The organism is Ruegeria sp. CDSA236 (genome assembly GCF_059611285.1).
The window spans coordinates 1-56276 of the sequence record NZ_JBXWPG010000013.1; the positions used below are offsets into that span (position 1 = coordinate 1).

Here is a 56276-nt window from a genome sequence, read left to right on the forward strand (position 1 = left end):
ACAATCGCATGCCTGCTGGCCAACACCCTGACCGCCGCATGCCGCGCAAACAAACTCCCCGAACCAGAAGGCCTGACTGTGTGACCCATAGCGGACAGTCGTGCATGTAGATTTTCAGGGCCGGGGTACTCCCCGGCCTAAAATTTGTTAATATGTAAACTAAGTGTGAGATTACGGGCATTGAATGTGCCTGTATTGGTGATAAACTTTCTATTCCAGCCGGTTACGTTGTAATATGGCAAGTCCCCGGTAGTATTGGCTGGACCCGGAGAGTTGTTGTCGAGTGTTTATGTTCACGAAACTGCGCCCAGTTTTCGCCGAAATAGTAGGGTACCGGTTGATTGCCGGACTGATTTTCCTTCTGCTATTGTCCTTCGTATTCCAACCATTTCATGCCATCGAAGTAACCTTTCCTTGGCGCTTGGCCTTCTGGATCGGGGTGATGGCGCTGGCGCTAGGAGTGACCTGCGTCGCAAGAAGATTGTTGCGTAGGTTGTTCGCTGAGACCGAGTTTTCTGGGCGCGACCTTGTGCTGATATCTTTGGTTTTCGTCCTTTTTGTTCCAAGCCTTTGGTTGATGGTCTGGTTGCTGTTTTCGGCCAACGGACTGCCGTGCCCGGATATGTTATCTGTAACATCTTATGGCGCCTTGCTGTCGGTGGGCTTGATCCTGGTGCGGCGTGAGGCATCGAAGCCTCAATCCGAAAATGCTGAAATTCCGCTGCCGCGCATGTACAAACGGTTGCCGGGATCCTTTCAGGGTCGGGTCTATCGCCTGACGGTCCAAGACCACTATGTGGATGTGGTGACTTCTGAGGGCACGTTTACGATCCGATCGCGTTTTACCGACGCCATAGAGGAAATGGAACCTATTCCGGGCCATTGCACGCACCGATCGCATTGGGTTGTCGATGACGCCATTGCTGGGGTCGAACGTAAGGGTGGCAAGACCATGTTGCGCCTGAAGAACGACGAGCTTGTTCCGGTCAGCAGGAAATACCGTCCGTTCCTAGAAGAAGATGGCCTGATCTGAGCCGCCCTATCTGGGCATTGGGATCATTTGCGGGATTTTCCCTGTCAGGATCGCCATTGCCTGATCGCTCATCAAGGCGTCCAGAACGTGATCCGAGCTAAAGAGTCCACCAGTATAAGTCCCATAGGCAGGCAGGATCAGACGCGCCTGATCCATCAGGAAGGCGGGGCGGGTGATGGAACGACCGCGAACCCGCACGCGCGCCTTGGGGTGGTAATGTCCTGAAACCTCAGCCTTGCCTTTGGGTTGCGCAATATGACGAAAGAACAGAGGGTCAACCGCATATTCGGCCAGATGGCTTCCGCCCAGATCTACCGGGCCGGGGTCATGGTTTCCTTCGATCCAGACCCAGCGGCGACCGGCCTGCATCGCCGTAATCTGCAGCCTGTCGGGCACACTCAAGGCGTTTAGGGCATCAAGATCATCAAAACTATCCCCAAGGCAAATAACGATGTCAGGCTGAGTGTGCTCGATATCTGCGGCCAATCGAGCTAGGGTGTCCTGGCTGTCATAGGGGGGTAATGTCGTGCCGCCCCGGCGCGCCAAACGCTCGGATTTACCCAGATGCAGATCGGACACGCAAAGCACGCTTTTGTCGGGCCACCAAAGGGCACCAGACCCAAGCGCCAGCAGATTTTGCCCGGCTAAACAGATCGAAACTTCGTTCATGTTACGTTCTTTGCGACGTTCCGCTACCTCGCGCAAGAGGTTTTAGCAGGATTTCAGCCCAGCCTCTTGCAATAGGCGCGCGCTTTCTTCCGCCAGCAGGCGTTCTTCAGCAGCACCTTTGACGGGTACCTTGCCAACCTCAAGAAACAGTGGTGCAGCCAGAGGTGAAACCCGATCCAATCGCATCAGGTCTATACGTCCCCCGATCCGCTCGATCAGTGCCTCGATCCGCCCGAAATCGACGAGGCCGCGCATGGCCTCTTCTCGGGTGATCTGCATTAACAGGTGATCGGGATCGTATTTCAGCAAAGTATCGTAGAGGATATCCGAGGAAAACGTGGCCTGCCGACCACTTTTGCGCTGACCGGCCATGTTCCGTTCGATCAGCCCTGCAATCGTGGCCGAGGCACGAAAGGTGCGCTTCATTACGGCATTGCCCGCCAGCCAGGTTTCCAAGCCGTTGCGCAGCTCGTCGGGCTGAAATAGCGGACGCGGGTCTATCACCGCGTCCAACCCCCAGATCAGGGTTGCATAGTCGGTGGCAACAAAGCCCAGCGGTGCAAGGTCCGTTTCTTCCATCCGTTTGGTCAGCAACAGCCCCAGCGTCTGCTGGGCGTTGCGACCCGCAAAACCATAGACACACAGGTTTTCGCGCCCATCGTTGGGGAAACTTTCGATCAGTAACCTGTCACGTTGAGGCAGGCGCGAGATATCGCGCTGCAACGCCAGCCAATCCGCGGTATGCGCGGGTAACTGGGGCCAATCGGGCTGTGCAAACAGCCGCAGGATACGGTCGCTCAGCTGCGTCGAGGTCGCAAATTTGGTGCCTGAAAACGTTGCGATCTTGGGCTTCTTATCCGCTCGGCGGCTGACTTCGACCGTCATCTCGCGCAATCCCTCATAGCGCACGATCTGGCCGCCGATCAGAAAGGTATCTCCGTGGGTCAGCGAGGCAGCAAAGGCTTCTTCGACCTCTCCCAGAGGTTTGCCCCCTCGATTGCGTTTCAGGCGGACTTTCAACGTATCGGTGTCCTGAATCGTGCCAAGGTTCATGCGGATACGCTGCGCAGCACGGGGGTCACGTAGCTGCCATTGACCATCTGGCCGTAGCTGCAGCCTTTGCCACCGATCATAGGCGCGCAGCGCATAGCCCCCGGTTGCACAAAAGTCCAAACAGGCGTCGAACTCTGCTCGGGTCAACCCGGCATAGGGGCCCGCTGCGGTCATTTGCCGGAACAGGTCATCGGCCAAGAATGGCCCGGATGCTGCGGCAATCAGGATATGTTGACACAACACATCGCGTGGACCTGCGCCGCGGGGATCACCGTCCAGATCATGAGCTTTCACAGCCTCAAGTGCCGCTATGCATTCCACAACTTCGAAGCGGTTTGCGGGCACTAACAATGCTTTGGAGGGGGCGTTGTATCTGTGATTTGCGCGCCCGATGCGCTGAACCAGCCTTTTGACGTTTTTGGGCGCCCCGATCTGAATGACCAGGTCGACATCGCCCCAATCAATACCAAGATCCAGACTGCCTGTGCAGACGATTGCGCGCAGCTCACCGCGAACCATTGCGGCCTCGACACGTTCGCGTTGCTGCCTGTCCAGACTGCCGTGATGAATGCCAATCGGCAGCCCGTCTTCGTTGGCAAGCCAGAGGTTGTGAAAGAAAATCTCGGCCTGTGCGCGGGTGTTGTGAAAGATAAGCGTCGTCTTATGCTTCCGGATCTGGTCTAGAACGGCAGGGATGGAATAGGCCGCGCCACCGCCCGACCACGGAGGCATTTCCGGCGTTTCCAACATTTGGATATCGGGGTCAGGCCCAGGATCGGCCTCAACGATCCGGCAGGGATCAGGGTGACGTGCCAGAAATCGGGCAATCGCATTGGGGTCTTCGACCGTTGCAGACAAGCCCACCCTGCGCAGGTCCGGGCAGAGCCCCTGCAGACGGGCCAGCGCCAGCATCAGCTGGTCGCCACGCTTGCTCTCGGCCAGGGCGTGGATTTCATCGACAACCACCCGTTGCACGCCCTGAAACATCCGCCCGGCGTCTTCATAAGAGGTCAGCAGGGCCAGGCTTTCAGGTGTGGTCAAAAGGATCTGCGGTGGGTCAACCCGCTGACGCTTTTTCTGTGTGGCTGAGGTATCTCCGGTGCGGTCCTCAATCCGGACGGCCAGGCCCATTTCCTCGGCTGGGCCACGCAGGTTTCGCCGGATATCTGCCGCCAGCGCCTTGAGAGGGGAGACGTAGATTGTATGCAGGCCATCATGGTCCCGCTCTGCCAGATCGGCCAGCGTGGGCAGAAATCCGGCCATTGTCTTGCCCCCGCCGGTGGGGGCTATCAGCAACGTCGCCGGTTCAAGGGCCCGGTCGTACATGTCCTGCTGATGCGGGTGGATGGACCAACCTTTGTCTTCAAACCAGTCAGTAATCCGGGCGGGAATCTGCGTCATAAAGGCAGATTACCCGGCCCGTCAGCGAAATGGCATTAGGTTATTTGACGATTTTCTCATCTTTGACGAACATGTTGGCCCAAGCGCGTTCAATCAGATCGGGGCTCATCTGATAGGGGATGCCCTCGAATTCGCAGATCGAGATCATCTGATCAATCAGGAATATCGGCTGATAGTTCGCATAGATGTTGTCGATGGTCGGGTATTTGACCTTTAGCAGATGGACCAATGCGGCCTCGTCCAGAGGCATCCCGCGTTTGCGGGCCACCATGGCGAAGATTTTCAGGAAGTTCTCTTGGTTCGGACCGTCAATCTTGATCTTGAAGAAGATCCGGCGCAAAGCGGCTTGGTCAAAGATCTCGTTGGGGTGAAAGTTGGTCGAAAAGATGACCAGCGTGTCAAAGGGCACTTCGAATTTTTCACCCGATTGCAGGCCAAGGATATCCTTGTTCTCTTCCAGTGGAACAATCCAGCGGTTGATCAGGGCCTGAGGTGGTTCCTGCTGACGGCCAAGGTCGTCAACGATAAAGATGCCGCCCGTCGATTTCAGCTGCAGCGGGGCCTGATAGGTCCGCGCCGTAGGGTTATAAACCAGATCGAGCATGCTGAGTGACAGTTCACCGCCAGTCACAACAGTTGGTCTTTCACATTGGACATAGCGCGAATCAAACCGCTTGCGGCGGCGCAAGCTATTGGGATCATCTGCTTCTTGTTCGATGGCTGTGTGTACAATCGGGTCATACACCGTGATCACCTGACCAGCGTATTCGATGGCATATGGGACATAGACATTATCGCCCAAAGCATCCCGAATACCGTTCGAGATAGAGGATTTACCATTACCCGGAGGTCCATACATCAGGATTGATCGGCCTGCACTGACCGCGGGTCCAAGGTGGTCCAGCAGGCTGTCAGGCAGAACCAGATGGCCCATTGCCCCGGTCAACTGGTCGCGGGAAACCTGGATATTCCGGATCGACTGGCGTTTTACCTGCTCGCGGTACACATCCAGCGGGACGGGCATGGCGCCGAAATATTCGGACTGGCTCAGCGCATCCAATGCACGCGCTTTGCCCGCATCGGTCAGTTGATACCCCATCTCATTGCCGCTGTTGGCGTTCAAAGTACCGGTTGCTTCCAGCAGCTTTTGTTCGCGGGCAAGGTCGATCAATTCCTGTGTGACAGAACCCGGCAAGCAGATCGCTTGGGCAACTTCGGAAACTGTATCTACGGTTTTACGAAAGATAGTTTTCAGCAGGATATCCCGCATCATAACAATAGGAAGCTGCATATCGCCCAACCCCTTTGGGGTAGGGGGGGCCATTACCGAGGTTGTCTGCATATTCATGAGCGTTGCCCGTCTAATTCAGTATTCACGCCAATAGCCCTGAAAAGGGCCCTTTGACGAAAATTTGGCCGGGCTTTGTGTCAGTTCCAAGGCGGGGACAAGGCGGACTGATGATAGTTTACGAGCCGTAAACAGTTCCAAGTATCAGGTAGATGGCCAGGGTTGCACCAAGCGCAAAACCCATTGGAAATTGTTTGTCCCGACGCCAGCTTTCCCAATCTGGGGCAATAGCTCTGAGAGCGGTATGTTTGGCCAATCGATGCGTGACAAAGGCCGCCAAGGTGGTCGACATCAGGATCAACAATACCAATGTGAAATCGCCCATCCAGACAAAGGCCGAGGCCGCGGCTATGAACTTTGCGTCTCCGGCTCCCATAATGCCGGCAGCGTTGAGCAGAATGCCGATGACCAGCATTACAACTATATGTAACAGCTGCCACAAATAGGGTGGGAGGGACACAGAAAACGGGCCGGTAATCCAACCCTCCGACCAGGGCGGCAGGACAAACAAGCCGATGACCGCAAATACCAGGGCCAGTGCAACTACGGCGTGATTCTTGATGAGCATGTCACGCAGGTCGGTGAAGGCCACGTAATAGCAGATCGGCAGTACGAACGGCAAAAACCAGGCCGCAGCACCGGCTGGAATATGCATGTATCAGGCTTCCTCAAGCGCGCGCAGGGATCGAACGGCTTCGTCATAATGTTGCGGATGGGTGGCGATCGCTTCGCGGAACAGGTTCTTGGCCGTCGCCACATCACCGCGTTTCACCGCCGAGATGGCCATTGTGTTCAACAACATCGCGCGTTCGACCTGAGACATGGGAACGACAGGCATGCTGTAATTGCCCTGTGCAGCCCGGGCGAGGACCAGATTGTTCTTTGCCGTGAATAGAGAGTTATCCTGTCGAATGGCCTCGGTGAATAACCGTTCGGCTTCGTCGTACTGGCCGCGCGTCAGTTTGGAATATCCCCAGTTGTTCATTACACCACCGGGGCGGGTCGTCAGACCCACGGCGGTTTCATAGAAATGATCCGCGCGTTTCCAGTCTTTTTGCGAATCCGCGACGACGGCTTCCAGGCGGTAGCGTTTGAAAGATTCAAAAGTCGGCGGGATCGAATCCAATGTCGATTTGGCCTGTGACCAGTTCCCGGAACGTACCAGAGAGTCTGCGTATTCGATCTTGTCTACATTGGTCGCACCGCTCATCGTAGTGACTTTTTTCCAGGCGGCGGTTGCCTCGGTCGTCCGTTTAGCGCGCGCCAGTGAAATCGCCAGTCCACGTTGCAGGTCTATACGACCCGGGTTCTTGGCGGCGGCACCCTGGAAATAGGTAACGGCTTCGTTTGGGTCGGCGGCCGACAGAAGAACGTCGTTCAGGTTGGTTTCATCAATGACGTTCACCTCCTGAAATGTACGCTCGACCTTTTCTTCTTCGGACTCTTTTTCACAGGCTGAGAGGATCAGCCCGCAGATTGCGATAGACGGAATCAAGAATTGTTGGCGCATTTTTGCGTCCCTTACTGCTCTTGCCTATGTTACGGGAGCTTGCGCAGCATGAATTGCCCGTCGCCTTGCTGCTCCAGTGTGTATTCTTGTTCTTGAGGGGTATTATTATCAGTATTTTCCATTTTTGCGAGAGCTAACCGCAGATTGTCCCGGATTGCGTCACTTTCGCCATTATCGAGAGCATAGGCCCGGCGAAAGACCTGAGCGGCCTCGGGATATTCTCCGATTTCCATCAGCAACACACCCAGATTGTTCCAGGCGACAGACCATTCGGGGTCATCTTCAACCGCACGGCGCAGCAGTGTTTCCGCCTGTCCAAGCCTCCGAAGGCCCAGATTTGCCGTCCCCATCGAGGTCAGGATCTGCGTTGTCATTCCCTGATTGAGCGCTGCGCGGATAAAGGCATCCAACGCAAGCTCGTATTCACCCGAAGCCATCAGCCGGTTACCAACTGCGATCTGATCCTCGGCCGGGGCTTTACGATCAATGCCAGGTGCATCCAGATCCCCAGAGGACCCCGTTTCCGTGCAAGAAGCCACCGTGGCAAGAACCACGGTGGCCTGTAACACGCGGCGTATCCCCGTTTGGATGCACCTGGGTTTCAATTTCATAGGCTATTAGCCTCCGCCGAATTCAGCGATGCCTTTGGCCGAGGGTCCAACCAGAATGACCAGCAACGGTGGCACCGTCAGCATCATAGTGGCGAGTGTCATTTTGGTTGGCAACTTGTTAGCGGCCTCTTCGGCGCGCATCACGCGCTTATCTCGCATCTCGCCGGCGTAAACCCGCAAGGCTTCGGCGATGGATGTACCGAATGTTGCCGATTGGATCATCACCGTCACAAATGAGTTAACATCCTGAACGCCACAGCGCGTACCAAAATCGCGAAGAACCGTATCCTTGTCCTTACCGGCCTTCAATTCGTGGGCGACGACTTCAAATTCAAGCGAAATCTCAGGGTAGGAGGCTTTCATTTCGCGTGCTACGCGAACGATGGCCTGGTCCAGCGACTGGCCAGCTTCGACACAGACCAGCATCAGGTCAAGAGTATCGGGAAAGCCTGCGGTGATCGCTTCTTGCCGTTCTGCGACCCTTCGGGTGATCCAATAGCGCGGCAGAAAATACCCGGCGGCCGAAGGGACAAGAACTCGTATTATCATCTGCTGCGCGGTAAATTCCTGACCGTCGGAAAGGACAGTGACTAGCAAAACACCAATCACAATTCCGATGATGCCCAAGGAAAATTGAGCGAAGTGGAAGAACCGAACTGCGTCCTTTGATTGGTACCCCGCCTGCCGCAGTTTCAGCTGCATGGCAGACAGTTCTTCCTTATTCTGTGGCTCAAGGAAGTTGGCAAATTTCTCAAGCTGCTCGTTTCGCCCGCTGGTTCTGAGCTTGTCCTTTTTGACCTTCTTATCCTGTCGAGGGGCTGCATTAGAACGCTGCAGTTTCTTCAGGGGATCTTCTGGCTGGCTCAGGATCAAGGGGACTGTGATCAAGATCATGAACAGTCCAAGTACACCAACCACGATCAGTGGACCGAAGGGGCCAAGGAGCTCGGTTAGAAAGTCGTTTATTCGGGTCAGGATTTCCATGGTGGTGTCCTCAGACCTTGATGTCGGTTAGAATGCGCATGACGATCAGGTTCAGTGTCAGCATGATGCCGACAAAGAAACAGGCAGGAATGAACCATGGGTGATCCATAACTTCGTCATAGTACCCGGGGTCGTTCACCAAAATGAATCCCAGGCAGAACAGTGGAAATCCAGATAGGAATTTTCCTGACCATTTTGCCTCGGCTGTGATGGCGTTGACGCGCCGGAAAAGTCGAAAACGGGCCCGGATCACCTTGGCCAGACCGGCCAAAATTTCGGCCAGGTTACCACCGGATTGCTGTTGGATGCCGACGGCCACTGCCAAAAACCGTAGATCCTGCATATCAAGTCGTTGTGCGAGATCTTTGAGAGATTCACCGACGTCACGGCCATAGGCACATTCATCAGCGATAACCCCGAATTCAGTGGCGAGTGGATCCTGGACTTCATTTGCGACGATTTGAATGGTGGACACAAAAGGGTTCCCGACGCGAAGCGACCGAACCATCAATTCCACAGCATCTGGCAACTGTTCTTCCAGCATTGCCATACGCTTTTTGGCCTTGTTGTTTACCCACGCATAGACACCGCCAACACCGATTGCGACCGAAATTGCGGCCCGCATTATGGTTTCCGTTCCCGTTGCAATGCTGAGCCCCATAAAAGCAAAGCCTGTCACCAACACCATAATCAGGATCAACTGACGGGGTGTGAAGGCGATGGCGGCCTTCTGAGCCTTGTCCGCCAACAGGGAATAGAGCGGAATGCTCTGGGACTTCATATGCTGCTGCATTTCCTTGCGCAGCTGTTCCAGAACTTGTTCGCGCCCGACGCCTTTATCCAGCATGTCCAGACGGCGGTTCACGCGGCTGTTCAGACTGATGGATTTTCCGAAGGCAACCAAATAGATTCCTTCCACCAACGCAAGTACGCCTACGAAGATCGCGACGTAGATCAGTGCCTCCATAGGCAGTTGCATTTCAAGATCTCCTACATAGTCGTTGGTTCGTAAATCGAAGGGGGCAGATCATAACCCCACAGACGGAAGCGTTCGGAGTAGTGGCTGCGAACGCCTGTCGCGGTAAAATGGCCAATGATCTTGTTGTCGGGTGTTAACCCAACGCGTTGAAAACGAAAGATTTCCTGCATGGAAATCACATCGCCTTCCATACCAGTGATTTCGGTGATCGAAGTCATGCGCCGCGAGCCGTCCTGCAGGCGGCTTGCCTGAACGATCAGGTTCACAGCACTGGAGATCTGGCTACGGACGGCCTTGATCGGCATTTCGATCCCGGCCATCGCGATCATGTTTTCAAGACGCGAAATCCCGTCTCGGGCCGAGTTCGCGTGGATCGTTGTCATCGAGCCATCATGGCCAGTGTTCATGGCCTGTAGCATGTCGATAACTTCCGAGCCCCGTGTCTCACCCACGATGATACGGTCGGGACGCATACGAAGGGCGTTTTTCAGACAGTCGCGGGGGCTGACTTCACCCTTACCTTCGACGTTGGGCGGGCGGCTTTCCATCCGGCCAACATGAGACTGTTGCAGCTGGAGTTCCGCTGTATCCTCGATGGTCAGAATACGCTCGGCGTCGTCGATAAAGCTGGACAAAGCGTTTAGCGTGGTTGTTTTACCGGAACCGGTACCGCCCGAAACGATCACATTCAGGCGTGTAGATACAGCAGCCTGCAGATAGGCGGCCATTTCTTCGGTGAAGGCACCAAAATTCACCAGGTCATCAATGGCCAGCTTATCTTTTTTGAACTTACGAATGGATACCAGCGAGCCGTCAACGGCAATCGGTGGCACCATGGCGTTGAAACGCGAGCCATCCGCCAGACGGGCGTCCACATAGGGGTTGGATTCGTCAACACGGCGGCCCACGGCGGATACGATCTTGTCGATGATCCGCATCAGGTGCTTTTCGTCTTTAAATGTAACGTCGCTAATTTCTAGCTTACCGAACCGTTCAACGAAAATTTGCTGCGGGCCGTTGACCAGAATATCGCTGACAGAGTCGTCCTGAAGCAAGGTCTCGAGAGGGCCAAGACCGGTTACTTCGTCATACAGTTCTTTGTTCAGCTGCTGCCGGTCGTCGCGGTTCAGAACGATGTTGCGGGATTCCAGAACCTCACTGGCAATCGCACTGATTTCCGAGCGCAGCTCGGATTCTCCAGCTTTCTCAAGGGCCGCTAGGTTCAGGTTTTCAAGAAGCTCGCGGTGGAGTTCGATCTTGATTTCGCCCAGACGCTCTTTGCGCTTGCGTTCCTTGTCCGCCCCTACAACCTCTACCGCCTTTTTGGGGGTGGGTCGCCGGGCAACTGCAGTAGCGGTTGATGCTTGCTCCGCTGCAGGTGCAGGTGTGGCCTCGGGCGATTTAGCCGGTGCCTGGACCGGTTGTGCTTCTGGTTTTTTATATCTTGAAAACACGGCGGCTCTCCCTGTGGGATTGTGTTATGCGGCTTCGGCACTACTGCTGCCCAGGCTGTGCAGCGACTTCGCAAGCTTTGCGATTTCCTTGCGCAGTGGGTTCTTGGCCGCAGCGTTGGCCAATGGCAGACCGTGATCACCGCTTTGCATCACCGGTTTGCCGCCATCCGGCAGTTGAAGATCAATAGAGATACCCAGGCTTTCACCCATGCGCTTGACCCGGCCCTTACCATTCAGATCGGTAAATTTCGGGGCGCGATTGAGAGCGAAACGCAACTTATTGAAGGGTAGTTCCTCGGCCTGTAAAGCGCGCTTGAGGCGCAATGCGTTCTGAGCCGATCGCATGTCCAGTTCTATCAGGGCAAAGTAAACATGGGCGGCCTGCAGTACAGTTTCCGACCAGTGAACCAATGTCGTTGGCATGTCGACGATCACATAATCGAAGTGTTTTCGCGCCTTTTCGATCACCCGTTCGATATCTTCTTGCGTAATCAGATCCAAAGGCACCATATCCGACGGCGCGGTTAGCACCTGCAGCTTGTCCTCATAGGACTGAAGCGCCTGGTTGAAGACGTCATCATCCATTGCCGCCGTATCAGACAGCATCTCGAATACAGTTTCTCGACGGGGAAGATCCAGATAGGTCGAAACCGTTCCGTATTGCAGGTCCAGGTCAATCAAACAAACCGAAGGGGCCTCTTTGTCAGAGACCGTTGCCAGTTCCCAAGCTAGGTTGACGGCCATAGTCGTCGACCCGACCCCACCGGCAAGTCCCTGAATCACAAACAAAGCACCCTCTTTAGAGTCGCCAGCTGCACGTGCGGCATCTGATCCGGGGGCAACGGCGACGGGTTCGGGTTTGTTCATCCGGTCGATTGCTTCTTGCAATTCACCTTCTGGAAGAGGGTAGGGGACGAATTCGTCCGCGCCCTTGCGCAACAACTGATGCAGCGAAGCCGGGGTCACGTCCTCGGCGATCAGAACTATTTTGATATTTTTGTCTTTTGCCTGTGTGATGATTTCACCCATCAGTGACAGGTTGTCTTCATCCTCGCCATCAATGGCCAACGCGACAAATTGCAGTGAATTCGCCTCGGGTTGGTTGAAAAATGTCAGGGCTTCGGCAAAGCCGAGATCGCCCCAACGCTCACCCAAAGCGCCTTCCATATCTTCTATAAGCAGATCGAAATTCTGGACATCACGACTGATCGTGCAGGCCAGAATTGCGGTCTCTTCGTTTTGCGGCGTGGCGCTTGTCATTAACACAATCCTCGTCGAAGGGTAGGCGAACCATCCTGGCCCAGAGGACAGGATTGGCTTGCTGTCACCCTATTGCGGCCATTTTCGGACGCAGGTCACCCAATTGTTGAAAATGTGGCTTGGAACTTAGGCAAGAATTAGGCGCAAAAGAACCAATTGTAGGGAATTGGGCGACGATGCCGCCCAATCACAGTTTATTGTTCGCTTGTATCGCCAATAGCGGTTTCGCGGCGCAGCTGGGATTCATAAACCGCGCTTTCCACGTACTCACGATTGACGATAGCGGCGTATTTGCCATCGAGTAGCTGGGGTGCACGATCAACGAAGCCTGATACTTCGGTCACGGTGCGCCTGTTGCGACGGTCTCGATCCGGCGTAGCCACGAGAGGTCGAGACTTACCGAATGAAACAACCGCCTCCAACCGCGAGCGAGAGATACCCTGCCGCGTAAGGAACGCAACAGCCGCATTCGCGCGCCGCTGGCCCAGGCTTTGGTTATATGCCGTTGATCCAACAGCATCCGTATGGCCATAGACCCGGAACCGTGCCTCGGGGAACTGTTTGATCCAGTTCGCCTGACGCAAGAGTACTCGCTGAGCTGTTTCGTCCAGTTGAGCGCTGTTGAAATCAAAGTTGATCTGGGTCGGCACTTCGGCTGCGAACCGTTGGCCCAGGATCTGGGCATATGTCAGTTCGCCATTCATTACTTGAATGTTGTTCAGTGTCGCATTCCCGAACGCGCCTTGATCGGCTTCGTATCCGGCCTCACGCGTACATGCGGCGACAGCGACCGAAAGACCCAGTGTGATGATCCACTTCTGCATTGGTCCTATCCTCCTAATCAATCCAGGACGTAGCCGTACGAGCTACCGAAGTCCTGATTCGCGACTTCCGAAGCTGCACCGGCACCCAGACGTTCAGTCCGACCGACTTTGCCATTGACGAACAGATCAAATTCGCTGGGCGGTTTGACCCGATCCGTAGGCAGAGCCAGTGCCTCGCCACGAGTCGGCGACACAAGGTGGGCTGTGATGATGATCACCAGTTCACTTTGCTGACGCTGATATTCCGCGCTGCGGAAGAGGGCGCCAAGAACCGGGACGTCACCCAACCAAGGAATCTGGCTGTTCAGGTCGGTGAAATCATCCTGGATCAAGCCAGCGATCGCAAAGCTTTCACCATCGCGCAGCTCAACCGTTGTGCTGGTCTGGCGTGTGATGAAAGATGGAACATTATCACCTTGAATGGTGAAGTTCGACGAACCATCGATAGCTGACACGGCAGCAGCCATTTCAAGGTTGATCAGATCACCATCCACAACGCGGGGGATAAAGTCGATTTCAACACCGAAGGCTTTGTATTCAATCGCAATTACGCCGTCGTCCTGCGGTACCGGAATAGGAACTTCACCACCTGCAAGGAACGTCGCTTCCTGACCCGAAAGTGCGGATAGGTTAGGCTCTGCTAGGCTGCGCGCCAGTCCTTTGGACTCGAGTGCCTCCAGCAGCAGACGAACCTGTGTGGAGCCTGCGCCAAAGCCGAACAGAATTGCGCCGGTATTCGTCTGTACCGCCGGAATGTTGTTGTTCAGGGCATTTGCCAAAGCACCAGCATTGTTCAGCGTGTTGATACCGCCAGTCACATCACTGCCGCCGAAACCAAGCGATGCAGTCAGGCTTTTAGCCACCGACCGATTCATCTCGGCAAAGCGCACTTTCAGCATGACCTGCTGAACGCCGCCAACCGACATGAGGTTCGATACGCGCTCCGGTGCATAGCGCTCTGCCAGCTCCAATGCCCGCGCCAACTTGGCAGCGCTAGAAATTGTGCCAGAAAGAACGATACCGTCATTGGCGGTGCGAACTTCGATAGGCTCGGTTGGCAAAATCTGGCGCAGACGTTCTTTAAACTCGGTAACATCCGGTGCCACACGGACCCGAACATTAGCAAGTAGATTACCTGCACCGTCGAACAATGTCAGGGTCGTCAGGCCAGGAGCCTTACCCAAAACATAGATAGTACGATCCGAAAGCGACGAAATATCAGCGATGCCTGCATTGGCGATGCTGAGTTCGGCAAACGGTTGCTCACTTTCTACAACTATTGCGCGGTTCATTGGCACATCAAGCGTTTCCGCTGTACCCTTCTTTACCACGCGAAGTGTTTCAGCCCAGGCAGCATTGCCGACTGGGCCAACTACGAGCGCCAAGCCCAATAGGGCTGCGCTTATCCAGGAACTTCTTTTCATGTGACCTGCCTCTCCGATCACGCCTCGTTTTTTGCGGCTACTGCCTTATGTCTGATAACACTGCGCGAATTGAGAATTTATTGCAATAATCAATGGTTTCTGGAATTTTCCTTATGTGGACAATGCGCAACATGCGAACAAATTAGGGCCGCGCAATTCGCGCGGCCCCGGTCATGTAACGCACTGATTTTCTGTTAATTTGTGCAGGGTGTTACTATTCCCGTGTCGACGATCTCGGCACCGCGGCGTGTCTTGACCGTACAGACCTCTTCCGCGATTTTGGGTGCCACGGGGACGACATCTTTAATGCCCAGAAGTTTTCTTTGGTCAACTTCGACCGCGCTTGCGATTGTGTCGTCTTGCACGCCAACCAGCGCCAAAGACAGGCGGCCGGTGTTCTGAGCCTGAGCCAGTGCCGCGATTTGTTCTGGAGTAGCAGCGACCGTAACGGTGCGCGCGATCGTGGCTCCGGTCAGATCGGACCCGGCGCTCTGGTCAACAGCGATCAACTCAATGCTGGTTTGAATCAGGCGGGTGATTTCACCGCGCGACCCATCGATTCCGCCACCATACGAACCGGTCCAATAAACATCGATACTGTCCCCAGGGCGAAGGAAGCCGGATACGCCCGAGGCAACGTCCACGCTGATTGCAAATGCGCGCTTACCTTTCGCGATTCGTGATGTCAGACCCGCTGCCTCGCCTGGTTTGGTTACTTTGACCTCCATCAGGGCTTCGTCTTTTTCCATGGTCCTCAGAACGAAGCGGTCGCCACTGGCGTCCTCTGGAAACAGGACGGCCATTTCAAGGAAGCTTCCTTCGGGAATTGCATCCTCAGGCCATTTCACGATCCGCACATCTTCAGCGGCCAGACGCTCACCATATTTAAGAGCACGGTTCGAAACCAGAACGTCCACCGTCGGGACGGACTTAACATTTGCCAATGCTTCCTGAGCCGCCAAACGTTCTCTGGCCAATTCCGCCTGATACTGAGAAATATAGTCCCGCGCCATATAAACAGCTCCTCCTGCCAGAGCCACCCCAACAATCAGGACAAGTCCAAATACTGCACGCATGCGCGTTCCCTCATTTATTTGTATGCGATGTCAGTCGTCATAGGGAATACGACTTCAACTGACTATTGGTTACAGGAGAATTGTGTCGAAAAGGGGGACAATGAAGTATTTTTTTGACGCCCGTGTCCTTAGTGCCAGATTGATCAATCTGATTCCGATGCCTGTTCCTGATTCGCAGAATAGACCTCTATACCGCGAAGTGCGTTACCCGTCTCGGTATCGACGTGTTGTACCCCGCCCGTCAAGTTGAATACGGTGACAAGTCCAAGGCCGACCAGCGCAGCAGTAAGCACCACCCAATCAACGGTGATTGCGCCATGTTCCCCGGATAAGAATTTTGAAATACCCTTCATCGCAGGACCTCGTCTTTTTTCTATAAAAAAGGGGGCCGCGATCTGACGAGCGCAGCCCCCTTCAAAATTCTATCTAAATAATTACGGGGTTGTTGGGCCCGCGTTAGGTGCAGTAACAACAACACCCGTCAGGGCGGTGTCAATGTCGCCCGCCAGATCGTCGACACCGTCGCTAACCTGTGTCCAAGCAACAGCGGCCAGGCCAACAACAGCTGCGGTCAGAACGACCCAGTCTACTGTTACGGCGCCGTCTTCGTCAGTGGTGAAGTTCTTGATGAACTTGATCATGTTACGTCCCTCCTAAAGGATCTAATAAGTCTAATGAACCTCGGCGTCTTCCAGAGCTTCGTCTCTCAGTCCGCTCCCGATCGTCTCGGTATGGCATTATGTTTGCCTGTTGGGCGTGGCAGGAATTGGGCCAAACCCCAAATTTTTGTGCCTCAGCTTAACTTTTTGGTAGCTTTCCGTTTAACTGATTGAAATTAAAGTAATAAAAATATTCCCTCCGTACGAGTACCGATAAAACCCGATGCAAAATGGCGCCAAATGAGGCGAAATTGCCCCAATTCACATTGTTTTTCTGGCCTTACAGACAGATTCGGGGTTCAAATTGACGCAAAAGAGAACGTGAGGCAGGCAAATGAATCTCCGGAACGCAATAACTTGCGCCGGCTTGGCGCTGGCAGTGGTGTCCGCACCTGTGTCTGTCCCCGCCAACGAAGTCGAACCGCGTGGCGTATATAAACGGATCAAAGCACCTAAACCCGGCCAACGTCCGCGCATTACCGTTCAGATATCGCCTACAGAACATGCCTCAGCACCTTCGGCGCCCAGCACAGGGGCTGAGATCGTAGTTCCTGAGATTATCGCGAGGACACGTGTTACGCCTCCGGGGCTTCCGGGAATTACGCCGCAAAACAAACCCGTCGGATCATATAAAGCGTTCTGGGACAGGATCTCACCCGGGATAGATGAGGCCAGTTCGGGTCGTTTGCAGGACTCGATAAATGCGCTTGCCGCCATAAACGTAGCCTCGCCCCGATTGCAGACGCTTCAGAATATTGCTCAACGGCAGGGGATCGACATTTTACGCTCGACCGTAGGGACAAATGTGTCGCCTGCGTTGGTGCTGGCCGTCATCTCGGTTGAATCGGCGGGCCGGGAGAAGGCGGAAAGTTCGGCCGGAGCGCAGGGGCTGATGCAGCTTATGCCCGCGACCGCGAAACGATTTGGGGTCGAGGACAGCCTTCACCCGGGGCAGAACATCTCGGGCGGAGTGAAATACCTGAACTGGCTGATGGAAGAGTTTGGAAACGACCCGATCCTGGTCCTGGCCGGATATAATGCGGGCGAGGGTGCGGTTCGCAAACATGGTGGTGTACCGCCTTATGCGGAAACACGGGATTATGTGCCCAAGGTTCTCGCGGCTTTTCAGGTGGCGCGAGCGCTGTGTTCGACACCGCCCGAGTTGATTTCTGACGGGTGCGTGTTTCAGGCTCTTAATTGACCAAGGCCCACACTGAAGTGGGCCTTGCCATTAGGTGAATTGATCAGTCGACAATCGTCGCCTGTGTCGCGGCGCGCATCTCATCTTCGCTGACACCATCTGCGAGCTCTACGATCTTCAGGCCGCCATCGACCACATCCAGAACTCCAAAATTGGTGATGATGCGATCCACAACACCCTTGCCGGTCAGCGGCAGGGTGCACTCTTTCAGCACTTTCGATTCACCGTGTTTGTTGGTGTGATCCATAACCACGATCACACGTCCGACGCCTGCAACCAAATCCATCGCGCCGCCCATGCCTTTGACCAGCTTGCCGGGAATCATCCAGTTGGCCAGATCGCCTTTTTCATCCACTTCCATGGCACCCAGGATTGCCGCGGCGATTTTGCCGCCCCGGATCATGGCGAAAGACGTAGCGCTGTCGAAATAAGCAGTCCGAGAAAGTTCGGTGATCGTCTGCTTGCCTGCGTTGATCAGGTCCGGGTCTTCGTCGCCCTCGAAAGGAAAGGGACCCATACCAAGCATTCCGTTTTCGGATTGCAGGGTGATATCCTTGTCGCCAACATAATTTGCCACCAGCGTCGGGATACCGATGCCGAGGTTTACATACATGCCGTCTTCGAGCTCTTGCGCTGCGCGGGCGGCCATCTGATTGCGGTCCCAGGGCATTATGCGTCCTCCTTCTTGCGGGTGGTGCGCTGTTCGATGCGCTTTTCGTGATTGCCCTGAATGATGCGATGCACGTAAATTCCAGGTAGGTGGATCATGTCAGGGTCCAGAGAGCCACGGGGCACGATCTCTTCAACTTCGACCACACAGATCTTGCCGCAAGTGGCGGCGGGCACGTTGAAGTTTCGGGCGGTCTTGCGGAACACCAGATTGCCGGTGTCGTCGGCTTTCCACGCCTTGATAATCGCCAGATCTGCAAAAATACCTTCTTCGAGAATATAGGTCTCGTCGTTGAAGTCTTTGTGTTCTTTCCCATCGGCAATAACAGTGCCTACGCCCGTTTTTGTGTAGAAACCCGGGATCCCGGCACCACCTGCGCGCATCCGTTCGGCCAGGGTGCCTTGAGGGTTGAATTCCAGTTCAAGCTCACCGCTGAGGTACTGACGCATGAATTCGGCGTTTTCGCCCACATATGAACTGATCATCTTTTTGACCTGCTTCGTTTGCAGCAGGATACCGATACCGAAATCGTCCACGCCCGCATTGTTCGAGGCAAAGGTCAGGTCTTTGGCACCCGAGGTCTTGATTGCCTCAAGCAGCAGCTCGGGAATCCCGCACAGGCCAAACCCGCCAGCGGCGATCAACATGCCATCCGAAAGCACGCCATCGAGCGCTTCGTTGGCATTGGCATAGATTTTCTTCATGGAAAACTCCCCCAATGAGATGGTGTTGGGCAGGTTGTGCCGTCACGTCACGGGGAAGTCAATGAAACCGGGCGAAGGGTGGTATTTCTACCTAACCGGCCTTCTTGGTTGTCTTCTTGGCGGCTTTTTTCTTGGGCGCCGCCTTTTTCTTGGTCCCTTTCAGGGCCGCGCGCTCATTGACCAGTTCGATGGCCATTTCCTGCGTTACGTCCTCGGGTTTGATGTCTTTGGGAATGGTCGCGTTGACCTTTTCCCACTTCACATATGGACCATAGCGCCCATCCAGAACCTGCATGGCGCCACCATCGGGATGTTCCCCCAGTTCTTTCAGCGCTTTGGCCGCAGCCCGGCGTCCGCGCCCCGGATTGGAGCGCTTTTCAGCAAGCAATTCGACCGCGCGGTTCATGCCGATCTCGAACACGTCATTGGGGTCTTTGAGGTTTGCGTAAACCGGTTTGGCCTCGTCCGCCAGCTGGTGCATCAGATATGGTCCGAACCGCCCGAAATTCGAGCTGATCATACCGCCCTCGGGGTGCTCACCAATCTGGCGGGGCAGGGATAGCAATGTCAGCGCCTTGTCCAGATCCATATCATCCTTGCTCCAGCCACGTGGCAGCGAGGCGCGCGGAGGTTTCTTGTTCTCGGGCGTTGGCTCTCCACGTTGAACATAAGGTCCGAACCGGCCGGTCTTCAGCCAGATATCATCACCCGAATCTTCACCCAGCAGGCGCTCTTCACCCTCGGCACCTTCACCGGCGATAGGACGGGTATAGGTGCATTCGGGATAGTTGCCGCAGCCGACGAACCCGCCAGTGCGTGAAGTTTTCAGGTGCAACTGGCCTGCGCCGCATTTCGGACAGACACGCGGGTCAGATCCATCCTCGCGTGGCGGATAGAGCTGCGGTGCCAGTGCTTCGTCCAGTTTGTCCAGCACTTCGGAAATGCGCAGTTCCGATGTCTCGCCAATCGCGGCCGAGAAGTCGCGCCAGAATTTGCCCAACAGATCCTTATAGTCCCGATCACCTGCACTCACATCGTCCAGCTGTTCTTCCAGATTGGCGGTGAATTCATAACCGACATACTGACGGAAGAAGTTCAGCAGAAAAATCGTGACGATCCGCCCCTTTTCTTCGGGGATCAGCCGGTTCTTGTCCTTGCGTACATATTCCCGGTCCTGAATCGTTGTGACAATCGAGGCATAGGTCGACGGTCGCCCGATCCCCAACTCTTCCATCCGCTTGACCAACGTCGCCTCGGTATAGCGCGGCGGCGGTTGAGTGTGATGTTGCAGTGCCAGAACTGATTCATTGTCTGACAGAATGGCCTCTTTCGCGGCCCGGTCCGTGCCATCGCTTGTCGCTTTGGTGAACTGATCCCGCAACGTGGTTTTAGAGAACCGTGCAGGGTCGCCCTGCATGATCTGGGGCAGGCGTTTGTCATCCTCATCGGCGACATCATCGCGGCCTTCTTCATAGACACGCATGAACCCGTCAAACATCACCACCTGACCGGTCGCGCGCAGGCCAACCTGCCCATCTTCGCTTCCGATTTCGACAGTTGTGCGTTCCAGCCGGGCAGCGGCCATCTGGCAGGCAATGGTGCGTTTCCAGATCAGGTCATAGAGCTTGCGCTGATCGTCGTCCGTTACCTTCAGCGCTTTGGCATCGCGGGTCATATCCGTAGGCCGGATGCATTCGTGGGCTTCCTGCGCGTTCTTTGCCTTGTTCTTATAGATGCGAGGGCTGTCCGGCACATATTCCGCGCCATAGCGGTCGGCGATGGTCTCGCGCGTAGCCGCCACGGCCTCGGGGGCCATGTCGATGCCATCGGTTCGCATATAGGTAATGTAGCCGGCCTCATACAAGCGCTGTGCCACTTGCATCGCGTGACGCGCACCCATGCCGAACTTGCGGCTGGCCTCTTGCTGCAGGGTCGAGGTCATGAAGGGTGCGCTGGGATTTCGAGCGGCGGGTTTCGCCTCGACCGAAGTGACACTGAGCGCGCGGCTGGTGATCGCCTGCACCGCCAGTTCGGCCTGGGTTGAGTTGGACAGATCGTGCTTGTCCAGCTTTTTACCGGCCAGAGTGACCAGGCGCGCCTCATAGGTCTGACCGCGCGGCGTTTCGAACAGGGCACGCACCGACCAGTATTCAACCGGCTTGAACGCCTCGATCTCCATCTCGCGCTCGACGATCAGGCGCAGGCAGACCGATTGCACGCGACCAGCGGATTTCGCGCCGGGCAGCTTGCGCCATAGAACGGGCGACAGGTTGAAGCCCACGAGATAGTCCAATGCACGGCGGGCCAGATAGGCCTCGACCAGCGGCATGTCGACTTGACGTGGGTTCTGCATCGCCTCGGTCACCGCATCTTTGGTGATGGCGTTGAAGGTCACTCGGCTGACCGGCGTATCTTTCTTGATCGAGCGGCGCTTGGTCAGCGCTTCTTGCAGGTGCCAACTGATCGCCTCCCCCTCACGATCGGGGTCGGTGGCGAGGATCAGGGCGTTGTCTTCTTTCAGCGCGTCGGCGATGGCTTTGACATGTTTGCGGCTGTCGTTCCCGACCTCCCATTTCATCGCAAACTCATCCTCGGTATCGACCGAGCCATCTTTGGGCGGCAGATCTCGAACATGGCCGTAAGACGCCAGAACCGTGTAGTCCGGGCCAAGATATTTATTGATTGTTTTGGCCTTGGCAGGGGATTCTACAACAACTACAGGCATTTAAGGGGAAACCTCGCTCGACGGAATTGGCGCCTTCTATGAGTGTGCAAGATGTGTAGGGCAAGAGCGAATTGTCAATGCGTTCCTTTGAAGGCAAGGATTTATACGCGATTACAATGGGATACATGTGTAAGATTGGATATCCAACACTCAGGCGGTCAATGACAGAAGACCCCCGGGTTGGCGTTGAATACGTCCGTCCAGTTCCAGATCGACCAAAACCGGGGCAATTTCACCCGCCGTTGCCTCAACATCGCGGATCAACTGGTCTTCGGCGATAGGAGAGGGGCCGAGCCGGGTCAGAATTAGGCGTTCCAAGTCATTGGTTGAGCATGGTGTGCGGGGTAAATTCTTTTGGAGCATTTGCTGGGGTTCGAATAGGTTCGCTTGCTGCGGTAGCGCTTCGATCACATCTTCTGCAGACCTTATCAAAGTAGCACCGTCGCGGATCAGCAGGTTGCAGCCAGCCGCACGCGCGTCAAACGGGTGTCCGGGCACAGCCAGAACATCGCGCCCCTGGTCCAAGGCGTCGCGCGCTGTAATCAGGCTGCCGGATTTGGCGGCGGCTTCGACCACAATAACGGCCTTTGCCAGGCCCGAGATGATCCGGTTGCGACGCGGGAAATGGCGCGCCTGTGGCGTGACGCCCATGGGTTGCTCCGAGACGCGCAGCCCGGAACCTGCGATTTCAGCGGCAAGATCGGTATTTTCAGCAGGGTAAACCACGTCGACCCCCCCCGCCATAACGGCGATGGTGCCTGTTTCAACCGTGGCTAGGTGCGCCGCGGTATCAATCCCGCGGGCCAGGCCAGAAACGATCACATAACCCTGTTTTCCCAGATCGGTCGCCAATCCGCGCGCCATTCGCGCGCCCAGAGATGAGCAGTTGCGGGCACCGACCATAGCGACCGAGGGGCGCTGTAAAAGAGAGGTGTCACCGATTGCCCACAACATTGGCGGAGCATCATTCAGATCATGTAAAGCGGATGGGAAATCGGCGGACCCTAGGCACAAAAGCCGCGCATTGGCAGCTTTTGCGGCCTTGAGTTCCGCCTCAATCACGCCGGGCGGGCAGATTTCATACCCTTCTATTCCGGCAGCGCGTGCCATTTCCGGCAGCGCGGCCAGCGCATTCTGCGCCGAGCCATGTTCGCGAAGCAGCCGCCGAAACGTCGCCGGGCCCACTTTGCGAGAACGCAACAGACGAAGCCAGGAAAACCGATCCTCTTCCGTGGTGGGTGGGAGTGTGGGGTGATTGGAAGAAAGCTGCTCTTCGGTCATCCGTTGCTCCGTCTGATTGCAGAACTGGTTTACGGCTGCCAGGGTTAACAGCGTGTGAATCCCGTCAAATTTTCCGGATATATTTCGAGTCTCGGTTGTCTCAGTTGCGTAGGTTGTTGAAAAACAACGGCAAAAAATACAGCCGAGTCGGAAGTCGGAAAACGCCTCTCCGCAAAGTATCAATGCATATCCAAAGCGGGGCGTTAACCCTGCGCTTTGGAAGCAGTGACCGATTCTACTTAGGCCGCCGATCCTCCAATCGTCAGCCCATCCATCAGGACCGTAGGTTGACCGACGCCCACGGGCACCCATTGGCCATCCTTGCCACACGTGCCCATTCCCGGATCCAAGGCCATGTCGTTGCCCAACCCGCGAACGCGTTTGAGGGCAGAGGGGCCATCGCCAATCAATGTTGCCCCTTTGACCGGCGCGCCGATTTTGCCGTTTTCAACCCGGTATGCCTCGGTACAGGAAAACACAAATTTGCCGTTGGTGATATCCACCTGACCGCCGCCAAAGCCTACGGCCCAGATGCCATCCTTTATATCGGCTACCAAAGCGGCGGGATCGGCATCGCCACCCAGCATGATTGTATTTGTCATCCGTGGCATTGGTTTATGGGCATAGCTTTGACGCCGCCCATTCCCGGTTGGCGCAACACCCATCAGACGGGCGTTCTGGCGATCCTGCATATATCCGGTCAGGATGCCGTCTTCGATCAGCACCGTGCGCGAACTGGGTGTGCCCTCATCATCGACGCTGATTGACCCGCGCCGGTCTGCGATTGTGCCGTCATCAACGACCGTAACACCTTTGGACGCGATCTGTTGACCCATCAGCCCGGCAAAGGCGGAACTGCCCTTGCGATTGAAATCCCCTTCAAGGCCGTGGCCAATCGCTTCGTGCAGCAAGATGCCGGGCCAGCCAGGGCCCAGTGCGACCTCCATCACGCCCGCAGGGGCGGGAACAGCCTCGAGGTTGACCATGGCGATGCGAAGGGCCTCGCGGGCTTTATCCTGCCAGTCGGTTGGATCGATCAGCCCGTCCAGGCCGATCCGGCCACCTCCACCGGTCGAGCCGCTCTCACGACGGCCGTTCTGTTCTACGATGACCGAGATATTCAACCGGGTCATGGGGCGGACATCGCGGACCAGAATGCCGTCAGGGCGTAGAATCTCAACCTCCTGCACCGCAGCAGCAATAGTGGCGCTGACCTGTACTACACGCGGATCAAGATCACGGGCAAAGGCGTCAATCTCGCGCAATGTTTCGATTTTGACGGGGAAGCTGGCAGATTCGATTGGGTCTTCGTCTGTATAAAGGCGCTTGTTGGTGGCCCGGGGGGCATCAGCTAGCGTTCCGCCACCATCACCGACCGCCAGCCGCGCGGTCTCGGCGGCCCGTTTCAGGGCAGGAATCGAGACGTCCGTTGAATGCGCATAGCCTGCCACTTCGCCCTGCACGGCGCGCAGGCCGAAACCTTCGGACGCGTCATAAGAAGCGGTCCGCAAGCGCCCGTCATCAAAGACCAGAGACTCGGATTTCCGGCGTTCAACGTACAGTTCTCCGTCCTCGGCCCCGGCGGTGGCGGATTGCAGTACCGCAAGCGCTTCGTCATGTGGAAGAGCGCTTTCAAACGGGCGAAACGGGTCGTTGGGCATCTCTTGGGACCTTTCGAGTTTGATCCAGATCAAAAATAGCGTCTGTTTGACGCAAGCATTTTGCTTTATCTACCCGCAGGAATATGGTTTTTAACGCGGCCAAAGACAACGGGTGAGGTGTGGCCGATTCACACCTTTTCGCCAGGGACGCAAAGATCAAACGATCAGGACAGAAAATGAAGAACGCTTTGAAGCTTTCGGGGCTTATGACAGCCCTCTCCAGCCTTCCCGCCATGGCTCAGGAGCTTGAGATTATTGGTCAGCCGGTTGACGGCGGCATAGGATTCCAGCCTGCAGCCACTAGCCTTGCCGAGGGGATTCATCGCCTGGATAATATGATTCTGGTGATTATTACCGCGATCTGCATATTCGTTGCGGGCCTGCTGGTTTACTGCATCATGCGTTATAACCAACGCGTCAACCCGACCCCGGCGCGATTCTCGCACTATACTCCGGTCGAGATCGTCTGGACGTTGGGTCCGATTCTGATTCTGGTATTCATCGGTGCTTTCTCTCTGCCGGTTCTGTTCAAGCAGCAGGAAATTCCCGAAGGTGATGTCGTTATCAAGGTTGTCGGCAACCAGTGGTATTGGACATATGAGTATGTCGATCACGATTTTGCATTCGACAGCTATCTGCTCGGCCATCCGGCCACGTTGGACGAAGGTACCCGCCCCGCCGATGCGGACGTGACGGCGTTTGTCCTGGATGACGCGATGCGGGCCAAGCTGGCAGACGCAGGGTATAGCGACGATGAGTGGCTGCTGGCCACCGACACAGCGGTAGTTGTCCCGGTTGGCAAGGTCATCGTGATGCAAGTTACTGCGTCCGACGTGATCCATTCCTGGACCATTCCGTCCTTCGGTGTGAAGCAGGACGGTGTACCAGGACGCCTGGCCGAGCTGTGGTTTGAGGCCGAAAAGGAAGGCATCTATTTCGGCCAGTGTTCGGAACTGTGCGGCAAAGACCATGCCTATATGCCGATCACTGTCAAAGTTGTCAGCCAAGAGGCGTATGACGCGTGGCTGAAAGGTGCGATCGACGAGTATGCGGGCCTGCCGCAGAACTATCAGGTCGCTTCGAACTGATTTCAGTAAGGGCGGGATGCGTCCCGCCTGCTACAAGATGCAGGCTGTGCGAGAGATCGCACAGCCTTCGCCCCAAAAGGACCCGAGATGAGCGACGCAAGCATCAATGCAAGCCAAACGACCGCCCAAGCGTATGCGAATGAGGCCAGCTTTGGCGATTACTTCGCCCTGCTGAAGCCGCGCGTGATGTCGCTGGTTGTATTCACGGCGCTTGTTGGTCTGCTGGCAGCGCCGGTACCGGTACATCCGTTCGTTGGGTTCTGCGCGATATTGTTCATTGCCATCGGAGGTGGCGCATCCGGCGCGCTGAACATGTGGTGGGATGCAGATATCGACCGCGTTATGAAGCGCACCAAAGGTCGCCCCATACCGTCGGGCAAGGTACAAGAGGGCGAAGCGATGGCCTTGGGCCTGGCACTGTCCGGCCTGTCGGTGATCATGTTGGGTCTTGCAACCAACTGGTTCGCCGGAGCCTTTCTGGGCTTCACCATCTTCTTCTATGTCGTTGTCTACACGATGTGGCTCAAGCGCTCGACGCCACAGAACATCGTGATTGGCGGCGCAGCTGGGGCTTTCCCGCCGGTCATCGGTTGGGTCGCTGCAACCGGATCCATGTCCGTCGAACCTTGGCTGATGTTTGCCCTCACCTTCATGTGGACGCCGCCGCATTTCTGGGCGCTGGCCCTGTTTATGCGGTCGGATTACGACGATGCGGGTGTGCCGATGTTGACGGTAACCCATGGTCGGCGGGCGACGCGCTGGCATATTCTGGTCTACACCGTTCTGCTGGCAGTGCTTGCGATTGGAACCGGCTTTTCGGCAATCGGCGGTCCGATCTATCTGACTGTCGCTATTGTACTGAACGCGTTGTTCCTGCGCGGAGCATGGGCAATCTCGCGTCGGACCGAGGATGACTCCGAGGCTGATAACTTCAAAGTTGAGCGTGGCTTTTTCAAGCTCTCGCTGCTGTATCTTTTCCTGCATTTCGGCGCGATCCTTGCCGAAGCACTGCTGAAGCCTTACGGGCTGGGAGGCTGGGCATGAGCCTGCGCAAAAGCCATGAGTTGCATCAACGTCGGTTCAGCCGAAATCTGGGCGTTGGCCTGACGCTTGCTGCATTCATCGTGCTGATCTTTGGGCTGACGATCGTCAAAGTCTCAGGGACCGATTTTAACAGGGCCATGCAAGAGGTGCAGAACTGATGGCGCTCACGGGGCCGCAAAAAACCGTCGTGCAAACTGTCGGCGTTGTTGTTCTGATGGGCAGTCTCGCCTGGGCTTCGGTACCGTTTTACGACTGGTTTTGCCGGGTCACCGGGTATGGCGGCACAACCGGAGTGGCTGAAGCCGCGCCAGAGGACATCCTTGAGCGCACTGTTACCGTTCGCTTTGACGCCTCAAAGGCGAAAGACATGGCCTGGGAATTTAAGCCGGTCGAGCGCCAGATGGAAATCCGCATCGGTGAAACGGGCCTGGCCTTCTATGAGGCATATAACCCCACGGACCGCCCGATTGCCGGTCAGGCTTCTTACAACGTTGCGCCTTATTCGGCCGGTGGGTATTTCCAGAAGATCGCCTGTTTCTGTTTTGAAGAACAGGTGTTGCAACCCGGAGAACGGGTTCAGATGCCGGTGAGCTTTTTCGTCGATCCCGAAATGGTCGAGGATCTGGAAGCCAAATATGTGCATACGATCACTCTGTCGTATACATTCTACGAAATTGACCTGCCCGAGGGCTATGCCGCCCTTGATGTTCAGGCTGATACAAACAAGAACTAACGCCTGTAGGTGAGGGACGCTGATGGCACACGCAAAAAATCATGATTACCACATTCTGACCCCTTCGATCTGGCCACTGATCGGCGCCGCGGGCGGCTTTGTAATGTTGTTCGGGGCCGTCCTCTGGATGCACGGCGTCACCTCCTACATGTTCTGGGCCGGTCTTGTTGCGGTTCTTTACACCATGTTCGCCTGGTGGTCCGAAGTGGTGGCCGAAAGCCGTGTAGGCGATCACACGCCGGTCGTGCGCATTGGCTTGCGCTATGGGTTCATCCTGTTCGTTATGTCCGAGGTGATGTTCTTCTTCGCCTGGTTCTGGTCGTTCTTCAAACACCGCATGTACCCGATGTACGACTATGCGGGCACCGAGTACATCCAGCCGGATATCCACGCGGTTGACCCGTTCCACTTGCCGCTGATCAACACGCTGGTCTTGCTGCTTTCGGGCTGTGCCATCACCTGGGCACACCACGCGCTGGTGCATGACAATGACCGCAAGGCGCTGATCAACGGCCTCGCTATTGGTATCGTTTTGGGCATCGCCTTTACCGCTCTGCAGGGCTTTGAGTACTACGAATTGCTGGCCCATGAGGGCTGGAAATTCGGTGGTGATCAGTTCTATTCGAACTTCTTCATGGCAACCGGCTTTCACGGCTTCCACGTGATTATCGGCACCATCTTCTTGTCGGTCTGTTTGATCCGGGCGCTGAAGGGTGATTTCACGCCGGAAAAGCACGTCGGTTTCGAGGCCGCGGCCTGGTACTGGCACTTTGTTGACGTTGTCTGGCTGTTCCTGTTCTTCGCAGTCTATATCTGGGGACAAGCCCCTTTGATCTGACGCCGGACCGGTAACAAAATTGCAAAAGCCGCCCCCACGGGCGGCTTTTTCTCTATCAGGGTGCAAGATTGCACCCGATACAAATGGGTGGTTGCAATTCAGTTCACACCGCCCTTAACAAGACGCCGGTTTCTGCAACAAGGTTTGACCCCGCCATGCGCCGCATAACTTTCCTGCTGATCTTCGGGCTCGCCGGTCTGGGCGTACTTGTGTCGCTGGGCGTCTGGCAGGTACAGCGGCTTGGGTGGAAACAAGACGTGTTGGCCGAGATTAACGACCGGATCTCCGCCGAACCTGTTTCCCTGCCGCAGCAGCCTTCCGAGACACGGGACAAGTACTTACCGGTTTTCGTCCAGGGTGAGATGCAGCCGGGTGAAATCCATGTTCTGGTTTCGGTGAAACAAGTAGGCGCTGGCTATCGAGTTATCCAAGCTTTCGATACTGGCGACCGGACTATTCTGGTCGATCGCGGTTTTATCCCAACCACTGCCAAACAGGTTGAAAGACATACCGGGCAGATCGAACTGACGGGCAATCTGCACTGGCCGGATGAGATCGACGGCTATACGCCCGAACCCGATTTGTCTGCTAATATCTGGTTTGCCCGCGATGTTCCCGCTCTTGCCGCAGCTCTGGGAACCGACCCGGTTCTGCTGATCGCACGGTCCCAAACCGATCCGAATGTGACCCCTCTGCCAGTGGACACTGCGGGCATCCCGAATGATCATCTGGGATACGCGATCACATGGTTTGGCCTGGCTTTGGTCTGGGCTGCGATGACTGGTTATTTCCTGTGGCGCGGTCGCGCCCCATCAGAAAGTGAAGCGCAATGAAATATGTCTCAACCCGCGGGCAGGCGCCCGAACTGAGTTTTGAAGAGGCGATGCTGACCGGGCTGGCCCGCGACGGCGGCCTGTATCTGCCCGCCGAGATCCCGGTGATGAGCCAGGATGACATCGCTGCTTTGGCCGGCCTGTCCTATGAGGAGATCGCCTTTCGTGTGATGTGGCCCTATGTCAGCGGATCATTTGAGGAAGATGAGTTCAAACAGATCATTGCCCGCGCCTATAAAGGGTTCGGCCATGACGCCCGCGCACCGTTGAAGCAGTTGAACGAGAACCACTTCCTGCTGGAGTTGTTTCACGGCCCGACACTGGCCTTCAAAGACTTCGCCATGCAGCTAATCGGTCAGTTGTTCCAGGTAGCGCTAAAGCGTCGCGGGGATCGGGTGACTATCGTGGGCGCGACCAGCGGTGATACCGGTTCTGCCGCGATTGAGGCGTTCCGGGGGCTGGATGCGGTAGACGTGTTTATCCTGTATCCGCATGGCCGCGTTTCCGAGGTGCAGCGTCGTCAGATGACCACACCTTCGGACAGCAATGTGCATGCTCTGGCCGTCGACGGGGACTTTGACGACTGTCAGGCCGCGCTGAAAGATATGTTCAACGATTTCGACTTCCGTGACGGTGTGAAACTGGCGGGGGTGAACTCGATCAACTTTGCCCGCGTGCTGGCACAGATCGTCTATTACTTCTCAGCCGCGGTCAGCCTTGGCGCGCCACATCGCAAGGTCAGCTTTACCGTGCCTACGGGTAATTTCGGGGACATCTTTGCGGGCTATCTGGCCAAACGCATGGGCTTGCCGATTGACCGGTTGGTAGTGGCGACCAACCAGAATGACATTCTGCATCGGTGTCTGGCAGGCGAAGGGTATTTCAAGGGAGACACGATCCCTTCGATCAGCCCTTCGATGGATATTCAGGTCAGCTCGAACTTTGAACGGGCGCTGTATTATGCCTATGACGAGGATGGCAATTCTGTGGCTCAGCTGATGGACGAGCTGATGACGGGCGGCTTCAATGTCAGCCAAGGCGCGATGGAAGCGTTGCGCGAAAGCTTCGACTCGGGCCGCGTGTCCGAAGAGGAAACACTGGCGACGATCACAGCCACGCTGGCCCACAGCACCGAACTGGTCTGCCCCCATACTGCCGTGGGTATCAAAGTTGCCGAGGAGCACCGCGACGCGAACGTCCCGATGATCACTTTGGCAACCGCACACCCGGCCAAGTTCCCGGCTGCGGTCGAGAAGGCGAGCGGCGTACATCCGCCTCTTCCCTCTCGCATGTCTGATCTGTATGAACGTCCAGAACGGGTGACCCGCATCGCCAATGATCTGGGCGCCCTTGAGGATCATATCAAAGGGCATATCGCCGAGTGACTGTCAGACAAGACCAACTGAAGAACGGCTTCCGTATCGTCAGTGAACATATGCCGGGGCTGCAATCTGCGGCCATAGGCATCTGGGTAACCGCCGGTGCGCGCAATGAGCGGATCGAACAGAATGGCATAGCCCATTTCCTTGAGCATATGGCGTTCAAGGGAACCAAACGGCGATCCGCGCTGCAAATTGCCGAAGCGATCGAGGATGTGGGCGGGTATATCAACGCCTATACTTCGCGCGAAGTGACGGCCTATTACGCGCGCGTTCTAAAAGACGATGTGGCGCTGGCGATGGATGTCATCGGTGACATCGTCCTGAACCCGATCTTCGATCCGCGCGAGATTGAGGTCGAACGCGGTGTGATCCTACAGGAAATCGGTCAGGCCTATGACACGCCCGACGATGTAATCTTTGACTGGCTGCAAGAGCAAAGCTATCACGATCAGCCCTTGGGCCGGACCATACTTGGCCCCACTGAACGCGTCAGCGCATTCTCGCGCGAGGATCTGTCGGGTTTCGTGGCCGAGCATTATGGCCCTGAACAGATGATCCTATCCGCTGCTGGTGCGGTGGATCACGATGCACTGATGAAAACGGCCGAAGAGATGTTTGGTCACCTGCAACCACGCAAGGGTTTGATCCCTGAAGTGGCCCGATTTACCGGTGGTGAGGCGCGGCAGGAGAAAGAACTGGAGCAAGCTCATTTCGCTTTGGCGCTGGAAAGCCCCGGCTATCGCGACGACGCGATCTATACCGCGCAGATTTATTCGACCGCGCTGGGCGGGGGTATGTCTTCGCGCTTGTTTCAGGAAGTTCGGGAAACACGCGGGCTTTGCTATACGATCTTTGCCCAGGCCGGCGCCTATGCCGACACCGGGACAACCACGATCTACGCGGGCACATCTGCGGATCAGATCGGTGAGTTGGCGACGATCACCATTGACGAAATGAAACGTGCCGCCGAGGATATGAGCCCCGAAGAGGTCGCCCGTGCTCGTGCGCAAATGAAGGCCGGAATGCTGATGGGGTTGGAAAGCCCCTCGAACCGGGCCGAGCGACTGGCGCGTCTGGTGCAGATCTGGGGACGGGTGCCGTCGCTTGAGGATACAGTCGCCAAGATTGACGCGGTCAGCACCGAAGATGTCCGCAGCTTTGCTGAACAGATAGCAGCACAAGCGCCAGCGGCGCTGGCGCTGTATGGTCCGGTATCAGGTGCACCCACACTCGCGGACTTGCAGGAGAGGCGCGCGGCGTGATGCTTCTGGGCAGACGCAAGCTGAAACTTGAAACCGAGCGGCTCAGCTTGCGCCCGCCCGTGCACTCCGACTTTAATGACTGGGCAGCGCTGCGGCGCTCGTCCAGAGATTTTCTGACCCAGTGGGAGCCGATCTGGGCTTCGGATCATCTGAGCCGGAAGTCCTTTACCAACCGGGTCTACTGGGCGCAGCGATCTGTTGCGAGCGGGACGGCGATTCCGTTGTTCCTGTTCCGGCGCTCTGATGACCTGCTGGTCGGTGCGATCACCCTGGACAATGTGCGCCGTGGCCCAGCACAGGCGGGGACCCTGGGCTATTGGACGGGTCAGGCTTTTGCTCGCAACGGCTATATGCGCGAAGCTATTGGCGCGGTGGTCCATCATGCCTTCACGCGGTTGGACCTGAGCCGGATCGAGGCGGCGTGTTTGCCCGAAAACAAACCTTCGCGTGGGTTGTTGGAAAGCTCGGGCTTTAAGTACGAAGGCGTGGCGCAATCCTATCTGCAGATCGACGGGCGCTGGCGAACGCATGTGTTGTATGCTTGCCTGCGGTCAGACCGGCGCGGCAAGACAGACGCAGGGTAGGACCATGGCGCGGGCGAAACAGCCAATGATTTGGATCAGCCGTGCGATGGTAAGCGTTTCAAGCATCAAAGGATTTGAGGCAGACGTTGTTTTGAACGACAGGGAGCGAGCCGTTGAAGCAATGAAGCGGAACAGACTTGGCGAACCGCAGCCGGAGGATTGCTTCCCCAAAGAAGTGTACGCGAAATACAAAGACAAAAAGGAAAAGAAGCAGCCAGACCTCTTTATGGCTGGAGGGCTATGGACGGTCTCTGCGGCCTGCGCTGATGTGATGCGCCAATTCGACCTTGGTGACGGAAATCTCTATCCAGTCAAACTGTTTCAACACGATCGTACCACACCGGTTGAGGGCGAGTATTTCTGCTTGAACTTTGGGGCCCAAAAAACGGCTGTGCTGACCGATCAATCACCGCGTATCACAAAGCCTTACCCAAATTATGATATCTGGCAGCCGCCCGGCGCAATGCAAGACAAGGACATCGCCGTGAGTTTGTCTGCGTTGGATGGGCCCGACATCTGGATCGACACACAAATGCGCGACGCGTTTTTTGTGAGCGACGCATTGGCACAGGCCTTGCGTGCGGCGAAGGTCTCACGCCCGTTCAGGCTACGTAAGTGCATCGTGGTTTGAGGCACTTCAACCCGCGGAAAGTTCAATTTCACTTTGCGGTCGCGATTCAACCGTGCTCTGCGCTACAATCACGTCATGCGCTGGGTGGTTTTTGCATTTTTGGTGATCTCGGGCGGGGCTGTGGCACAGGAGCGTCGGCCAAGCCATTGCATCGCCATTGCGGATGCGGCGCCGGGGATCGAGTACCTGCATAAAGCAGCCTGGCAGGATCCGGTGCCGGAGCATTCGGTTCGGATCAGCTATGTCGCGCATGCGTCTTTCCTGATCCAGACGCAGGGCGGGTTGAACGCCGTGACGGATTTCACCGGGTTCATCGGCGGGGCCAGTCTGATTCCCGATGTGGTGACGATGAACCACGCCCATGGCACCCATTGGACCGAATACCCCGATCCCGCCATTCCGCATGTGCTGGAGGGGTGGGGCGTGTTCGGGGAGGGGATCGAACATCATCTGGATCTGGACGAGATGCTGGTGCGCAATGTCTCGACCGATATCCGTTCTGTTTATGGCGGGGTCGAAGAACGTGGCAATTCGATCTTTGTGTTTGAGGTGGCGGGCTTGTGTATCGGGCATTTGGGTCATCTGCACCACGTCCCATCGGACGCGCAATTTGCGGCCCTTGGGCGGTTAGATGTTGTCATGGCCGCCGTTGATGGCGGGACGACCATGCCGCTGCCCGAAATGATCTCTGTTCTGAAACGATTGAAAAGCTCGGTCATTATTCCGATGCATTGGTTTTCGGACTATTCGCTGGATCGGTTTCTGGCGGATGTCAGGGGCGATTTCCCGGTTGAGCGCGATGGCGTGTCGGAAATCACCGTATCCCTGCGCTCACTTCCGGACCGGCCAACGGTGGTTGTGTTAGAGCCGCAATACCTGATCGAGTTGGAATAGGGCTTGTCGGGACCTGTTGCCTTGGGCAAGGAATGGGCATGACCCTGAATCCCGCAGACGATCAATTCGCCCAATCAATTCGCGCCGCCTTGCCGGATGAAGTGCTGCGACCGGTCACCGCGCGATATCTCGAGGAGCCGCGCCGTCGGATTTCCGGGCAGGCGGGGGTGCTTGCGGTGCCCAGAACGGCCGAGGAGGTGGCGTTTCTGATCCGATTGGCTGCCGAGGCATCGGTCCCAGTGGTGCCATATGGGGGCGGCACCGGTGTGGTTGGCGGTCAGGTGACGTCGGACGGGCCTGCGCCTTTGCTAATCTCGCTAGAGCGGATGACAGCGATCCGGGCTGTCTATCCGACAGAGAATGTGATGATTGCAGAAGGTGGTGTGATCCTTGCAGATGTGCAGGCGGCTGCCGAAGGTGCGAACCGGTTATTTCCACTTTCCCTTGCCTCACAGGGGTCATGTAGGATCGGAGGGAACCTGTCGACAAATGCAGGGGGGGTAAACGTGTTGCGCTATGGAAACGCCCGTGACCTGTGTCTGGGCCTTGAGGCGGTTCTACCAAGCGGCGAAATCTGGCATGGGCTCAGCCGGTTGCGAAAGGACAATACCGGGTATGATCTGCGCAATCTTTTGATTGGGGCCGAAGGGACGCTAGGGATCATCACTGCGGCGGCACTCAAGCTGTTTCCCCGTCCTGAGGCGGTTGGAACGGCCATGGTTCAGGTCACCTCTGCCGAAGCGGCGGTTGATTTGCTGGCGCTGGCGCGGGACCTCATGGGCGACAGCGTCAGCGCATTTGAACTGATTCACCAACAGGGGCTTTTGTTCCTGAGTGAGGTTCTGCCAGAGACGCGGCAGGCTTTTGCCGAGCCGCCCGAATGGTCTGTACTGATCGAGATTGGCTTGTCGATGGGACAATCACCTGAAACCGCGTTTGAGGTGCTGTACGAGGCCGCTGACGCACGTGGGCTGGTCACCGATGCGGTGATTGCACAAAGCGAGGCGCAGCGGCAGGACATGTGGGCCGTGCGCGAGCGTATTCCGGATGCAAACCGGCTGATCGGGTCGGTCTCAAGCCACGATATCTCGGTGCCGATCTCGGCCATCCCAGAATTTATCCGGCGTGGTGCAGATGTTGTGGCCGCGCTTGGTCCGTATCGGGTGAACTGCTTCGGGCATCTGGGCGACGGGAACCTACATTACAATGTGTTTCCGCCAAACGGGCATTCCCGGTCAGAGTATGACGCCGAAAGTGCGAAGGTAAAAAGGGCCGTTCATGACCTTGTGCATGAGTTCCAGGGGTCGGTCAGCGCCGAGCACGGTATCGGGCGATTAAAGACCGATGATTTGGAACGATATGGCGATCCGGCCAAACTGAGTGCGATGCAGGCGATCAAATCGGCGCTGGACCCCAAAGGGATCATGAATCCCGGCGCGGTCCTGCGATTGTAAGTGCGGGATCCGTCAGAGTCCTTCGAATTCGCACAGGACATGAACATCCATGCCCATCTCTTCCAGAACCTTGCGCCCGCCCAATTCTGGCAGGTCGATGATGAAGGAACATGACACGATCTGGCCGCCCAGCCGTTCGATCAGTTTGATCCCGGCGGCGGCGGTGCCTCCGGTGGCCAGCAGGTCATCCACGACAAGAATTTTCTCACCCGGCTGGATGGCGTCATCGTGAATCTCGACAATGGCCTCGCCATATTCCAGCGTGTAATCTTGGCTGATTGTTGTGCCGGGCAGCTTGCCCTTTTTGCGGATGGGGACGAAACCGACGCTCAGCTGATGAGCGATGGCGCCGCCCAAAATGAAACCGCGCGCCTCAAGCCCCACGACCTTGTCGATCTGTTCGCCAGCATAGGGGTGCAACATCTGGTCAATCGCCATGCGAAACCCGCGCGGGTCCGCAAACAAGGTGGTGACATCCCGAAACATGATCCCTTCGTGCGGAAAATCGACGATGGTTCGGATGTAATCCTTGACCGACTTGTTTCTTGACATGACCAACCCCTTCTGGTGTCAAAACACGCTGGGTTGTTTGGCCCATCGGGGACGGTCATGCAAGAACAGAATGAATGTGCTGGCTTGCAATCTTCCTAGAACGTGCGATTGCCTATCTCACCGAAAAAACCAGATAGGTTTCCCAAGACGTCGTCTTTTTTAGCCAATGCGTTGGTTCCGAAAAAGAATTACCTGAATTGAACACAGGCTACTTGCAAAGATTCCGCAAGGTTGTTAGCTGCCCATCATATGTTTTCTATATACTTAGTATATACGTTTCATTCCTTCTGAAGTCTTTTGGAGACAAAGTGCATGTCAGGGACAGATCGTAAGGTTTCAGCCAAAAAGGACAGCCAGCTGGTTCTGCGGCTGGATCGTGGCGAGCGCGATGCTTTTGTAGAGCTGTGCAGGGAACTCGACACGTCGGCGGCGCGAGAAATCAGGCGGTTTATTCGCGGATTTATGAATGATCACACTGCAGAATAGGCCCTCAGGCCGGGCGACGCAGGATTGATGTGGCGATCCCCATACCGATCAGGGTCAATCCCCCGAAACGCGTCAATGCGCGAATGGTGCTTGCGCGGCCGATCATATGGCGCAGCCGATCTGCCAAAAGGGCATAGGCCAATGCATTCAACCAGGCCAACCCGACGAAGGTGCCTATCAGGATCGCGAATTGAGGGCCCAAAGGTTCAGTTGGGCGCAGGAATTGCGGCACGAAGGCGATAAAGAACGCAATCGATTTGGGGTTCAGGGCGGTTACAGCGGCCGCGTGACCAAAGACGCCTCGCGCAGTGATATCTGCGCCGGGTTCAACCGCCTGCAGCCCCGCCGACGGTGCGCTGCGCAGTAACTTGATGCCCAGCCAGACCAGATAGGCCGCGCCGACCCACTTTAGGACAGAAAACAACGTAGCTGAGGCCAGCACCAACGCCCCCAATCCCAGCAATGAGGCCGTCATGGCCACCAAATCGCCAACCGCCACCCCGGTGGCCGAGGCTACGGCAACGCTGCGGCCTTTGGAGAGCGCATAGCTGAGCACCAGCAGAACAGTGGGGCCGGGGATCAGTAGCAAAGCGGTGGATGCAGCCACAAAAGCCAGCCAGATGTCAAAGGGCATGTGATCTCCGATTATGATACGCGGGTATCAAGCTTTGGTGACGGGCAAACGTCAAGCCCCCGATGGGCGCGTCACACGGTGCATCAACGCCTCAAGTGGTCCGCGTCTGAAGCGCAGGAACCATAGCAGAGCAAATCCTGAGGACAGCACGCAGAAACCCAAGGCGTAGCCAACGATCTGTGGCGCGCTGAGCGATCCGTCCAGCAGGTCGGCCTCGTCCAGAATGCCCATCCCAATCACGATATGTGCGATATACAGCGTCAGGCTTTGCCGCCCAGGCGCAGTCAGCGCCATCGCGGCGCCCAGCCCTTGAATCCGCGGCCAGAGCTTTAGCAACAGGCCGATCACCACACAGGCGGTTCCAGCCCCGGCCAAAATGTAAAACGGCCCCGGAGGGATGGATTGAGTGCCCAGATAGGCGGCCAGGTCAGGATCGGTTGTCAGCTTTTGCGGAAACAGGGCCAGAACGGCTGCGCCAAATCCCCACATGATCAACCGGTGCTGAACACAGACCGTCTGTAGTTGCGATCGCCCAATCGCCATACCGATCAGCAAGAACGCTGCCCAAGGTAGAACGGGGTGCCAACCATTGAACAGCAAGTTTCGTACAAAGCCCGGTATCGTCCACAGGTCGGTATGGGTCAGGGAAACCCAGTCCCATCCCTGATCATAGTCAAAGATAAGATTGGCGAGAACAGCCAGGACAACGACACTGCATGCGCCAAGCCACAAACCAAAGATGGACGAGGACAGAAACGCCGCGCCGACAACAAAATACAATGCATAGAAATGCAGGATATCGGCCTCAAACATGGTCATATTGATCAGGCCAAGTACGAACAGAAATGCAGCCCGTCGTGACAGAATTCCAGCAGAAGGGCTGGACAGGCTAATACCGATCCCGGCCAGAATGACAAACAATGCAGCAGCACGACCTTCCAGTGCATCGACAAGCGCCGATGCCCAGTCATCTGTCGGTTTGACCTGCGCCGCGATGCGAAAGTTCACCAGCACCATGCCGCAAAATGCCAGAAAGCGTGCGGCGTCCAGGGCCTCGAGCCGTTTCATTCCTATCCTCTTCGTTCCCTGCCGCCCGTACCGAACTTAAAAGGCTGCCTTTCGGTTAAGTACTGATGCGGCCGACCGGAATAGGCGCTGATACCAATCGCTAGAGCACCCGCCCCGCGACTGCGTCCAGTTTCGTCAGCAGCGCCGGATCACGTTTTTCTGGCGCGGTCAGGATCGCGTATTCCAGCGCCCGGTCACACCCGTGCGGGCAGGGCAGGCGCTCTGCCCCCAGCAACTCTGGCAAGCCCTTGACCAGGGCCCGGCCTTTTTCGGCGTTCCCGGTCAGGGTGGCGATAATGGCGGTCAAGTCGACCTCTCCATGGTCCGGGTGCCAACTGTCATAGTCGGTGACCATCGCGATCGAAGCATAACAAAGCTCGGCCTCTCGGGCGAGTTTAGCCTCGGGCATGTTGGTCATTCCGATCACATCGCAGCCCCAATGCTCGCGGTACATTTTGGATTCCGCCAGTGTCGAGAATTGCGGCCCCTCCATCGCCAGATAGGTGCCGTCGCGATGAATGGTGATGCCGGCGGCCTTGCCAGCAGTCTCACAAGCATCTGACAAACGCGGGCAGGTTGGGTGTGCAACGCTGACATGGGCCACGCAGCCAGAGCCAAAAAAGCTCTTGTCCCGCGCAAAGGTGCGATCGATGAACTGGTCGACGACAACAAAATCTCCGGGCGCCATATGCTCGCGGAACGATCCGCAGGCCGAGATCGAGATCACATCCGTAACCCCCAGACGTTTCAGCGCGTCGATGTTGGCGCGATAGGGCACGTCCGTCGGCGAATGAATGTGGCCACGCCCGTGGCGAGGCAGGAACGCCATCTCGATGCCGTTCAGCGCGCCGGTCAGTATTTGGTCCGAAGGCTTACCCCAAGGCGTTTCAACCGAGACCCATTGCGCATTCTCCAATCCGTCGATGTCGTAAATGCCTGATCCGCCGATGACGGCAATCTTGGTCTGGGTCACTGGTTTTCTCCAATTTTGGTGCCTGTTCAGCGATTTGTGCGCTGCGCTGCATGGTTTGACAAGGGTGATCGCCCGGTGGTTCTATCACTTTTTTCGCAGGGGTTCGGGTCGTTGCTATCCGAGCTAGGCAGAGCATCAAGCCAAGGTGTGACGGCAACGAACCGACATCAATTCACCTATTCGCGAGATATGTGCTATGCGTGCTGCGCATATCAGCCTCCCGCCTGATGCGGTGGCTCAAAAACCGGTTCACAGATAGAAGTCCCATTTTCGCGCGAACCCATAAACCAACAGGACGCCCTATGCCCCGAGCTATGCTGGCAAGCTTTGCCAATCGTATCGCCAAACCTGATCTTCGTTGGGTTCCGGATGAGGGGCTGACCGTCTCGCGCCTTCGGATCGAGCTGCTGTCCGGCCTGACGGTTGCACTTGCTTTGGTCCCAGAGGCGGTGGCCTTTGCGTTTGTCGCGGGCGTGCATCCTCTGGTTGGTTTGTATGCTGCGTTCATGGTGGGGCTGATCACTGCACTGATTGGTGGCCGTCCGGGTATGATTTCGGGCGCAACTGGGGCGCTGGCCGTGGTGATGGTTGCCTTGGTGGCAGAACATGGGGTCGAATACCTCTTCGCTACAGTGGTTTTGATGGGAATACTGCAGCTGATCGCAGGGGCGATGCACTGGGGGCGTTTTATCAGGCTGGTACCACATCCAGTGATGCTGGGGTTTGTGAACGGATTGGCCATCGTGATTTTTCTGGCCCAGATGGGCCAGTTCAAAGTTCCCGGCAGCATGGAAAACACGGGCCATGGCATGAGCGGTGGCGAATGGCTTTCCGGTATTCAACTTTTTACCATGTTGGGTCTGGTCGGCCTGACTATGGCGGTGATCCTTATCGTGCCGCGCATTACACGCATTGTCCCGGCGCCTTTGGCAGGGATCATGGTCGTCGCAGCATTGGTGATTGGTTTTGGACTGGACGTCCCACGGGTGGGCGATCTTGCCTCGATCGAAGGTGGCTTGCCGCCGTTCCACATCCCGATGGTGCCGCTGAATTGGGAGACGTTTGAGATCATCCTGCCATACGCCGTCATATTGGCAGCGATTGGCCTGATCGAGTCGCTTCTGACGCTGAACCTTGTTGGCGAAATCACCGGCAAACGTGGTGGTGCCTCGCAAGAATGTATCGCCCAAGGGTTTGCCAATGTGGCCACTGGCTTTTTCGGAGGCATGGGCGGCTGTGCCATGATCGGTCAGTCCATGATCAACGTGAAATCAGGTGGTCGCACGCGCATTGCCGGTATCGCAGCGGCGCTGTTCCTGTTGGTATTCATCCTGTTCGCCTCCCCTCTGATTGAGCAGATTCCATTGGCCGCTTTGGTCGGGGTCATGTTCATGGTGGTGATCGGGACCTTCGCCTGGAATTCGTTCAAGATCATGCGCAAAGTGCCCTTGATGGACGCGTTTGTCATCGTGCTGGTGACTGTCGTGACCGTGATGGAGGACCTGGCGGTAGCGGTTGTTGTTGGTGTGATCGTCTCGGCCCTGGCTTATGCTTGGAATAACGCCAAGCGTATCCATGCAATTACCCGCGATTCACTGACGGAAAAAGGCGCAAAGGTCTACGAGATTCAAGGGCCGCTGTTCTTTGGTTCGTCCGAGGGATTTGTTGAGATATTCGACGTTTCAAACGACCCGGAAACCGTGATTGTCGATTTCGCCGAAAGCCGTGTGGTGGATCAGTCGGCATTGCAGGCCATCGAGAACATCGCTTCGAAGTATGAAGCCGCAGGAAAGCGCGTCATGCTCCGCCACCTCAGCCGTGACTGTCACAAACTGCTGAACAAGGCAGGCCATTTGATGGTCGACAGCGACGATGACCCCGATTACGCGCTGGCGGTCGATTATTCTGTTCGCACCGGCATTCTGGGTGGGCACTGATTGTGAAAGGCGGCCAAATAGGCCGCCTTTTTTAGGGGGCTAAACGCTCCAGCATATCGACGTTTCCGGACAGCAGAGCGCTTTCGGATTCGGTAATCAGATCAGTTGGCCAATCCCACCACTTCAAAGCAAGCAGCCGGTCGATTGTACCGGCCTCAAACCGATACCGTCGTACTTCTGCAGGATTGCCTGTCACGATTGCATAAGGCGGTACTGTTCCGCGCACGACGGATCCTGCACCGATAATGGCGCCATCTCCGATTTTAGCGCCAGGCATGATCAAGGCACCGTATGCGATCCAAACGTCATTTCCGATCACGGTATCGCGCCTGTCAGGTTGATATTCCAACAGCTTTTCGGGATCGAAAACGGGAAAAGGATAGCATGTCGCCCCGCTCATGGCGTGATTGGCCGATGAAGTGATGAACCGGACGCCGTGGGCGATTTGACAGAATCTACCCAAGACAAGTTTTTCGCGGGAAAACGGGAACAGATAAGGGGCAAGGCGTTGCGCCCAATCCTCTGGTGCGTCGAAATCCGACGCATAGCTATATTCACCGGCTTCTATTCTGGGGTGGTCGATAGCCTGAGACAGGAAGACCGTTCCCGGGTGGTCCGAGCCGTCAGGCAATGTGATTGGGTATCGGCGCGATGCGTCAGGTAAATGCATTAGTCATCCGGTCTTGAAAGGCTGAACAGCTCGGACGCGACCGAATAATCCCGGTAGCCAAGCCGTGCCAGTGGTTTGAAAGACGTCACATCGAATTTGCCATCCCGCATATGGTCGTCGTGCAGATGCACTCCTGTCACTTCGCCGAACACAACCCGGTTCGCCTGTCCGGGCAGGGTCACGATCTCCGTGAGCTTGCATTCCAATGCGGCTGGGGCACCTTCGACACGGGCGCAGGGAATGGTCTCGCATTCGATTGCGGTAAGGCCGGCGTGTTTGAACTCGTCGACATGTTTGGGTAGCGCGGCTGAACTGGCGTTCATTGCGTCGCGGTGGGCGTGGGCGACAACGTTCACGCAGAATACGCCTGTTGCCTCGATATTGGCGATGCTGTCCTTTCCACCGTCCTGATCGGCCTTGGTTCCGGTCGAGGCAAACATGACCTGCGGGGGTGTGTAGGCCACACCATTAAAGAACGAATAGGGCGCGAGGTTGTTGGTCCCATCCGCGCCACGGGTTGATATCCAGCCGATCGGGCGCGGGGTGATAATGGCGTTGAACGGATTGTGTGGCAGGCCGTGGCCGTCTTCTGGGCGATAGAACATAAGGTCTCCAAGCGTTTGCCCAAGGCGTAACGAAGTGCTAGGGCGAATTCCAGCTAGGAAAAGAGGGCAGGGTGCAGCAATTCGTGATCAGGCCGGAGGAGCCGGACGATTGGTGGGAAGTCGAGGCTTTGTACGATTTGTGCTTTGCGCCCGGGCGCGAAGCGCTGTCTTCGTATCGCCTGCGCGATGATGTTCCGCCAATGTCAGGCTTGTCACAAGTGGTGCGGGACGGGCAGGATATCCTGGCCGGTGCAATAAGATTCTGGCCCGTGAATGTTGGTGATCAGGACGCGCTGCTTTTGGGCCCTGTGGCCGTCCACCCGACCCATCAAGGTGAAGGACTGGGTGGATTTTTGATCCACGAAGGATTGCGGGCCGGGCGAACCAAGGGTTGGGACAGGGTCATGTTGGTCGGGGATGCACCCTATTATGCTCGGTTTGGATTCACCCGTCTGACCGGGGTCGAGATGCCCCCGCCAACCAACCCGGATCGGGTTCTGGGCGTAGACCTGATACCCGGCGGATGGGACGGAATAACTGGTCTTGTAACTCGCTGGAGCCGCTGAGCTATTGAAACCGCTGCGGTAAGTGCCGATGTTCTAGGGGCAGGAGGGTACTTATGCAGGACTTGGTTCTTGTCGGAAAACTCAATGCCGAAGCGGAACTGGACCGTTTGGCCGGATATTACCAATCCGCCGGAGGGCCGGGCGTCAAGTTGTTGAACAGTGTCGGTGGCTCGGCAGAGTCATTGCTTGAACAGCTGCCGCCATCTGTGCGCGAAGCCCTAACCGGGGCGACAGAAAAGGCGCTTTGGATTGCGATGAACGCGGCTGAAGGGTCGCGTAGGGCGGTGCCCGATCAGTTGCCATGGGTCAATACGGCCCTGACGACAGCCATGGGAGCTGCAGGCGGTATCGGTGGCGTTCCGACCGCATTGATGGAGTTACCGGCAACCACGACCATGCTGCTGCGTTCAATTCAGGGCGCTGCGGCGCGCGAAGGGTTTGACCCTTCAGAGGTTGGTGTCAAATTCGACTGTGTCCGGGTATTGTCAGCCGCTGGTCCGATGTCTTTCGATGACGGCGCGGATCTGGGTTTCTTTTCGGCGCGTCTGACCCTGACAGGCCCAGCTTTGCAAAAGCTGATATCTGCCGTTGCCCCGAAACTGGCGGTGGTTTTGGGGCAAAAACTGGCTGCGCAATCCGTGCCTGTGTTGGGCGCCATTGCCGGTGGCGGGACGAATTACGTCTATACCCGCTATTACCAACAGATTGCCCGCGTCCACTTTGGCCTCAGGCGGCTGTCGGTAGATGCCGATATCCCGCATGAGGTTCTGGTCCGCAAACTTGAGGCGCGGATGCAAGGGATTGAAAAATAACACTTCATATGGCATTCTTCAGATGCGGGCCCGCTAAATAAGCGCAAAAGCGCATCGGGCGGGCGGATAAAACGTTCCCTGGAGAGGCAGCAGGACGTGATCGAGCAAAGGCAACTCAACCTGCATCAAGCGGGCACTGTACGAGTCGTACGGCAATCGGCAGCTCTGTGCTATCGTGTCCAACGCGGCACGCCAGAGGTGTTGCTTATTACGACGCGTGGTTCCGGTCGTTGGATAATACCCAAGGGGAATTTGATCGAAGGCCTCTCACCCTCCGGGACAGCCAGTCAGGAAGCCTGGGAAGAGGCGGGTGTGACCGGTACTTGCACTCCAAATGCCTTTGGGCAGTTCCTGCATTACAAGCGGAGGTACAAGAAAGGATCAGCGGTTTATCTGGTCGATGTCTATCCGCTGGTGGTCAAATCCCTGGCCGCGCGATACCCTGAATGGCAAGAGCGCAAGCGCAGGTGGTTTTCGCTGGGACATGCCGCCTCTCGGGTTAATTCGCCCGATCTTGCATCATTGTTACGCAATGTAGAGCATTTGTATCACTGATGTCCCCCTCAGGGGCTTGCCATTGCAATAGTGGTTGGTATCTATTTGGCATCCGACATTTGGACAGAACATGATTCAATATGCGTTGAAATGTAATAGCGGTCACAGCTTTGACAGTTGGTTTCAATCAGCCGCCGCTTACGACAAACTTGCCGCCGCGGGCATGGTGACATGCGCTGTGTGCGGTGATCCGCAAGTTGAAAAAGCAATCATGACCCCGCGTGTCCGCCCCGGACGTACGGTCGAATCTCGTACCACGGTCCCGGCATCTCGGGATGAGGTCGTCAACATGGCAACGCCAAGCGTTGATGTCGAGAAAGCCCTTTCCGAGCTGCGGCGCAAAGTCGAGGACAACTCGGATTACGTTGGCAAGGATTTTGCCAAAGAGGCCCGTAAGATTCATTTGGGCGACGCGCCGGAACGTGCGATCTATGGCGAGGCCAAGCCAGAAGAAGCCAGGGCATTGATCGATGACGGCGTACCTGTTGCGCCGCTGCCTTTCGTACCTTCGCGCAAGACGAACTAGCCGATGCATGTTGTTATCACCGGTGCTGGGCGGGGGATCGGAAAGGTTCTGGCGGACAGGTATCGTGCGCAAGGATGCGACGTAACGGGCACGGCTCGGGATGGCAGCGCGGAGGTGGCGCTGGATGTAACAGACCCGAAACAACATCAAGCGATGGCGGAAAAACTGGCAATGCGCCCTGTTGATCTGCTGGTCTGCAATGCCGGTGTATATCTGGATAAATCCCAAACCATCGATGGCTACCCCGCCGAAATGTGGGCGAAGAGTTTCGCTGCCAATGTGACCGGGGTCTTTCTGACAGTTCAGGCCTTGTTGCCCAATCTGCGCGCAGCACAGGGCAAGATTGCGATTTTATCCTCGCAGATGGCCTCGCACACGCGGGCGCCTGGTGGCAGCTATATCTACCGCTCGTCCAAGGCTGCTGTTCTGAATCTGGGGCGCAATCTGGCTGTGGACCTGCGCGGCGACGGCATTTCAGTAGGCATTTACCATCCCGGCTGGGTTCAGACGGATATGGGTGGGACCGGGGCTGATATCACGGTTGATAAGGCTGTTCAGGGCCTGATCAACCGTTTCGATACTCTGTCACTTGAAAGTACTGGGTGCTTTGAAACCTATGAAGGCCAGTCGCACCCTTACTGACGGGCAAGAGCGACTTTAGGGATCTCATATACCTCACCGGGATCAACGAAAATCACCATAACATCGCCTCGGTTTTCATAGGTGATCTTAGCTGCCGAATTTGTTGAATCCGGGATGCCATCGGTGAAATAGATGTTGCGGACTTCGCCATTTCCCATCGCAACCGCAAGCGTAGAGCTGCCGTCGTCACGGCGCCGCATTTCGGCGTTGCAAGTGCGCATCGCCTCGCCTGGGCTGGTCGCACAGGGCACCTTCCCCAAGGCGTTTTGACCGTCGGTGCCGGTCAGCGAGGCGACTTGCGCCGCCGCAGGTGTGGAAAATAGGGCAAGGACAAGGGCAAGACGGTGCATTGAATACCTCGTAGTGAATTTGATGCGTCAGGCTTACACCGTCATACGCGGTTGTAAAGCGATGCTAGGCCCCGACTGATGCGGTATTGCACTCTTGCTCTTGCGGCCCCCCTCGCATAAGACGCACGGGATCTGAATTCCAAGGCGCGGAGACATCAGCCCCCATGCCCGTACTCGTGATGAAATTCGGCGGCACATCCGTCGCAAATCTGGACCGTATCCGCCGTGCTGCAAAGCGCATCGGCGTTGAGGTGGCCAAGGGTTATGACGTGATCGTCATCGTCTCGGCCATGTCGGGCAAGACCAACGAGCTGGTGGGCTGGGTCAACGAAACCTCGCCACTGTTTGATGCGCGCGAATATGACGCCGTGGTGTCTTCGGGGGAAAACGTCACCGCCGGCCTTATGGCGCTGACATTGCAAGAGATGGACATACCAGCCCGCAGTTGGCAGGGCTGGCAGGTGCCGTTGCTGACCACCAGCGCCCACAGCCAGGCCCGGATCGAGGATATCCCGACCGACAACCTGAACCAGAAATTCGGCGAGGGTATGAAAGTGGCCGTTGTGGCGGGTTTCCAGGGTCTCAGCCCCGAAGGCCGTATCACGACACTGGGCCGTGGCGGGTCGGATACCACTGCCGTGGCCTTTGCTGCTGCATTCGGGGCCGAGCGCTGCGACATCTATACCGATGTCGACGGCGTTTACACGACCGACCCGCGCATCTGCCAAAAAGCGCGTAAGCTGGATCGGATCTCATTCGAAGAAATGCTGGAACTGGCCTCGCTTGGGGCTAAGGTGCTGCAAACCCGCTCGGTTGAGCTGGCGATGCGATATAAAGTGAAATTGCGCGTTCTCTCAAGTTTTGAAGAACAATCCGACGAGGCCGGTACGCTGGTCTGCGACGAGGAGGATATCATGGAATCCAATGTTGTGGCCGGTGTGGCCTATTCTCGTGACGAGGCCAAGATGACCGTCGTTTCCGTGGCGGACCGCCCCGGTATCGCCTCGATCATCTTCACGGCGCTTAGCGACGCGGGCGTGAATGTGGATATGATCGTTCAGAACATCTCGGACGAAGGGCGCACGGATATGACCTTTTCCTGCCCCACGGATCAGGTGGCGCGCGCCGAAAAGGCGCTGTTGGCTGTGAAAGACCGAGGAGAGCTGAACTATGCCGACCTGGTCGCAGATAATGATGTCTGCAAGGTTTCTGTGGTCGGGATTGGAATGCGTTCGCAATCGGGTGTTGCGGCAAAAATGTTCAAGATACTCTCGGATGAGGGTATCAACATCAAGGTCATTACAACCTCTGAGATAAAAATTTCCGTCTTGGTGGACAGGAAATACATGGAACTTGCGGTTCAGGCACTGCATGATGCCTTTGAATTGGACAAGGCGGCCTGAGCAATTCAGCCAAGGTTCACGCCTGAAACCTTAGACTGGTTGGGCTATGGCAGACGGCACTGAAACAGAATCCCGTAAGCTGCTGGTGCGGCTGCGTGAAGAGATGGCGAGCGAAGCTGCGGGTCAGGAACGTCTTGACCGGATCACTCACCTGATCGCAGACAGTATCCGGGCCGAGGTCTGCTCGATCTATCTGTTCCGCGACGAAGAAACCCTGGAACTTTGTGCGACCGAAGGCCTGTCGCCCGAGGCTGTTCATAAGACCCGTATGCGCATGGGCGAAGGACTGGTGGGGCGCGTCGCGAAATCCGGCAAAATCGTGAATACACCCGATGCGCCGTCAGCCAAGGGCTTTCGCTATATGCCGGAAACGGGCGAGGAGCGTTTCTCGTCTTTTCTGGGTGTGCCGATTCAGCGGCTGGGTGAAAAGCTTGGCGTTCTGGTTGTTCAGTCCCGCAACGCGCGCGAATATTCTGCGGATGAAGTTTATGCGCTGGAAGTGGTTGCAATGGTTCTGGCCGAAATGGCTGAACTGGGAGCATTCGTTGGCGAGGGCGCGGCCCTGTCGCCACGCCACCAGCAACCGGTTCAGTTTACAGGCGGCCCTGCACAAGAGGGCTCGGCCGAAGGCCATGTCTGGCTGCACGAACCGCGCGTTGTTGTTACCAACCCGATTGCCGATGACCCGCACCGCGAACAGGAGCGTCTGACCGAGGCGGTCGAAGAATTGCGCGTCGGTGTCGACAAGATGCTCGAGATATCCAAGAACGGCGACAAGGAACAGCTTCAGGTTCTGGAAGCCTATCGCATGTTCGCCAACTCCAAGGGCTGGATGCGCCGAATGGAAGAGGATATTGCACTTGGGCTTAGCGCCGAAGCTGCGGTGGAAAAGGAACAATCCCAGGCGCGCGCGCGCATGAGCCAAGTCTCCGACCCCTATCTGCGCGAGCGATTGGCGGATTTGGACGATCTCAGCAACCGTCTGCTGCGCATTTTGACCGGGCAGGGGCAGACAAACAGTGCCGACCTGCCACCGGACCCAATCCTGGTTGCCCGGAATATCGGTCCAGGTGACCTGCTGGAATATGGCCGGTCCTTGAAAGGCATCGTGCTCGAAGAGGGCTCGGTCGGAAGCCATGCCACCATTGTTGCCCGTGCTTTGGCCATACCACTGGTGGTCCATGTTGGGCGCATTACGACCGAGGCCCTGAACGGAGACCATATTCTGGTTGATGGCGATCAGGGCACTGTGCAGCTCAGACCAGAAGATACCGTGGTCAGCGCGTTCCGTGATAAGGTCGCGATGCAGGCCAAGGCGCAGGAACGCTATGCCTCGATCCGCGAAACGCCAACGGTGACGCGGGATGGAGAGCGGATCAATCTGGTGATGAACGCGGGTCTGATGGCGGACCTGCCTTCGCTGAACAATTCCGGTGCCGAAGGCGTGGGCCTGTTTCGTACCGAGCTCCAGTTCCTGATCCGCAATAAGATGCCCAAGCGTTCCGAGCTTGTGACGCAATATCAGCGGGTTCTGGATGCGGCCGATAAAAAGCGCGTGGTATTTCGCACGCTGGATATCGGGTCCGACAAAGTTCTGCCCTACATGAAACATATCGAGGAGCCGAACCCGGCCTTAGGCTGGCGCGCAATTCGGGTTGGCCTGGATAAGCGCGGCGTGATGCGGATGCAGCTGCAGGCTCTGATCCGGGCCGCCAATGGTCGTCCGTTGACGGTCATGTTCCCATTCGTGGCACAAGCGGAAGAGTATTATGAAGCGCGATGGGAAGTGAATAAGACCATCGACCGCGAGAAACGTCTGGGCCATGCCCTGCCTGAAAGTATTGAAGTCGGAGCGATGTTGGAAACACCCTCGCTCGCTTTTGCACCGCAGAAGTTTTTTGACGAAGTCGATTTCATTTCGATTGGTGGCAATGATCTGAAACAGTTCTTCTTTGCTGCCGACCGTGAAAACGAGTTGGTCCGCCGCCGCTATGACTCGCTGAATGTCAGTTTCCTGACTTTTATCGAACGGATCGTAGAACGCTGCAACATCTCGGATACGCCGCTCAGCTTCTGCGGTGAAGACGCAGGACGCCCGGTCGAGGCGCTGTGTCTGGCCGCGATGGGAATCCGGACGTTGTCGATGCGCCCGGCATCGATTGGGCCGGTCAAAAGCGTATTGTTGCGGGCAGATCTGCAAGCAGTGCGCAAGATCATATCGGACGCTCGTCATCGCGGAGAGCAATCCGTGCGACCGGCTGTGATGGAATGGTTGCGCAGCCAGGGGTAGTGCGTCAAATCCACCCTTGCTTTCTTTTCTCGCTTTGCCTAAGGAAATAGTGAATGTTAGCGATAACATTTTCTATTCACCGGCGCTGTCAGCTTTAAGTGCTATTGTGGTTCAGCAGAGGATTGAAGGAGCCCGACGATGGTTTCACGCGTAATTCCCGTTAACCCGTTCGATCTGGTGCTGTTTGGCGCGACCGGTGATCTGGCGCAGCGAAAAATCCTGCCGGGTTTGTGTCATCGTTTCGAAGTCGGCCAGATGCCAGACGAAGCCCGGATTATCGGGTCTGCCCGATCCGCCATTGATAGCGACGCGTTTCGGGATCAGATACGCGCCTCGATGAAAGAGTTCGCGCCGGAATTCAAAAAAGACGTTCTGGACCGCTTTCTGTCACGCGTGGAATATGTACAGGTTGATGCCTTGGGTGATGCGGGCTGGGACAATCTGGCCAAGTCATTGCGCCCAGACGTTGTGCGAGCGTTTTACCTTTCTGTCGGCCCAAGCTTGTTCTCGGGCATTGCGAAACGGCTGAACGATCACGATCTTGCAACGCCTGACAGTCGTATCGTTGTGGAAAAGCCGTTTGGTCATGATCTGGCCTCGGCCAAGGCGCTGAACGAAGGGCTGCGCGCCTGTTTCGAAGAACATCAGATCTATAGGATCGACCACTATTTGGGCAAAGAGACCGTGCAGAACCTGATGGCCCTGCGCTTTGCCAATTCCCTGTTCGAGCCGTTGTGGAACGCAACACATGTCGACCACGTCCAGATCACCGTGGCTGAAACCGTCGGCGTCGAGGGGCGTGGGGCCTATTACGATCAGTCGGGTGCAATGCGGGATATGATCCAGAACCACTTGGTACAGCTGCTGTGCCTGACAGCGATGGAGCCGCCGTCCAAGTTCTCTCCCAACGCGGTTCGCGATGAAAAGGTCAAAGTGATCGAGGCGCTTGAGCCGGTGATGCCTGCGGATATCGCCCGCGGTCAATACCGCACGGGCGAGGGCGGTGACGGGTATCTGGACCATGTCGGCAACCCTGCAAGCCGGACAGAAAGCTATATTGCGCTAAAGGTTCATTTGGGTAACTGGCGTTGGGCTGGGGTGCCTTTTTATCTGCGCACCGGAAAACGTTTGCGTGCGCGCGAGTCGGAAATCGCCGTCTACTTCAGGGATCCTCCACACACTATCTTCCCCAATGTAGGGCCATTGCATGGAAATGTGCTGGTGATCCGTCTGCAACCGGACGAAGGGATCACCCTGCGCACCACCATCAAAGATCCCGGTCCGGGCGGATTCCGGCTGTCGGATGTGTCGCTGGATATGAGTTTTGCCGAGGCGCTGGGCGCAGATGCGCGGGCTCAGGACGCTTATGAACGGCTGGTGATGGATGTGATCCGCGGCGACCAGACCCTGTTCATGCGTGGCGACGAGGCCGAAGCCGCCTGGGCTTGGGTTGACCCTATTATTCAGGGTTGGGAAAACCGGGGCGACCGGCCATCGAAATATGATCAGGGCAGTTCCGGGCCCGAAGAAGCTCTGATGCTGATGCATCGCGACGGGCGCCGCTGGCGTCAGATCGGAGGTTAGACATGGTTAATTCAGTTATCACCGACGTCACGCAACGGATTATAGCGCGCAGCGCCGATTTGCGCGGCCCGCATCTTGAGCGGATGGAACAGGCCCGGTCCAAAGGCCCGGCGCGGGCGCATCTGTCCTGCAGCGGTCAGGCCCACGCCTATGCCGGCGCAGGCGATGACCAACAATCGATGGCCACTGGTACGGCGGGCAATCTGGGCATCGTCACCGCCTATAACGACATGCTGTCAGCCCATCAGCCGTTCGAGCGCTATCCCGGCCTGATCCGCGATGCGATCCGCACCGCAGGTGGAACCGCGCAAGTGGCAGGTGGCGTACCGGCAATGTGTGACGGCGTCACGCAGGGCGAGGCGGGGATGGAACTGTCGCTGTTCTCGCGCGATGTGATCGCATTGGCTACAGGCGTGGCGCTGAGCCACAACACTTATGACGCCGCCGTGTTTCTGGGGGTCTGCGACAAGATCGTGCCCGGCCTTGTGATCGGCGCGCAGGCGTTCGGCCATCTGCCAGCTGTATTTCTGCCCGCAGGCCCGATGACCAGCGGTTTGCCAAATGACGAAAAGGCCAAGATCCGCCAGAAATTCGCCGCCGGAGAGATCACCCGCGCCGAGCTCATGGCCGCCGAGATGGCCGCCTATCATGGCCCCGGCACCTGCACCTTTTATGGCACCGCTAATACCAACCAGATGCTGATGGAGTTCATGGGCCTGCACCTTCCGGGATCCAGCTTTGTCAATCCAAATACACCGCTGCGCGATGCGCTGACTGAAGAAGGTGCGCGCCGTGCTCTGTCGCTCAGTGCGCTGGGCAACAACTATGCGCCGGTCTGCCAGATACTTGACGAACGTGCCTTTGTGAACGGCATCGTTGGTCTGATGGCCACTGGCGGGTCGACAAACCTGCTGATCCACCTGATCGCGATGGCGCGCGCGGGCGGTATCGTGCTGGATTGGCAGGATTTTTCCGAAATCTCCGCCGTGGTGCCACTGGTCGCGCGAGTCTATCCCAACGGACTGGCCGATGTGAACCATTTCCACGCCGCGGGCGGGCTGGGCTATTGCATTGGCACGCTGCTCGAAGACGGGTTGCTGCACCCCGACACGCTGACCGTCGCGGGGCAGGGGTTGCACAATTATACCAAAGAACCCAAGCTGAAAGACGGCGACCTGACCTGGGAGGACGGCGCAGGCCAAAGCCTGAATGACAAGATATTGCGCCCCGCCAAAGACCCGTTCCAACCTACAGGAGGTCTCTCGCGGCTCAGCGGCAATCTGGGTACCGGAGTGATGAAGGTTTCGGCGGTTGCCCCCGAGCATCAGGTGGTCGAGGCCCCGGTGCGGGTGTTCCAAACTCAGGATGCGGTCAAGGCGGCGTTCAAAGCCGGAGAGTTCACGGATGACGTCATCGTCGTTGTGCGCTTTCAGGGACCCAAAGCGAATGGCATGCCCGAATTGCATTCATTGACGCCGATGCTGTCGATCCTTCAGGGCCGGGGGCAAAAGGTGGCGCTGGTGACCGATGGCCGTATGTCCGGCGCCTCCGGCAAGGTTCCCGCTGCCATTCATATTTGCCCCGAGGCTCTGGATGGCGGTGCGATCGCCTATTTGCAGGATGGCGACATTCTGCGCGTGGATGCCATAAACGGCGCGCTCGAAATCCTCACCCCAGGTGTGCTAGATCGCACTCCGGCCACGGCTGACCTTTCTGCCAACCAACATGGTGTCGGGCGCGATCTGTTCGGCGCGTTTCGCAACGCTGTCGGCACCGCGGATACCGGCGCCAGCATCTTCGGAGTGTAAGACCTATGTCCAAAACACAACGCACCCGTGAAATCTGTGCCCTTGCCCCGATTGTCCCGGTTCTTGTAATTGACGACGCCGCCAGCGCACGACCTCTGGCCGAAGCTCTGGTCGCGGGCGGTCTTCCTGCGCTCGAAGTCACCTTGCGCACCCCGGCTGCGCTCGATGCGATCCGGGCGATGGCGCAGGTTCCCGGTGGCGTCGTCGGGGCGGGTACATTGATCACGCCTGATGACGTGCGCGCCGCGAAAGAGGCTGGCGCGCAGTTTGGCGTCTCGCCCGGTGCCACTGACGCCCTGATCGCCGCATGCGAAGCCCAAGACCTGCCCCTGCTGCCCGGCGCCGCAACCGCCACCGAGGCGATGGCCCTGCTGGAAAAAGGCTATGACATGCTGAAGTTCTTCCCGGCCGAGGCCTCGGGCGGGGCGCCTGCGCTCAAGGCTATCGGCGCGCCCTTGCCGCAAATCACCTTCTGCCCAACGGGCGGTGTATCGCCTTCAAATGCCCGAGATTACCTGTCTTTGTCCAACGTGATCTGTGCGGGTGGCAGCTGGGTAGCACCCAAACAGATGGTCGCAGAAGGCAACTGGTCCGGGATCGAAACGCTTGCCCGGGATGCCGCCAAGCTGATGGATTGACGCCGAAATTGGCCACGTTAGGGTAGGGCCAATTCAAACAGGTTGATCCCATGACACATCCAATCTCCCTCGCGCGTGGGCGCGAGTATCTGGCTATTCCAGGCCCCTCGGTCATGCCTGACGCAGTGCTGCAGGCGATGCACCGACCGTCACCTAATATCTACGACGGCGAATTGATCGAGATGATGCCCGATCTGATCCGCGATCTGCGTCGCGTTGCCCGCACGGCCCATAACGTGGCCATCTACATTGCCAACGGCCATGGCACTTGGGAGGCGGCACTGTCGAACACCATCGCGCCAGGTGAGACAGTGCTTGCACCCGCATCGGGGCGGTTTACCCATGGATGGGCCGAAATGGCCGAAGGGATCGGCGCCAAGGTGGATGTGATTGATTTCGGAACCAGCACGGTCTGGGATTTCGATCGCATTGCCGAGGTGCTACGTGCTGATTCGTCGCATGATATCAAGGCTATACTTGCAGTTCACGTGGATACCTCGAGCTCAATTCGCAACAACCTCCCGGCGCTGCGCGCGTTGTTGGATGATTTGGGTCACCCGGGGCTGGTGATGGCGGACTGCATCGCCTCGCTGGGATGTGAGCAATTCGAGATGGATGCCTGGGGTGTCGACGTGACTGTTACCGCCTGTCAAAAAGGGCTGATGACCCCACCGGGCATGGGGTTTGTATTCTTCAACGACAAGGCGCAGGCAAAACGGGCAGCAATGCCGCGTGTTTCCCGGTATTGGGACTGGCAACCACGAGCCAATCCCGAGCTATTCTACCAATACTTCGATGGTACCGCACCGACCCATCATCTCTATGGGCTGCGGGCCGCGCTCGACCTGATCCACGCGGAAGGGATTGAAAATGTCTGGGCGCGCCATCAACGCCTCGCTCAGGCAATTTGGACCGCCTGCGAAATCTGGGCACAGGGCGGTGCGCTGTCGTTGAACGTAGCTGACCGCGCCGACCGAAGTCATGCGGTCACCGCGCTGCGCCTGAGTGGAGGGCTCGGAACACCATTGCGATCCTATACCGAACAATCGCTGGGCCTGACTTTGGGAATAGGCCTCGGGATGGAAGATTGGGACGGCTGTTTTCGCCTGGGCCATATGGGACACATCAATGCACAGATGGTCATGGCGATGCTTGGCGGCGTGGAAACTGCCATGGCCGCCCTTGATATTCCGCGCGGCACGGGTGCGTTAGAAGCCGCCGCCACCGCGCTTGTGACCTGAGACCAGCCCCCGATCTCAGTGCTAATCTGTATCTTCATCTGACTCAAAATACTTTCGGGGGGAATCGCGCAAACGGCGCGATGGGGGCAGACAGCCCCCCCGTCCCGATGGCCATAAGCGAGAGCTTCAGACGTTCAGCGCCCGGGCGTCAGCAAGCGCTTTTGGCAAAGAGGCGGCAAAAGCCCCTAGATTGGAGGCATCGCCGCAGCTCACTCGAATGCACCTGTTCTGAGGCGCGGCAAAGGGCATCCGAACGAAAACCCCCTGCGCCACCAGCGACTCCAGAACAGCCTTGGCAAACACCCCATCCTGACCGCAATCAATGGCCACGAAATTGGTGGCTGAGGGTAAAGGGTGCAGCCCGTTCTCCAACGCTATCGCGTTGATCCTCTCGCGCGCATCTGAGATGCGGGCACGGATTTGTAACAGCCAAACTTCATCCTGCAGCGCAGCCAACGCGCCTGCTTGTGCAGCCTTGTTCATACCGAAATGGTTGCGCACCTTGTTGAACGCCGAGATCAGGCCTGGCGCCCCAATGGCATAGCCGACACGCGCGCCGGCCATTCCGTACACTTTGGAAAACGTGCGCATCCGGATCACACGCGGGTCATCTGCGGCAACCGGCGCTGCAGTCCCGTCGGGGGCGCATTCCACATATGCCTCGTCCAGAACCAGCAAACAGCCATCGGGCAGCGCATCCAATACAGCCACGATATCAGTGCCCGAATGCCAGCTGCCCATAGGGTTGTCAGGATTGGCCAGATAGACCAGCTTAGCCTCGACCTCTGCGGCCTTGGTAAAGAGTGCCTGAGGGTCTTCGTGATCGTCGCGATAAGGAACCGTGTGTATCACCCCGCCAAACCCGGCGACGTGATAGTTGAAGGTCGGATAGGCCCCGTCCGAGGTCACAACCGTATCTCCTTGCCCAACCAGCAGGCGCACCAGATAGCCCAGCAACCCATCAATGCCTTCGCCAACCACGATATTTTCGGGTGAGACGGAGTGGTACTCAGCCAGGGCGTGGCGCAGGTTGTGGTTTTCTGGATCAGCATACATCCAGATATCGCCAGTTGCCTGCCGCATGGCCTCAATAGCGCGCGGCGAAGGGCCAAAGACATTCTCATTCGCACCCAGACGGGCCACAAATGGTGCACCGCGCTGTCGTTCCTGTGTTTCAGGGCCGACAAAAGGCACAGAAGCAGGAAGAGATTGGGCAAGCGGGGTATAGCGTGGATTGGTCATGCAGACAGATAAACGCAAGGTCATCCGACAGGCAACCTTGCTTTGCCTGCACAGTGCCCACAGTCTGGCATCAACAAAAACAAAGGAGTGTCCATGCGCATCGCGATTGGTTTGGCTTTAGTGGGGCTTGCCTATTTGATATTTTGGCCTGTTGGCGTGGACCCAGTGGCCTGGGAGCCGCCCGAAGCTCCGGGCTTTACCGGCGTGTTTGCCGAGAACAACGCTTTGGACAGCCTCGAACTGATCTCTTTGCCGGATGGGGAGGAAGGCCCGGAAGACATCGCGATCATGCCGGATGGCACGATCTACACGACATCCATGTCCGGCGCGCTTTATCGGATCGACGGCGACAGCCCGGTCAAGATCGACGACCTGGGTGGGCGCCCTTTGGGTCTGCAAGCTGGGCCGGACGGCGCGCTATATA

56 protein-coding genes (1 of these 56 running past the window's edge) are annotated in these 56276 nt (G+C 56.9%); 28 read left to right on the plus strand and 28 right to left on the minus strand.

Going from position 1 to position 56276, the window contains the following annotated elements; translation table 11 throughout:
- The first annotated feature begins 289 nt into the window (after nt 1–289).
- Nucleotides 290–1033 carry a LytTR family DNA-binding domain-containing protein gene (locus AC2FLB_RS17495; RefSeq protein WP_496709757.1) on the plus strand — a complete coding sequence of 248 codons (744 nt, stop codon included), beginning with the start codon at nt 290–292 and terminating at the stop codon, nt 1031–1033.
- A 6-nt stretch (nt 1034–1039) separates the two neighbouring features.
- On the opposite strand, the gene pdeM is transcribed toward AC2FLB_RS17495, so the two are convergent.
- The 15 genes from pdeM to AC2FLB_RS17570 all read right to left on the minus strand — a co-directional run bounded on the left by pdeM (nt 1040) and on the right by AC2FLB_RS17570 (nt 16267).
- On the minus strand, nt 1040–1702 hold the full coding sequence (gene pdeM, locus AC2FLB_RS17500; RefSeq protein WP_496709758.1) for a ligase-associated DNA damage response endonuclease PdeM: 663 nt from the start codon (nt 1700–1702) through the stop codon (nt 1040–1042).
- A 42-nt stretch (nt 1703–1744) separates the two neighbouring features.
- On the minus strand, nt 1745–4156 hold the full coding sequence (locus tag AC2FLB_RS17505) for a ligase-associated DNA damage response DEXH box helicase (protein WP_496709759.1): 2412 nt from the start codon (nt 4154–4156) through the stop codon (nt 1745–1747).
- Between the two features lie 40 nt (nt 4157–4196).
- Nucleotides 4197–5504, minus strand: a complete 1308-nt coding sequence (locus AC2FLB_RS17510; protein WP_142637954.1) for a DUF8689 domain-containing protein — start codon at nt 5502–5504, stop codon at nt 4197–4199.
- A 118-nt stretch (nt 5505–5622) separates the two neighbouring features.
- Complete coding sequence (locus AC2FLB_RS17515) at nt 5623–6159, minus strand: prepilin peptidase (protein WP_496709760.1); 537 nt, start codon at nt 6157–6159, stop codon at nt 5623–5625.
- A 3-nt stretch (nt 6160–6162) separates the two neighbouring features.
- Nucleotides 6163–7014: a tetratricopeptide repeat protein gene (locus AC2FLB_RS17520; RefSeq protein ID WP_496692898.1), complete on the minus strand. Its 852-nt coding sequence runs from the start codon at nt 7012–7014 to the stop codon at nt 6163–6165.
- A 29-nt stretch (nt 7015–7043) separates the two neighbouring features.
- A complete protein-coding gene (locus AC2FLB_RS17525; RefSeq protein ID WP_185956705.1) occupies nt 7044–7625 on the minus strand; it encodes a tetratricopeptide repeat protein in 582 nt (193 codons plus the stop codon).
- A gap of 6 nt (nt 7626–7631) precedes the next feature.
- Nucleotides 7632–8609, minus strand: a complete 978-nt coding sequence (locus tag AC2FLB_RS17530; RefSeq protein ID WP_282022131.1) for a type II secretion system F family protein — start codon at nt 8607–8609, stop codon at nt 7632–7634.
- 10 nt (nt 8610–8619) lie between these two features.
- A complete protein-coding gene (locus AC2FLB_RS17535; RefSeq protein ID WP_142637962.1) occupies nt 8620–9588 on the minus strand; it encodes a type II secretion system F family protein in 969 nt (322 codons plus the stop codon).
- A gap of 11 nt (nt 9589–9599) precedes the next feature.
- Nucleotides 9600–11042, minus strand: a complete 1443-nt coding sequence (locus AC2FLB_RS17540) for a TadA family conjugal transfer-associated ATPase (protein WP_142637964.1) — start codon at nt 11040–11042, stop codon at nt 9600–9602.
- A gap of 24 nt (nt 11043–11066) precedes the next feature.
- Nucleotides 11067–12302, minus strand: coding sequence for a CpaE/TadZ family protein (locus tag AC2FLB_RS17545; RefSeq protein WP_281973278.1), 1236 nt, complete (start codon nt 12300–12302; stop codon nt 11067–11069).
- A gap of 194 nt (nt 12303–12496) precedes the next feature.
- Nucleotides 12497–13126, minus strand: a complete 630-nt coding sequence (locus tag AC2FLB_RS17550) for an OmpA family protein (protein ID WP_282027744.1) — start codon at nt 13124–13126, stop codon at nt 12497–12499.
- Between the two features lie 17 nt (nt 13127–13143).
- On the minus strand, nt 13144–14550 hold the full coding sequence (locus tag AC2FLB_RS17555; RefSeq protein ID WP_142637970.1) for a type II and III secretion system protein family protein: 1407 nt from the start codon (nt 14548–14550) through the stop codon (nt 13144–13146).
- A gap of 194 nt (nt 14551–14744) precedes the next feature.
- Nucleotides 14745–15626: a Flp pilus assembly protein CpaB gene (gene cpaB / locus AC2FLB_RS17560; RefSeq protein WP_142637972.1), complete on the minus strand. Its 882-nt coding sequence runs from the start codon at nt 15624–15626 to the stop codon at nt 14745–14747.
- Nucleotides 15627–15769: 143 nt separating this feature from the next.
- Nucleotides 15770–15979, minus strand: a complete 210-nt coding sequence (locus AC2FLB_RS17565; RefSeq protein WP_142637974.1) for a hypothetical protein — start codon at nt 15977–15979, stop codon at nt 15770–15772.
- Nucleotides 15980–16060: 81 nt separating this feature from the next.
- On the minus strand, nt 16061–16267 hold the full coding sequence (locus tag AC2FLB_RS17570) for a hypothetical protein (protein ID WP_142637976.1): 207 nt from the start codon (nt 16265–16267) through the stop codon (nt 16061–16063).
- Between the two features lie 352 nt (nt 16268–16619).
- On the opposite strand from AC2FLB_RS17570, the gene AC2FLB_RS17575 reads away from it, so the two are divergent.
- On the plus strand, nt 16620–17486 hold the full coding sequence (locus tag AC2FLB_RS17575; protein WP_496692894.1) for a lytic transglycosylase domain-containing protein: 867 nt from the start codon (nt 16620–16622) through the stop codon (nt 17484–17486).
- Nucleotides 17487–17529: 43 nt separating this feature from the next.
- On the opposite strand, the gene AC2FLB_RS17580 is transcribed toward AC2FLB_RS17575, so the two are convergent.
- The 5 genes from AC2FLB_RS17580 to tldD all read right to left on the minus strand — a co-directional run bounded on the left by AC2FLB_RS17580 (nt 17530) and on the right by tldD (nt 24527).
- Nucleotides 17530–18156 (minus strand): 3-oxoacid CoA-transferase subunit B, encoded by a 627-nt coding sequence (locus AC2FLB_RS17580; protein ID WP_142637980.1) that lies wholly within the window; start codon nt 18154–18156, stop codon nt 17530–17532.
- Complete coding sequence (locus AC2FLB_RS17585) at nt 18156–18860, minus strand: CoA transferase subunit A (protein ID WP_281973275.1); 705 nt, start codon at nt 18858–18860, stop codon at nt 18156–18158. Before AC2FLB_RS17585 ends, AC2FLB_RS17580 begins: the two co-directional genes overlap by 1 nt.
- Nucleotides 18861–18951: 91 nt before the next feature.
- Nucleotides 18952–21585, minus strand: coding sequence for a type I DNA topoisomerase (gene topA / locus AC2FLB_RS17590; protein WP_496692893.1), 2634 nt, complete (start codon nt 21583–21585; stop codon nt 18952–18954).
- 150 nt (nt 21586–21735) lie between these two features.
- Nucleotides 21736–22866, minus strand: coding sequence for a DNA-processing protein DprA (gene dprA / locus AC2FLB_RS17595; RefSeq protein ID WP_271950505.1), 1131 nt, complete (start codon nt 22864–22866; stop codon nt 21736–21738).
- Between the two features lie 239 nt (nt 22867–23105).
- Nucleotides 23106–24527: a metalloprotease TldD gene (gene tldD / locus AC2FLB_RS17600; RefSeq protein ID WP_142637988.1), complete on the minus strand. Its 1422-nt coding sequence runs from the start codon at nt 24525–24527 to the stop codon at nt 23106–23108.
- Nucleotides 24528–24703: 176 nt separating this feature from the next.
- Here tldD and coxB point away from each other — a divergent pair, with 176 nt between their 5' ends.
- The 12 genes from coxB to AC2FLB_RS17660 all read left to right on the plus strand — a co-directional run bounded on the left by coxB (nt 24704) and on the right by AC2FLB_RS17660 (nt 35270).
- On the plus strand, nt 24704–25615 hold the full coding sequence (gene coxB / locus AC2FLB_RS17605; RefSeq protein WP_142637990.1) for a cytochrome c oxidase subunit II: 912 nt from the start codon (nt 24704–24706) through the stop codon (nt 25613–25615).
- A gap of 87 nt (nt 25616–25702) precedes the next feature.
- Complete coding sequence (gene cyoE, locus AC2FLB_RS17610; RefSeq protein WP_142637992.1) at nt 25703–26659, plus strand: heme o synthase; 957 nt, start codon at nt 25703–25705, stop codon at nt 26657–26659.
- Nucleotides 26656–26817, plus strand: a complete 162-nt coding sequence (locus AC2FLB_RS17615; protein WP_185956706.1) for a cytochrome c oxidase system small membrane protein — start codon at nt 26656–26658, stop codon at nt 26815–26817. Before cyoE ends, AC2FLB_RS17615 begins: the two co-directional genes overlap by 4 nt.
- Nucleotides 26817–27392, plus strand: a complete 576-nt coding sequence (locus AC2FLB_RS17620; protein WP_142637994.1) for a cytochrome c oxidase assembly protein — start codon at nt 26817–26819, stop codon at nt 27390–27392. Before AC2FLB_RS17615 ends, AC2FLB_RS17620 begins: the two co-directional genes overlap by 1 nt.
- A gap of 22 nt (nt 27393–27414) precedes the next feature.
- Nucleotides 27415–28230 carry a cytochrome c oxidase subunit 3 gene (locus AC2FLB_RS17625; protein ID WP_142637996.1) on the plus strand — a complete coding sequence of 272 codons (816 nt, stop codon included), beginning with the start codon at nt 27415–27417 and terminating at the stop codon, nt 28228–28230.
- A 155-nt stretch (nt 28231–28385) separates the two neighbouring features.
- The gene (locus AC2FLB_RS17630; RefSeq protein ID WP_142637998.1) at nt 28386–29063 is read left to right on the plus strand and encodes an SURF1 family protein; all 678 of its coding nucleotides are present in this window, start codon (nt 28386–28388) and stop codon (nt 29061–29063) included.
- On the plus strand, nt 29060–30448 hold the full coding sequence (thrC, locus tag AC2FLB_RS17635; RefSeq protein ID WP_496709761.1) for a threonine synthase: 1389 nt from the start codon (nt 29060–29062) through the stop codon (nt 30446–30448). The genes AC2FLB_RS17630 and thrC overlap by 4 nt, the downstream gene beginning before the upstream one ends.
- Nucleotides 30445–31707, plus strand: coding sequence for a M16 family metallopeptidase (locus AC2FLB_RS17640; protein ID WP_142638002.1), 1263 nt, complete (start codon nt 30445–30447; stop codon nt 31705–31707). The genes thrC and AC2FLB_RS17640 overlap by 4 nt, the downstream gene beginning before the upstream one ends.
- Complete coding sequence (locus tag AC2FLB_RS17645) at nt 31707–32291, plus strand: GNAT family N-acetyltransferase (RefSeq protein ID WP_496709762.1); 585 nt, start codon at nt 31707–31709, stop codon at nt 32289–32291. The genes AC2FLB_RS17640 and AC2FLB_RS17645 overlap by 1 nt, the downstream gene beginning before the upstream one ends.
- Before the next feature lie 4 nt (nt 32292–32295).
- Entirely contained in the window at nt 32296–32922 is a 627-nt protein-coding gene (locus tag AC2FLB_RS17650) for an imm11 family protein (RefSeq protein ID WP_496709763.1), read from the plus strand.
- A 75-nt stretch (nt 32923–32997) separates the two neighbouring features.
- A complete protein-coding gene (locus AC2FLB_RS17655) occupies nt 32998–33816 on the plus strand; it encodes an MBL fold metallo-hydrolase (RefSeq protein WP_496709792.1) in 819 nt (272 codons plus the stop codon).
- A gap of 38 nt (nt 33817–33854) precedes the next feature.
- Nucleotides 33855–35270: an FAD-binding oxidoreductase gene (locus tag AC2FLB_RS17660; protein WP_496709764.1), complete on the plus strand. Its 1416-nt coding sequence runs from the start codon at nt 33855–33857 to the stop codon at nt 35268–35270.
- 12 nt (nt 35271–35282) lie between these two features.
- Here AC2FLB_RS17660 and AC2FLB_RS17665 read toward each other — a convergent pair whose 3' ends face one another.
- The gene (locus AC2FLB_RS17665) at nt 35283–35822 is read right to left on the minus strand and encodes an adenine phosphoribosyltransferase (protein WP_496709765.1); all 540 of its coding nucleotides are present in this window, start codon (nt 35820–35822) and stop codon (nt 35283–35285) included.
- Between the two features lie 312 nt (nt 35823–36134).
- Here AC2FLB_RS17665 and AC2FLB_RS17670 point away from each other — a divergent pair, with 312 nt between their 5' ends.
- Nucleotides 36135–36308 (plus strand): hypothetical protein, encoded by a 174-nt coding sequence (locus tag AC2FLB_RS17670; RefSeq protein ID WP_281995766.1) that lies wholly within the window; start codon nt 36135–36137, stop codon nt 36306–36308.
- A gap of 4 nt (nt 36309–36312) precedes the next feature.
- On the opposite strand, the gene AC2FLB_RS17675 is transcribed toward AC2FLB_RS17670, so the two are convergent.
- From AC2FLB_RS17675 to AC2FLB_RS17685, 3 genes are all read right to left on the minus strand, one after another.
- A complete protein-coding gene (locus tag AC2FLB_RS17675) occupies nt 36313–36942 on the minus strand; it encodes a LysE family translocator (protein WP_496704002.1) in 630 nt (209 codons plus the stop codon).
- Between the two features lie 51 nt (nt 36943–36993).
- A complete protein-coding gene (locus AC2FLB_RS17680; protein WP_496709766.1) occupies nt 36994–38010 on the minus strand; it encodes a DUF418 domain-containing protein in 1017 nt (338 codons plus the stop codon).
- A gap of 100 nt (nt 38011–38110) precedes the next feature.
- Complete coding sequence (locus AC2FLB_RS17685; RefSeq protein WP_496709767.1) at nt 38111–38983, minus strand: S-methyl-5'-thioadenosine phosphorylase; 873 nt, start codon at nt 38981–38983, stop codon at nt 38111–38113.
- A 302-nt stretch (nt 38984–39285) separates the two neighbouring features.
- On the opposite strand from AC2FLB_RS17685, the gene AC2FLB_RS17690 reads away from it, so the two are divergent.
- A complete protein-coding gene (locus tag AC2FLB_RS17690; RefSeq protein WP_142638018.1) occupies nt 39286–40920 on the plus strand; it encodes a SulP family inorganic anion transporter in 1635 nt (544 codons plus the stop codon).
- Between the two features lie 31 nt (nt 40921–40951).
- Here AC2FLB_RS17690 and AC2FLB_RS17695 read toward each other — a convergent pair whose 3' ends face one another.
- Entirely contained in the window at nt 40952–41590 is a 639-nt protein-coding gene (locus AC2FLB_RS17695; protein WP_496709768.1) for a CatB-related O-acetyltransferase, read from the minus strand.
- Entirely contained in the window at nt 41590–42195 is a 606-nt protein-coding gene (locus AC2FLB_RS17700; protein WP_496707607.1) for a flavin reductase family protein, read from the minus strand. The genes AC2FLB_RS17695 and AC2FLB_RS17700 overlap by 1 nt, the downstream gene beginning before the upstream one ends.
- Before the next feature lie 71 nt (nt 42196–42266).
- On the opposite strand from AC2FLB_RS17700, the gene AC2FLB_RS17705 reads away from it, so the two are divergent.
- From AC2FLB_RS17705 to AC2FLB_RS17725, 5 genes are all read left to right on the plus strand, one after another.
- Entirely contained in the window at nt 42267–42761 is a 495-nt protein-coding gene (locus AC2FLB_RS17705; protein WP_496709769.1) for a GNAT family N-acetyltransferase, read from the plus strand.
- A 53-nt stretch (nt 42762–42814) separates the two neighbouring features.
- On the plus strand, nt 42815–43573 hold the full coding sequence (locus tag AC2FLB_RS17710) for an EcsC family protein (RefSeq protein WP_496703329.1): 759 nt from the start codon (nt 42815–42817) through the stop codon (nt 43571–43573).
- A 96-nt stretch (nt 43574–43669) separates the two neighbouring features.
- Nucleotides 43670–44128: an NUDIX hydrolase gene (locus tag AC2FLB_RS17715; protein ID WP_496692878.1), complete on the plus strand. Its 459-nt coding sequence runs from the start codon at nt 43670–43672 to the stop codon at nt 44126–44128.
- Nucleotides 44129–44198: 70 nt separating this feature from the next.
- On the plus strand, nt 44199–44654 hold the full coding sequence (locus tag AC2FLB_RS17720; RefSeq protein WP_271950473.1) for a DUF1178 family protein: 456 nt from the start codon (nt 44199–44201) through the stop codon (nt 44652–44654).
- Nucleotides 44655–44657: 3 nt separating this feature from the next.
- Nucleotides 44658–45296, plus strand: a complete 639-nt coding sequence (locus AC2FLB_RS17725) for an SDR family NAD(P)-dependent oxidoreductase (protein ID WP_496709770.1) — start codon at nt 44658–44660, stop codon at nt 45294–45296.
- On the opposite strand, the gene AC2FLB_RS17730 is transcribed toward AC2FLB_RS17725, so the two are convergent.
- The gene (locus AC2FLB_RS17730) at nt 45290–45646 is read right to left on the minus strand and encodes a hypothetical protein (RefSeq protein WP_142638033.1); all 357 of its coding nucleotides are present in this window, start codon (nt 45644–45646) and stop codon (nt 45290–45292) included. The genes AC2FLB_RS17725 and AC2FLB_RS17730 overlap by 7 nt on opposite strands.
- A 164-nt stretch (nt 45647–45810) precedes the next feature.
- Here AC2FLB_RS17730 and AC2FLB_RS17735 point away from each other — a divergent pair, with 164 nt between their 5' ends.
- From AC2FLB_RS17735 to AC2FLB_RS17760, 6 genes are all read left to right on the plus strand, one after another.
- Entirely contained in the window at nt 45811–47049 is a 1239-nt protein-coding gene (locus AC2FLB_RS17735) for an aspartate kinase (protein ID WP_496692876.1), read from the plus strand.
- 46 nt (nt 47050–47095) lie between these two features.
- Entirely contained in the window at nt 47096–49339 is a 2244-nt protein-coding gene (ptsP, locus tag AC2FLB_RS17740) for a phosphoenolpyruvate--protein phosphotransferase (RefSeq protein ID WP_496703337.1), read from the plus strand.
- Nucleotides 49340–49477: 138 nt separating this feature from the next.
- Complete coding sequence (gene zwf / locus AC2FLB_RS17745) at nt 49478–50923, plus strand: glucose-6-phosphate dehydrogenase (RefSeq protein WP_496703339.1); 1446 nt, start codon at nt 49478–49480, stop codon at nt 50921–50923.
- Between the two features lie 2 nt (nt 50924–50925).
- Nucleotides 50926–52731 (plus strand): phosphogluconate dehydratase, encoded by a 1806-nt coding sequence (edd, locus tag AC2FLB_RS17750; RefSeq protein WP_496692874.1) that lies wholly within the window; start codon nt 50926–50928, stop codon nt 52729–52731.
- Nucleotides 52732–52736: 5 nt separating this feature from the next.
- On the plus strand, nt 52737–53369 hold the full coding sequence (locus AC2FLB_RS17755; RefSeq protein ID WP_142638043.1) for a bifunctional 4-hydroxy-2-oxoglutarate aldolase/2-dehydro-3-deoxy-phosphogluconate aldolase: 633 nt from the start codon (nt 52737–52739) through the stop codon (nt 53367–53369).
- A gap of 50 nt (nt 53370–53419) precedes the next feature.
- Entirely contained in the window at nt 53420–54610 is a 1191-nt protein-coding gene (locus AC2FLB_RS17760; protein ID WP_496692873.1) for a pyridoxal-phosphate-dependent aminotransferase family protein, read from the plus strand.
- A gap of 126 nt (nt 54611–54736) precedes the next feature.
- On the opposite strand, the gene AC2FLB_RS17765 is transcribed toward AC2FLB_RS17760, so the two are convergent.
- Nucleotides 54737–55852, minus strand: coding sequence for a pyridoxal phosphate-dependent aminotransferase (locus AC2FLB_RS17765; RefSeq protein ID WP_496692872.1), 1116 nt, complete (start codon nt 55850–55852; stop codon nt 54737–54739).
- A gap of 93 nt (nt 55853–55945) precedes the next feature.
- Between AC2FLB_RS17765 and AC2FLB_RS17770 the strand changes: the two genes are divergently transcribed.
- A protein-coding gene (locus AC2FLB_RS17770; RefSeq protein WP_496692871.1) for an SMP-30/gluconolactonase/LRE family protein crosses the window boundary here: on the plus strand, nt 55946–56276 show its start. Its footprint extends 740 nt past the window's final position; only the first 331 of its 1071 coding nucleotides appear in the window; it begins with the start codon at nt 55946–55948; its stop codon lies beyond the right edge, outside the window.

What these genes read in the sequence shown, in the direction of transcription:
- AC2FLB_RS17615 (WP_185956706.1), top strand. Translation starts at nt 26,656, where the DNA reads ATGAGCCTGCGCAAAAGCCATGAGTTGCATCAACGTCGGTTCAGCCGA.
- AC2FLB_RS17520 (WP_496692898.1), bottom strand. Translation starts at nt 7,014, where the DNA reads ATGCGCCAACAATTCTTGATTCCGTCTATCGCAATCTGCGGGCTGATC.
- AC2FLB_RS17525 (WP_185956705.1), bottom strand. Translation starts at nt 7,625, where the DNA reads ATGAAATTGAAACCCAGGTGCATCCAAACGGGGATACGCCGCGTGTTA.
- AC2FLB_RS17515 (WP_496709760.1), bottom strand. Translation starts at nt 6,159, where the DNA reads ATGCATATTCCAGCCGGTGCTGCGGCCTGGTTTTTGCCGTTCGTACTG.
- AC2FLB_RS17710 (WP_496703329.1), top strand. Translation starts at nt 42,815, where the DNA reads ATGCAGGACTTGGTTCTTGTCGGAAAACTCAATGCCGAAGCGGAACTG.
- AC2FLB_RS17630 (WP_142637998.1), top strand. Translation starts at nt 28,386, where the DNA reads ATGCGCCGCATAACTTTCCTGCTGATCTTCGGGCTCGCCGGTCTGGGC.
- AC2FLB_RS17700 (WP_496707607.1), bottom strand. Translation starts at nt 42,195, where the DNA reads ATGTTCTATCGCCCAGAAGACGGCCACGGCCTGCCACACAATCCGTTC.
- AC2FLB_RS17580 (WP_142637980.1), bottom strand. Translation starts at nt 18,156, where the DNA reads ATGCCCTGGGACCGCAATCAGATGGCCGCCCGCGCAGCGCAAGAGCTC.
- AC2FLB_RS17510 (WP_142637954.1), bottom strand. Translation starts at nt 5,504, where the DNA reads ATGAATATGCAGACAACCTCGGTAATGGCCCCCCCTACCCCAAAGGGG.
- AC2FLB_RS17625 (WP_142637996.1), top strand. Translation starts at nt 27,415, where the DNA reads ATGGCACACGCAAAAAATCATGATTACCACATTCTGACCCCTTCGATC.
- AC2FLB_RS17620 (WP_142637994.1), top strand. Translation starts at nt 26,817, where the DNA reads ATGGCGCTCACGGGGCCGCAAAAAACCGTCGTGCAAACTGTCGGCGTT.
- edd (WP_496692874.1), top strand. Translation starts at nt 50,926, where the DNA reads ATGGTTAATTCAGTTATCACCGACGTCACGCAACGGATTATAGCGCGC.
- AC2FLB_RS17585 (WP_281973275.1), bottom strand. Translation starts at nt 18,860, where the DNA reads ATGAAGAAAATCTATGCCAATGCCAACGAAGCGCTCGATGGCGTGCTT.
- AC2FLB_RS17555 (WP_142637970.1), bottom strand. Translation starts at nt 14,550, where the DNA reads ATGAAAAGAAGTTCCTGGATAAGCGCAGCCCTATTGGGCTTGGCGCTC.
- AC2FLB_RS17535 (WP_142637962.1), bottom strand. Translation starts at nt 9,588, where the DNA reads ATGCAACTGCCTATGGAGGCACTGATCTACGTCGCGATCTTCGTAGGC.
- AC2FLB_RS17550 (WP_282027744.1), bottom strand. Translation starts at nt 13,126, where the DNA reads ATGCAGAAGTGGATCATCACACTGGGTCTTTCGGTCGCTGTCGCCGCA.
- cyoE (WP_142637992.1), top strand. Translation starts at nt 25,703, where the DNA reads ATGAGCGACGCAAGCATCAATGCAAGCCAAACGACCGCCCAAGCGTAT.
- AC2FLB_RS17645 (WP_496709762.1), top strand. Translation starts at nt 31,707, where the DNA reads ATGCTTCTGGGCAGACGCAAGCTGAAACTTGAAACCGAGCGGCTCAGC.
- AC2FLB_RS17660 (WP_496709764.1), top strand. Translation starts at nt 33,855, where the DNA reads ATGACCCTGAATCCCGCAGACGATCAATTCGCCCAATCAATTCGCGCC.
- cpaB (WP_142637972.1), bottom strand. Translation starts at nt 15,626, where the DNA reads ATGCGTGCAGTATTTGGACTTGTCCTGATTGTTGGGGTGGCTCTGGCA.
- AC2FLB_RS17570 (WP_142637976.1), bottom strand. Translation starts at nt 16,267, where the DNA reads ATGATCAAGTTCATCAAGAACTTCACCACTGACGAAGACGGCGCCGTA.
- AC2FLB_RS17680 (WP_496709766.1), bottom strand. Translation starts at nt 38,010, where the DNA reads ATGAAACGGCTCGAGGCCCTGGACGCCGCACGCTTTCTGGCATTTTGC.
- AC2FLB_RS17505 (WP_496709759.1), bottom strand. Translation starts at nt 4,156, where the DNA reads ATGACGCAGATTCCCGCCCGGATTACTGACTGGTTTGAAGACAAAGGT.
- dprA (WP_271950505.1), bottom strand. Translation starts at nt 22,866, where the DNA reads ATGACCGAAGAGCAGCTTTCTTCCAATCACCCCACACTCCCACCCACC.
- thrC (WP_496709761.1), top strand. Translation starts at nt 29,060, where the DNA reads ATGAAATATGTCTCAACCCGCGGGCAGGCGCCCGAACTGAGTTTTGAA.
- tldD (WP_142637988.1), bottom strand. Translation starts at nt 24,527, where the DNA reads ATGCCCAACGACCCGTTTCGCCCGTTTGAAAGCGCTCTTCCACATGAC.
- AC2FLB_RS17730 (WP_142638033.1), bottom strand. Translation starts at nt 45,646, where the DNA reads ATGCACCGTCTTGCCCTTGTCCTTGCCCTATTTTCCACACCTGCGGCG.
- AC2FLB_RS17545 (WP_281973278.1), bottom strand. Translation starts at nt 12,302, where the DNA reads ATGACAAGCGCCACGCCGCAAAACGAAGAGACCGCAATTCTGGCCTGC.
- pdeM (WP_496709758.1), bottom strand. Translation starts at nt 1,702, where the DNA reads ATGAACGAAGTTTCGATCTGTTTAGCCGGGCAAAATCTGCTGGCGCTT.
- AC2FLB_RS17675 (WP_496704002.1), bottom strand. Translation starts at nt 36,942, where the DNA reads ATGCCCTTTGACATCTGGCTGGCTTTTGTGGCTGCATCCACCGCTTTG.
- ptsP (WP_496703337.1), top strand. Translation starts at nt 47,096, where the DNA reads ATGGCAGACGGCACTGAAACAGAATCCCGTAAGCTGCTGGTGCGGCTG.
- AC2FLB_RS17695 (WP_496709768.1), bottom strand. Translation starts at nt 41,590, where the DNA reads ATGCATTTACCTGACGCATCGCGCCGATACCCAATCACATTGCCTGAC.
- AC2FLB_RS17725 (WP_496709770.1), top strand. Translation starts at nt 44,658, where the DNA reads ATGCATGTTGTTATCACCGGTGCTGGGCGGGGGATCGGAAAGGTTCTG.
- AC2FLB_RS17765 (WP_496692872.1), bottom strand. Translation starts at nt 55,852, where the DNA reads ATGACCAATCCACGCTATACCCCGCTTGCCCAATCTCTTCCTGCTTCT.
- AC2FLB_RS17665 (WP_496709765.1), bottom strand. Translation starts at nt 35,822, where the DNA reads ATGTCAAGAAACAAGTCGGTCAAGGATTACATCCGAACCATCGTCGAT.
- AC2FLB_RS17655 (WP_496709792.1), top strand. Translation starts at nt 32,998, where the DNA reads ATGCGCTGGGTGGTTTTTGCATTTTTGGTGATCTCGGGCGGGGCTGTG.
- AC2FLB_RS17530 (WP_282022131.1), bottom strand. Translation starts at nt 8,609, where the DNA reads ATGGAAATCCTGACCCGAATAAACGACTTTCTAACCGAGCTCCTTGGC.
- AC2FLB_RS17575 (WP_496692894.1), top strand. Translation starts at nt 16,620, where the DNA reads ATGAATCTCCGGAACGCAATAACTTGCGCCGGCTTGGCGCTGGCAGTG.
- AC2FLB_RS17760 (WP_496692873.1), top strand. Translation starts at nt 53,420, where the DNA reads ATGACACATCCAATCTCCCTCGCGCGTGGGCGCGAGTATCTGGCTATT.
- AC2FLB_RS17565 (WP_142637974.1), bottom strand. Translation starts at nt 15,979, where the DNA reads ATGAAGGGTATTTCAAAATTCTTATCCGGGGAACATGGCGCAATCACC.
- AC2FLB_RS17650 (WP_496709763.1), top strand. Translation starts at nt 32,296, where the DNA reads ATGGCGCGGGCGAAACAGCCAATGATTTGGATCAGCCGTGCGATGGTA.
- zwf (WP_496703339.1), top strand. Translation starts at nt 49,478, where the DNA reads ATGGTTTCACGCGTAATTCCCGTTAACCCGTTCGATCTGGTGCTGTTT.
- AC2FLB_RS17690 (WP_142638018.1), top strand. Translation starts at nt 39,286, where the DNA reads ATGCCCCGAGCTATGCTGGCAAGCTTTGCCAATCGTATCGCCAAACCT.
- topA (WP_496692893.1), bottom strand. Translation starts at nt 21,585, where the DNA reads ATGCCTGTAGTTGTTGTAGAATCCCCTGCCAAGGCCAAAACAATCAAT.
- coxB (WP_142637990.1), top strand. Translation starts at nt 24,704, where the DNA reads ATGAAGAACGCTTTGAAGCTTTCGGGGCTTATGACAGCCCTCTCCAGC.
- AC2FLB_RS17670 (WP_281995766.1), top strand. Translation starts at nt 36,135, where the DNA reads ATGTCAGGGACAGATCGTAAGGTTTCAGCCAAAAAGGACAGCCAGCTG.
- AC2FLB_RS17720 (WP_271950473.1), top strand. Translation starts at nt 44,199, where the DNA reads ATGATTCAATATGCGTTGAAATGTAATAGCGGTCACAGCTTTGACAGT.
- AC2FLB_RS17735 (WP_496692876.1), top strand. Translation starts at nt 45,811, where the DNA reads ATGCCCGTACTCGTGATGAAATTCGGCGGCACATCCGTCGCAAATCTG.
- AC2FLB_RS17755 (WP_142638043.1), top strand. Translation starts at nt 52,737, where the DNA reads ATGTCCAAAACACAACGCACCCGTGAAATCTGTGCCCTTGCCCCGATT.
- AC2FLB_RS17495 (WP_496709757.1), top strand. Translation starts at nt 290, where the DNA reads ATGTTCACGAAACTGCGCCCAGTTTTCGCCGAAATAGTAGGGTACCGG.